The 57,671-nt window shown below is 56.4% G+C and carries 55 protein-coding genes and 1 tRNA gene (1 of these 56 running past the window's edge); 41 read left to right on the top strand and 15 right to left on the bottom strand.

Annotated elements, in window-relative coordinates; translation table 11 throughout:
- From THS5294_RS18315 to THS5294_RS03230, 4 genes are all read left to right on the top strand, one after another.
- Window positions 1-874 (top strand): hypothetical protein (locus THS5294_RS18315; RefSeq protein ID WP_158508574.1); only part of this gene is annotated, 874 nt, incomplete at its 5' end.
- A 66-nt stretch (window positions 875-940) separates the two neighbouring features.
- Window positions 941-1,159, top strand: a complete 219-nt coding sequence (locus THS5294_RS17885; RefSeq protein ID WP_306434196.1) for a helix-turn-helix transcriptional regulator — start codon at window positions 941-943, stop codon at window positions 1,157-1,159.
- 961 nt (window positions 1,160-2,120) lie between these two features.
- Complete coding sequence (locus THS5294_RS17890) at window positions 2,121-3,137, top strand: toprim domain-containing protein (protein WP_072936684.1); 1,017 nt, start codon at window positions 2,121-2,123, stop codon at window positions 3,135-3,137.
- Complete coding sequence (locus THS5294_RS03230; protein ID WP_058122596.1) at window positions 3,134-3,406, top strand: hypothetical protein; 273 nt, start codon at window positions 3,134-3,136, stop codon at window positions 3,404-3,406. Before THS5294_RS17890 ends, THS5294_RS03230 begins: the two co-directional genes overlap by 4 nt.
- 459 nt (window positions 3,407-3,865) lie before the next feature.
- Here the strand turns inward: THS5294_RS03230 and THS5294_RS03235 are convergent, their stop codons facing one another.
- Window positions 3,866-4,414, bottom strand: coding sequence for a hypothetical protein (locus THS5294_RS03235; protein ID WP_058122597.1), 549 nt, complete (start codon window positions 4,412-4,414; stop codon window positions 3,866-3,868).
- Window positions 4,415-4,944: 530 nt separating this feature from the next.
- Here THS5294_RS03235 and THS5294_RS03240 point away from each other — a divergent pair.
- Together THS5294_RS03240 and THS5294_RS03245 are read left to right on the top strand one after the other, a co-directional pair.
- The gene (locus THS5294_RS03240) at window positions 4,945-6,549 is read left to right on the top strand and encodes an acyl-CoA synthetase (RefSeq protein ID WP_058122598.1); all 1,605 of its coding nucleotides are present in this window, start codon (window positions 4,945-4,947) and stop codon (window positions 6,547-6,549) included.
- On the top strand, window positions 6,546-7,952 hold the full coding sequence (locus tag THS5294_RS03245) for an MFS transporter (RefSeq protein ID WP_058122599.1): 1,407 nt from the start codon (window positions 6,546-6,548) through the stop codon (window positions 7,950-7,952). The genes THS5294_RS03240 and THS5294_RS03245 overlap by 4 nt, the downstream gene beginning before the upstream one ends.
- A gap of 59 nt (window positions 7,953-8,011) precedes the next feature.
- Here the strand turns inward: THS5294_RS03245 and THS5294_RS03250 are convergent, their stop codons facing one another.
- Complete coding sequence (locus THS5294_RS03250; protein ID WP_058122600.1) at window positions 8,012-8,977, bottom strand: LysR family transcriptional regulator; 966 nt, start codon at window positions 8,975-8,977, stop codon at window positions 8,012-8,014.
- 96 nt (window positions 8,978-9,073) lie between these two features.
- On the opposite strand from THS5294_RS03250, the gene THS5294_RS17900 reads away from it, so the two are divergent.
- From THS5294_RS17900 to THS5294_RS03285, 7 genes are all read left to right on the top strand, one after another.
- Window positions 9,074-12,598, top strand: coding sequence for an SDR family NAD(P)-dependent oxidoreductase (locus tag THS5294_RS17900; RefSeq protein WP_158508575.1), 3,525 nt, complete (start codon window positions 9,074-9,076; stop codon window positions 12,596-12,598).
- Between the two features lies 1 nt (window position 12,599).
- Window positions 12,600-14,357, top strand: coding sequence for an acyl-CoA dehydrogenase family protein (locus tag THS5294_RS03260; protein ID WP_058122601.1), 1,758 nt, complete (start codon window positions 12,600-12,602; stop codon window positions 14,355-14,357).
- A gap of 21 nt (window positions 14,358-14,378) precedes the next feature.
- Window positions 14,379-15,299 carry an SDR family NAD(P)-dependent oxidoreductase gene (locus THS5294_RS03265; protein ID WP_058122602.1) on the top strand — a complete coding sequence of 307 codons (921 nt, stop codon included), beginning with the start codon at window positions 14,379-14,381 and terminating at the stop codon, window positions 15,297-15,299.
- Between the two features lie 2 nt (window positions 15,300-15,301).
- A complete protein-coding gene (locus tag THS5294_RS03270) occupies window positions 15,302-16,498 on the top strand; it encodes an acetyl-CoA C-acyltransferase (RefSeq protein ID WP_058122603.1) in 1,197 nt (398 codons plus the stop codon).
- A gap of 102 nt (window positions 16,499-16,600) precedes the next feature.
- Window positions 16,601-16,987, top strand: coding sequence for a DUF2147 domain-containing protein (locus THS5294_RS03275; protein ID WP_058122604.1), 387 nt, complete (start codon window positions 16,601-16,603; stop codon window positions 16,985-16,987).
- A 63-nt stretch (window positions 16,988-17,050) separates the two neighbouring features.
- Window positions 17,051-18,025 carry an NAD(P)H-dependent flavin oxidoreductase gene (locus THS5294_RS03280; RefSeq protein ID WP_058122605.1) on the top strand — a complete coding sequence of 325 codons (975 nt, stop codon included), beginning with the start codon at window positions 17,051-17,053 and terminating at the stop codon, window positions 18,023-18,025.
- Window positions 18,022-18,792: an enoyl-CoA hydratase/isomerase family protein gene (locus tag THS5294_RS03285; RefSeq protein ID WP_058122606.1), complete on the top strand. Its 771-nt coding sequence runs from the start codon at window positions 18,022-18,024 to the stop codon at window positions 18,790-18,792. The genes THS5294_RS03280 and THS5294_RS03285 overlap by 4 nt, the downstream gene beginning before the upstream one ends.
- Here THS5294_RS03285 and THS5294_RS03290 read toward each other — a convergent pair.
- From THS5294_RS03290 to THS5294_RS03305, 4 genes are all read right to left on the bottom strand, one after another.
- Entirely contained in the window at window positions 18,789-19,886 is a 1,098-nt protein-coding gene (locus THS5294_RS03290; protein ID WP_058122607.1) for an acyl-CoA dehydrogenase family protein, read from the bottom strand. The genes THS5294_RS03285 and THS5294_RS03290 overlap by 4 nt on opposite strands.
- 8 nt (window positions 19,887-19,894) lie before the next feature.
- Entirely contained in the window at window positions 19,895-21,061 is a 1,167-nt protein-coding gene (locus tag THS5294_RS03295) for an acyl-CoA dehydrogenase family protein (protein WP_058122608.1), read from the bottom strand.
- 95 nt (window positions 21,062-21,156) lie between these two features.
- Window positions 21,157-21,804 carry a TetR/AcrR family transcriptional regulator gene (locus THS5294_RS03300; RefSeq protein WP_082644936.1) on the bottom strand — a complete coding sequence of 216 codons (648 nt, stop codon included), beginning with the start codon at window positions 21,802-21,804 and terminating at the stop codon, window positions 21,157-21,159.
- On the bottom strand, window positions 21,797-22,264 hold the full coding sequence (locus tag THS5294_RS03305) for a MaoC family dehydratase (RefSeq protein WP_058122610.1): 468 nt from the start codon (window positions 22,262-22,264) through the stop codon (window positions 21,797-21,799). The genes THS5294_RS03300 and THS5294_RS03305 overlap by 8 nt, the downstream gene beginning before the upstream one ends.
- 91 nt (window positions 22,265-22,355) lie before the next feature.
- On the opposite strand from THS5294_RS03305, the gene THS5294_RS03310 reads away from it, so the two are divergent.
- The 5 genes from THS5294_RS03310 to THS5294_RS03330 all read left to right on the top strand — a co-directional run bounded on the left by THS5294_RS03310 (window position 22,356) and on the right by THS5294_RS03330 (window position 26,923).
- Entirely contained in the window at window positions 22,356-23,525 is a 1,170-nt protein-coding gene (locus tag THS5294_RS03310) for an iron-containing alcohol dehydrogenase (RefSeq protein WP_058122611.1), read from the top strand.
- Window positions 23,519-23,962, top strand: coding sequence for an acyl-CoA thioesterase (locus THS5294_RS03315; protein WP_058122612.1), 444 nt, complete (start codon window positions 23,519-23,521; stop codon window positions 23,960-23,962). The genes THS5294_RS03310 and THS5294_RS03315 overlap by 7 nt, the downstream gene beginning before the upstream one ends.
- A 136-nt stretch (window positions 23,963-24,098) precedes the next feature.
- Window positions 24,099-25,160: an OmpP1/FadL family transporter gene (locus THS5294_RS03320; RefSeq protein WP_058122613.1), complete on the top strand. Its 1,062-nt coding sequence runs from the start codon at window positions 24,099-24,101 to the stop codon at window positions 25,158-25,160.
- An 81-nt stretch (window positions 25,161-25,241) separates the two neighbouring features.
- Window positions 25,242-26,000, top strand: a complete 759-nt coding sequence (locus tag THS5294_RS03325; protein WP_058122776.1) for an electron transfer flavoprotein subunit beta/FixA family protein — start codon at window positions 25,242-25,244, stop codon at window positions 25,998-26,000.
- On the top strand, window positions 26,000-26,923 hold the full coding sequence (locus THS5294_RS03330) for an electron transfer flavoprotein subunit alpha/FixB family protein (RefSeq protein WP_058122614.1): 924 nt from the start codon (window positions 26,000-26,002) through the stop codon (window positions 26,921-26,923). The genes THS5294_RS03325 and THS5294_RS03330 overlap by 1 nt, the downstream gene beginning before the upstream one ends.
- Before the next feature lie 683 nt (window positions 26,924-27,606).
- Here THS5294_RS03330 and THS5294_RS03335 read toward each other — a convergent pair.
- Window positions 27,607-27,696, bottom strand: a tRNA-Ser gene (locus THS5294_RS03335).
- A gap of 161 nt (window positions 27,697-27,857) precedes the next feature.
- On the opposite strand from THS5294_RS03335, the gene THS5294_RS03340 reads away from it, so the two are divergent.
- The 10 genes from THS5294_RS03340 to THS5294_RS03385 all read left to right on the top strand — a co-directional run bounded on the left by THS5294_RS03340 (window position 27,858) and on the right by THS5294_RS03385 (window position 36,248).
- Window positions 27,858-28,727, top strand: a complete 870-nt coding sequence (locus THS5294_RS03340) for a DUF2059 domain-containing protein (RefSeq protein WP_058122615.1) — start codon at window positions 27,858-27,860, stop codon at window positions 28,725-28,727.
- Between the two features lie 194 nt (window positions 28,728-28,921).
- Entirely contained in the window at window positions 28,922-29,578 is a 657-nt protein-coding gene (locus THS5294_RS03345) for a 50S ribosomal protein L21 (RefSeq protein ID WP_038002965.1), read from the top strand.
- Between the two features lie 11 nt (window positions 29,579-29,589).
- A complete protein-coding gene (rpmA, locus tag THS5294_RS03350; protein WP_038002963.1) occupies window positions 29,590-29,859 on the top strand; it encodes a 50S ribosomal protein L27 in 270 nt (89 codons plus the stop codon).
- 74 nt (window positions 29,860-29,933) lie between these two features.
- On the top strand, window positions 29,934-30,434 hold the full coding sequence (locus tag THS5294_RS03355) for a GNAT family N-acetyltransferase (protein ID WP_058122616.1): 501 nt from the start codon (window positions 29,934-29,936) through the stop codon (window positions 30,432-30,434).
- The gene (locus THS5294_RS03360; protein ID WP_058122617.1) at window positions 30,431-31,036 is read left to right on the top strand and encodes a LysE family translocator; all 606 of its coding nucleotides are present in this window, start codon (window positions 30,431-30,433) and stop codon (window positions 31,034-31,036) included. The genes THS5294_RS03355 and THS5294_RS03360 overlap by 4 nt, the downstream gene beginning before the upstream one ends.
- On the top strand, window positions 31,033-31,575 hold the full coding sequence (locus tag THS5294_RS03365; RefSeq protein WP_058122618.1) for a GNAT family N-acetyltransferase: 543 nt from the start codon (window positions 31,033-31,035) through the stop codon (window positions 31,573-31,575). The genes THS5294_RS03360 and THS5294_RS03365 overlap by 4 nt, the downstream gene beginning before the upstream one ends.
- Window positions 31,576-31,626: 51 nt before the next feature.
- Window positions 31,627-32,664 (top strand): GTPase ObgE, encoded by a 1,038-nt coding sequence (gene obgE, locus THS5294_RS03370; protein ID WP_058122619.1) that lies wholly within the window; start codon window positions 31,627-31,629, stop codon window positions 32,662-32,664.
- Complete coding sequence (proB, locus tag THS5294_RS03375; RefSeq protein WP_058122620.1) at window positions 32,649-33,773, top strand: glutamate 5-kinase; 1,125 nt, start codon at window positions 32,649-32,651, stop codon at window positions 33,771-33,773. The genes obgE and proB overlap by 16 nt, the downstream gene beginning before the upstream one ends.
- Before the next feature lie 24 nt (window positions 33,774-33,797).
- On the top strand, window positions 33,798-35,063 hold the full coding sequence (locus THS5294_RS03380; protein ID WP_058122621.1) for a glutamate-5-semialdehyde dehydrogenase: 1,266 nt from the start codon (window positions 33,798-33,800) through the stop codon (window positions 35,061-35,063).
- Window positions 35,064-35,075: 12 nt separating this feature from the next.
- A complete protein-coding gene (locus tag THS5294_RS03385; protein ID WP_058122622.1) occupies window positions 35,076-36,248 on the top strand; it encodes a trans-sulfuration enzyme family protein in 1,173 nt (390 codons plus the stop codon).
- Here THS5294_RS03385 and THS5294_RS03390 read toward each other — a convergent pair.
- Complete coding sequence (locus tag THS5294_RS03390) at window positions 36,245-36,652, bottom strand: hypothetical protein (RefSeq protein ID WP_058122623.1); 408 nt, start codon at window positions 36,650-36,652, stop codon at window positions 36,245-36,247. The two genes, THS5294_RS03385 and THS5294_RS03390, sit on opposite strands and share 4 nt — an antisense overlap.
- A gap of 120 nt (window positions 36,653-36,772) precedes the next feature.
- Between THS5294_RS03390 and THS5294_RS03395 the strand changes: the two genes are divergently transcribed.
- The 7 genes from THS5294_RS03395 (at window position 36,773) to phoB (ending at window position 44,202) form a co-directional block, all read left to right on the top strand.
- Window positions 36,773-37,843: an ATP-binding protein gene (locus THS5294_RS03395; protein ID WP_058122624.1), complete on the top strand. Its 1,071-nt coding sequence runs from the start codon at window positions 36,773-36,775 to the stop codon at window positions 37,841-37,843.
- A gap of 181 nt (window positions 37,844-38,024) precedes the next feature.
- Window positions 38,025-39,050 (top strand): substrate-binding domain-containing protein, encoded by a 1,026-nt coding sequence (locus THS5294_RS03400; RefSeq protein WP_058122625.1) that lies wholly within the window; start codon window positions 38,025-38,027, stop codon window positions 39,048-39,050.
- Window positions 39,051-39,152: 102 nt separating this feature from the next.
- A complete protein-coding gene (gene pstC / locus THS5294_RS03405; RefSeq protein WP_058122626.1) occupies window positions 39,153-40,622 on the top strand; it encodes a phosphate ABC transporter permease subunit PstC in 1,470 nt (489 codons plus the stop codon).
- Window positions 40,619-41,947 carry a phosphate ABC transporter permease PstA gene (gene pstA, locus THS5294_RS03410; protein ID WP_058122627.1) on the top strand — a complete coding sequence of 443 codons (1,329 nt, stop codon included), beginning with the start codon at window positions 40,619-40,621 and terminating at the stop codon, window positions 41,945-41,947. The genes pstC and pstA overlap by 4 nt, the downstream gene beginning before the upstream one ends.
- 12 nt (window positions 41,948-41,959) lie before the next feature.
- A complete protein-coding gene (pstB, locus tag THS5294_RS03415) occupies window positions 41,960-42,757 on the top strand; it encodes a phosphate ABC transporter ATP-binding protein PstB (RefSeq protein ID WP_038002936.1) in 798 nt (265 codons plus the stop codon).
- 26 nt (window positions 42,758-42,783) lie between these two features.
- Window positions 42,784-43,497, top strand: coding sequence for a phosphate signaling complex protein PhoU (gene phoU / locus THS5294_RS03420; protein ID WP_058122628.1), 714 nt, complete (start codon window positions 42,784-42,786; stop codon window positions 43,495-43,497).
- Window positions 43,498-43,512: 15 nt separating this feature from the next.
- Window positions 43,513-44,202, top strand: a complete 690-nt coding sequence (gene phoB / locus THS5294_RS03425) for a phosphate regulon transcriptional regulator PhoB (protein ID WP_038002932.1) — start codon at window positions 43,513-43,515, stop codon at window positions 44,200-44,202.
- Window positions 44,203-44,208: 6 nt separating this feature from the next.
- Here phoB and THS5294_RS03430 read toward each other — a convergent pair whose 3' ends face one another.
- A complete protein-coding gene (locus THS5294_RS03430) occupies window positions 44,209-45,240 on the bottom strand; it encodes a LacI family DNA-binding transcriptional regulator (protein WP_058122629.1) in 1,032 nt (343 codons plus the stop codon).
- A 143-nt stretch (window positions 45,241-45,383) separates the two neighbouring features.
- Here THS5294_RS03430 and hisD point away from each other — a divergent pair, with 143 nt between their 5' ends.
- From hisD to THS5294_RS03460, 6 genes are read left to right on the top strand one after another with little or no spacing between them, the layout of a single operon-like run.
- Window positions 45,384-46,691, top strand: coding sequence for a histidinol dehydrogenase (gene hisD, locus THS5294_RS03435; RefSeq protein ID WP_058122630.1), 1,308 nt, complete (start codon window positions 45,384-45,386; stop codon window positions 46,689-46,691).
- Between the two features lie 2 nt (window positions 46,692-46,693).
- Window positions 46,694-47,449, top strand: coding sequence for an SDR family NAD(P)-dependent oxidoreductase (locus tag THS5294_RS03440; RefSeq protein WP_058122631.1), 756 nt, complete (start codon window positions 46,694-46,696; stop codon window positions 47,447-47,449).
- Window positions 47,446-48,450, top strand: coding sequence for a zinc-dependent alcohol dehydrogenase (locus tag THS5294_RS03445; protein WP_058122632.1), 1,005 nt, complete (start codon window positions 47,446-47,448; stop codon window positions 48,448-48,450). Before THS5294_RS03440 ends, THS5294_RS03445 begins: the two co-directional genes overlap by 4 nt.
- A 27-nt stretch (window positions 48,451-48,477) precedes the next feature.
- Window positions 48,478-48,975, top strand: a complete 498-nt coding sequence (locus THS5294_RS03450; RefSeq protein WP_058122633.1) for a decarboxylase — start codon at window positions 48,478-48,480, stop codon at window positions 48,973-48,975.
- Between the two features lies 1 nt (window position 48,976).
- A complete protein-coding gene (gene comE, locus THS5294_RS03455) occupies window positions 48,977-49,531 on the top strand; it encodes a sulfopyruvate decarboxylase subunit beta (RefSeq protein ID WP_038002915.1) in 555 nt (184 codons plus the stop codon).
- A 3-nt stretch (window positions 49,532-49,534) separates the two neighbouring features.
- Complete coding sequence (locus THS5294_RS03460; RefSeq protein WP_058122634.1) at window positions 49,535-50,659, top strand: alpha-hydroxy acid oxidase; 1,125 nt, start codon at window positions 49,535-49,537, stop codon at window positions 50,657-50,659.
- A 90-nt stretch (window positions 50,660-50,749) separates the two neighbouring features.
- On the opposite strand, the gene THS5294_RS03465 is transcribed toward THS5294_RS03460, so the two are convergent.
- The 6 genes in view from THS5294_RS03465 to THS5294_RS03490 are tightly spaced (at most 16 nt apart) and all read right to left on the bottom strand, a layout consistent with a single transcriptional unit that may run on beyond the window.
- The gene (locus THS5294_RS03465) at window positions 50,750-51,532 is read right to left on the bottom strand and encodes a crotonase/enoyl-CoA hydratase family protein (RefSeq protein ID WP_058122635.1); all 783 of its coding nucleotides are present in this window, start codon (window positions 51,530-51,532) and stop codon (window positions 50,750-50,752) included.
- Window positions 51,532-52,386: a hydroxymethylglutaryl-CoA lyase gene (locus tag THS5294_RS03470; protein ID WP_058122636.1), complete on the bottom strand. Its 855-nt coding sequence runs from the start codon at window positions 52,384-52,386 to the stop codon at window positions 51,532-51,534. The genes THS5294_RS03465 and THS5294_RS03470 overlap by 1 nt, the downstream gene beginning before the upstream one ends.
- Entirely contained in the window at window positions 52,379-54,355 is a 1,977-nt protein-coding gene (locus THS5294_RS03475) for an acetyl/propionyl/methylcrotonyl-CoA carboxylase subunit alpha (RefSeq protein ID WP_058122637.1), read from the bottom strand. The genes THS5294_RS03470 and THS5294_RS03475 overlap by 8 nt, the downstream gene beginning before the upstream one ends.
- Before the next feature lie 9 nt (window positions 54,356-54,364).
- Window positions 54,365-55,969 carry a carboxyl transferase domain-containing protein gene (locus tag THS5294_RS03480; protein ID WP_058122638.1) on the bottom strand — a complete coding sequence of 535 codons (1,605 nt, stop codon included), beginning with the start codon at window positions 55,967-55,969 and terminating at the stop codon, window positions 54,365-54,367.
- On the bottom strand, window positions 55,969-57,132 hold the full coding sequence (locus tag THS5294_RS03485; RefSeq protein WP_058122639.1) for an acyl-CoA dehydrogenase family protein: 1,164 nt from the start codon (window positions 57,130-57,132) through the stop codon (window positions 55,969-55,971). Before THS5294_RS03485 ends, THS5294_RS03480 begins: the two co-directional genes overlap by 1 nt.
- A gap of 16 nt (window positions 57,133-57,148) precedes the next feature.
- Window positions 57,149-57,671, bottom strand: the final stretch of a protein-coding gene (locus THS5294_RS03490) for an acyl-CoA dehydrogenase family protein (RefSeq protein ID WP_058122777.1). The gene runs 617 nt beyond the window's last position; 523 of the gene's 1,140 nt are visible here — the last part of the coding sequence; its start codon lies beyond the right edge, outside the window — the gene reads right to left on this strand; its stop codon occupies window positions 57,149-57,151.

Here is a 57,671-nt window from a genome sequence, read left to right on the forward strand (position 1 = left end):
AATCCGTCCGGGGTCAGGGGAAACACGTCCCCAAGCGGGTTTGTGCAACAAAGCCCTTTTGAACCAGAATAGTTGTAAAAATAAAATTAGAGAACCCGTCGCCAACATAATTGAAGAGTATCTTCCATCTTTCAAGTGTTCAGAAGTGGATGCCATTGACCGTTCAGGTCCGCCTTCGAGCCATATGTATGCCCTCAGATTAATACATGCGGACAGAAGCGCTTATAAAGAATTGGGATACTCTCCCGACATTCTTGATTTGACAGAGCTACGACGAGATGTACAAGAACTAATCACGAAAATTGATGATTTATCTGCAGAGACTGTGGAGGAGTTGACACTTTCATCTCTGTTCCCATTGAACGTGGAGGATGACAATTGTGCCCCAAAATTTTACTCGTCCGTAGGACTGTCTAAGTTTGTACTTAGAAGACTTCTGAACGACGTGACACGCGTAAAGCGCAGATCTAAATACTTTAGAGAACCAACCCAAAGACGAAATTTAGTGAACTGGCGTGCCGCATCGGTTGCTAAAGTGGCTCTAGATGTATGGGGGCGCGGGACGTGGGATGGACCTATTACAAGAACACCGGTTGAAGTATCTGATAGCGAAATCAAAGACTACCTTGAGAACGGACGGTGTTTCGCTCACAACGCTGCTACTTTAAGTCCCAGTGCGAACAGTACTCCCTTCGAACTTCATATGATACGAATACGACATTGCACGGAAAAGATGTATACGCCGGGGCCGCTTGGTCGCTTCCTACAGGCTCTTTTTCAAGAGCTTGAAATCGTAACTGAAGACGGTGAGCCAATAGAGGCCGCGACCGCACTGAAATCATTGAAGAAGATCAGAAAAGAATTTCAAAAGTAAGCCGTAAGCCCGAGAATTTAATTTTACGGGTAACGCAATCATTTTTGAAAACCTCCATGATCCTTGGTGAGCTTATTAAAACCAAGGAGAGATAAATTGTTGGAGAAACATCTGCGTCGTGGAGCTGTGGGGGAGATTACAGGTCTCAGCCGCAGCGCAATATACGATAAAATGAGCCGCAATGAGTTTCCGCGTCCGGTCCGGATTGGGCGTCAGGCCGTTGCTTGGCCTGAAAGCGCCATTTCTGAATGGCTCGCAAGTTTGCAGTCATCTGACCAAGCGTGACAAGACCTAGCCAAACGAGTGGACGGGGTTGAATCTGAATTTCACAAACCTTCGACAGCTTCGCACGCCGTTTTGTTCAAACGAATTAAAGGAATGCAAAATGAAAATATCGCCAATCCGCCATGTGAACTACCTCGCATCTTTATGCTTAGAAGAGCACGAGCGCTCATCTATTGATTGGGCCTTTTCAACAAGCCGCGAGGCTATTGCGCACTCGATTGCATAGGCGGTGTGAAATCTGCATTGCGCATTTCTATGCGTCCTGGGCTGAGGTGTTTACAGGAGTGCATTCATGAACGTAAGCGCACGCAGCTCCCGAGTTCGTATGGTCGCAGGCCATTCAAGAGAAAAACCGGCCCTGGTTATTGAGATTAACCGCACAGTCTCTCAGTTGCGAAAAACCATGCGGAGAAACCGTGAGATGTTTCCCCCAAGCCTTCGTAATCAACTCTCGAATTTGGTTGGGCATAGCGCTCGCATCCATGCGCGTAATTTAAGGTACGTCCATCCGGGAATGAAGAAAATGGCTGAGTGGGGCGAATGTAGTGAGCGCCAAGCCCGCGCTAACTTCTCAATGCTGAAGGCCGCTGGAGTAATAGTTCCGCATTCCTATGGGAACGGCGGACGGCGTGCGGCACGCTTCAAAATAAATCCTATAGCTTTGAAGGTCTGGTTGGTACGCCAAGGGGCTAAGCCGCATCCAACACTATTGGCTCGTCTAGACCGCTTTCTAACTCCAAAAAATCGCGAGTTTAGCTAATGAGAAACCCGGAGAAAAACCCGGAAGCCAGTTCCGCCGGTATACTGACTAAGTCGGGGGTGGCGGAGCCAGGATGCGCTGTGGGGCATCTTTCCCACCTAAACGGTCGTCTTCAGCCCCAACAGCAGACCGAGGTGCTCCCCTTCATTTTCTGCTCCTCTGGCGGAGTATTCCTGCCAAGAGAAAAGGGGGGAGAGCTCAATGCTTTCTGCTGAAAAAATAGGATCGGGTGAATTTCCCGTGACTGACATCCACGATGAAGCCGGGTATCTGTGGCGGGACGTACTTCAACATTTGGGTTTCGATTCGAAATTTCTTTGTAATCGGCACGGGCCCTGTCCGCTTTGCGGAGGCAAAGATCGCTTCCGGTTCGATGACAAGAGTGGGACAGGTACCTACTTTTGCAATGGTTGTGGCCCGGGCACCGGTATCGATCTGCTCATGAAGCGAGATCAATTGTCATTTGCTGATGCCGCGGCACGCGTTCGTCGTACTTTGGTTTCATGTCCGGATAGACGTACAAAGACGGCATCTGCCTCTACTAAGCAAATTCGGAATAACCACGATGAATGGGCTCGCGCTGAGCGCAAAAAACTATGGAGTCGTGGCATTGCGGTCGAACATCAAGATCCAGTGGACACGTATCTCCAGCACCGAGGGATCGACCTTGATGCGTTCCCTCCGACACTACGCTGGTTACCACCGGGGCAGGGCAAGGGGCGATGGGACGCTATGCTCGCAGCCGTTCAGGCGCCTGACGATCGCGTTGCTACGCTTCATTATACGTTGCTTAACGAAGGGCGAAAGGCGCCCGTAAACTCACCTCGACGGTTTGCCAAAGGGGCCGTAGCTCGGGGGTCTGCGGTGCGCCTCGCGCCACCGGCGCCCATTCTTGGGATTGCAGAGGGGATCGAGACCGCACTTGCTGCAAAGTTGCTCTTCGGGACGCCTACATGGGCGGCACTCAGCGCCGGCATGATGCAGTCTTGGCAGCCACCTACGGGCACCACCCGCGTCATCATATTCGCTGACAATGACGGAAATAGTGCCGGCAGCAAAAGCGCCGAATGCCTCATCCAGCGGCTGACGAATGAAGGCATTCAAACGACCCTTAGGATGCCCTCACAAGTTGATACTGATTGGGCTGACTTCGTGTCTTTGCCCAGCATTAAGAGCGCCTGCCAGCGCGAAATTAACTTTGGAAAGGTTAAACTATGACAGATCGTGAAAAAATTCTGCTTCTGTTCGAAGTGATCTGGGACTTCTCGCTCAATGAGGACAACCCTCTCAGTTTTATCGATCATATCGGATTTGATATTGCTCTGATTTCTACCGCGCACCAGCTGCCAGACGCGCTTTTAGGGTTCTACCGTGATCGCACAGGTGACTATGATGTCGCCCGTCTTGAAAGGGATATGGACACATGGGCCCCAATGGTCACCGCACTCGAGGCGGCGGCTGCTGCTAAGAAGGGAACTTTAGCCTAATGATTTGTGAACGCCTCGCGCAGATCGACATCCGGTCGTTTGGCAAGTCTCCGCCTTTTGGTCGCTTCCACCATGCAGGGTGCCCGGTCAATATCACCTCAACAACCTGTCACTTTGGCGGAGTCCGCTACTGGTTCGTGTGCCCGATGTGTGGTCGTCGCTGTGCGGTACTGTATCCCACAAAGTGTAGAAAATGCGTTGGTGCACGTTACTCCGTCGAGCGCGAAAGTGTCGCAAATCGGCGGATAACGCGTGCGATCCGGTTACGTCAAAGGCTTGGGCAGAAAGGCGGCGGTATATGTGTTCCATTGCCCCCGAAGCCCAAAAGGATGCGCTGGCATACCTATCTTCAGCGCTGTCGGAAGATCAAAGCATTAGAGGACAATATCTGGGCGTCCCAAGCCCTCTGAAGTCAGGCCACTAAGGTGTTAGTCATCCCTCCCGGTAAAGGATGAAACTCTAAGCAGGATGGGGAGTGCGGAACACATTATCAGAGCGACCAATGAATAAGATGCTGGCGTGAAAGCCTAAGAGCGTCGCTAGAAGTATGAGATTGGCGATGCCACGTTTTATAATTGAGGCCAGCTCGGCAGGCCGCGCAAAACGGTTATCCTGGTTGACGATGACGCCAAAGACCGCAAGATGACGGAGTAGTCTATAAGCAACAGAAGCTTCAACGTGCTCCTCGCAGCATCGGCTTATCTGGCGGACTAAACCCCATAAGAAGCCGTACCCTATATCATTCTGGTAGACATAGACAGGGACGGGCGCGACGGCTGACCCTTTGCGCAAGGGTTGCGCGCTAGGGAATGGCCCCACATCCCGATCATCATCATCTCCGGTCATGCGGACGAAGAACGAAAAAGCGGCCAGAGGCTTGCTTTGGATGAGGCATTCCAGCCCAAACCCTCTCACTTCGACAACCTCGCAATGCAGATCGCCGAATTTCTCAAGATCAGGCTGCTGTGAAAGGGCGCGCCGTCTGATGCGGAAAATGGTGCGTACCATGCCAGAACTAGCCATTGGTCGCAAAGTGTTAAGGGTAGAAACTGCTCGCGCACCAGATCTTCAAGCAACGAGTGTCGAGTGACGAGTAGGAGCCTATTTTGACAAATTCTGGAATGAGTACCGAGGCCAAAACACCCTTTCGAAGCAGTCATTGAAGCCTGCCTTTGCACCTCACTAATCATGATCCGGGCATGTTCACCGCAATCTCAATAGTCGGATCGGCATCATAACACCTCCGTATTCACATTTCTAAATTGCCTTCCAGCAGCTCCTATATGGCATTCGGCGGCCACGAGGATTGGGTCATTGTAGAGCCGCAGCGGTCTATTTGGGCAAAGACTTCGGCCAAGAGTGAAAACGATCCGTGAAATATGTTTCATAGGGCTGCCGCTTGAAATTGTCTCAGCGCGACTTGAGGTGCGGTGGCCCAAGCAGTGCTGCCTCAACTCTCTCACTGATAGGTTAGTGATACTTACAGGATTTATTCTGATTGTAATTGCAGGTTAAGCCTCTGATTGGGAGGAGAACCAATGCAAATCGATGTTACGCCTAGGCCAGCAGCCTCGGCCCAGTCAGGGTATGAGGTGATTGACTGGGTCGGCTACCATGCCGCAGTCAAACCCTCAGCCATAGCCATGCGAGAACTGCCATCGGGGCGCGTGCAAACCTATGGTGGGATGCACATTCGTGTGGGCAAGATCGCAGCAGGGCTGCGCGTCCGCGGTGTTGAGGCCGGCGATAGGGTCGCTTTCTTGATGCCCAATTCATCAGACATCATGGATTTGACCTTCGCGGTATGGCGGCTTGGAGGGGTGGTGTTGGCGCTGAACCATCGGTTATCCGCGCAAGAATTGGGTTTTATCCTAAACGATGCGGGTGCGCAGGTGGTCGTTCACGACGCGAGCCTATCTGAACTTGTAAGCGAAATCGATGCGCCGGCGGTGACTGATTGGATCGCGTCTAACGGTGACGGAAGCGACAGCCCCTTTGAAGCTGCCATCGCTTCGCAGAGCACACCTGTTTCGGATCGTATCCCACAGCACCTGCAAGACCAGTGCATGCTGATGTATTCATCAGGTACGACAGGGCGACCTAAGGGCGTCATTATCACCCATGGTATGATCCATTTTTCGGCATCCGGCAGTTTCGGGCCATGCCGTACATCTTCCAATAGCGTTTCACTTGCAGCGATGCCGCTGTTTCATATCGCGGCAATGAATGTCAGCTGCTTGCCGATGTTTTCGATCGGAGCCACTAGCATCATCATGCGAGCTTTTGAGCCTGAAGCCGTGCTGACCGCGATTTCAAACCCTGAGCTTGGTGTCACGCATACATTCGCTGTTCCGGCCGCTTTCAATGCGTTGCGCGAAAGTGCCAGCGCGGAAACCTCTGATTTTTCTCGTTTGGTCACGGTTATTTCCGGGGCCGAGACGGTGCCCGAACCACTTGTAAAATGGTGGGCGGATCGTGGCGTGCAGATCCTTGAGGGTTACGGGCTGACGGAGACTGCTTCGGCGGGCTGCCTGCTGCCCCACGCGGACGTCGGCCGCAAACACGGCTCGACCGGCATGCCGACCATGTATGGCCCCATGAAAATCATGAAAGATGAAATGACCGAAGCTGGGGCAGACGAACTGGGGGAAATCTGGGTGCGGGGGCCTGTTGTGACACCAGGATACTGGAACTTGCCAGAAGCCACGGCGGAAGCCTTTTATGATGGATGGTTCCGTACCGGCGATATCGGGCGCAAAGACACTGAGGGGTATCTGTATATCGAGGACCGCTTGAAGGACATGTACATTTCAGGTGGCGAAAACGTGTATCCTGCCGAAGTTGAAAATGTCCTTTATGAGCACGCTGCCATCGTGGAAGCAGCGATCATCGGTGTGCCTGACAAACGTTGGGGGGAGGTCGGCTGCGCGGTTGTAGTCCTGCGCCCTGACATCCCATTTGACGCCGCCGAAATTGAAACACTGTGCGAAGGAAAACTCGCACGTTTCAAGCGGCCAGCACATGTCGTCCTGCTGGACGCATTGCCACGAAACGGAACCGGCAAGGTTCTCAAGCACGAACTTAGAAAAATTGTGGAATCCGGCGAAGTCCGGTATTCAGAGACTCTGGGGAGAAAGCAATGACCAGCACATCAATCGGATGGGGCACGCGGCTCGCCTATGGGATCGGGTCCATCGCCTACGGCATCAAGAACAACGGCTTTGCTACGTTCCTGATGATTTACTTCAACCAAGTATTGGGGTTGCCTGCGATCCTGGTTGGTCTTTCATTGTTGATAGCCTTGCTTTTTGACGCGGTATCGGACCCGTTGGTCGGGTACATTTCCGACCGCCATAACTCGCGATTAGGGCGTCGACATCCGTTCATGTATGCAGCGATCTTGCCGACCTGTATCGCCTATTTCTATATGTGGACGCCCCCAGATCTGGGTCAAACTGGCTTGTTCATCTATCTGACAGTGATGGCGATCACAGTACGTCTGTCGGTCACATTCTTCGAGGTTCCCAATTCTGCTTTAATTGGGGAGTTAACGCACGATTATGACAAGCGCACAGCCCTTTCAGGTTTGCGCTTGATGATGGGCTGGCTGGCCGGTGTCATCATGGCCGTTGTGGTCTACCGCGTGTTTTTGGCGCCGTCGGTTGAATACGACGACGGGATCATGAACCTTGAGGGCTATAAGAGTTACGCGATTACGGCAGCAATTGTGATGGGGGTGGCAATGCTGATTTCATCGTTGGGAACGCATCGCGCTATCAAGCATTACTCAAAGCCGGACGCCGAAAGCGAAGGCCATGGGTTTTCGTTCATGCAAAACGTCAAGTATATTTTTCGTAACCGGTCTTTCCGCGCGGTCTTTATCGGGACGGTCTTTAGCAGTCTTGTCGCTGGGATTGCTACGACGTTGCAGCTCTATTTCGGCATCTACTACTTCGGTTTGTCTACCGGTCAGCTAGGGCTCGCGGCGCTAACGATGGTTCCCTCTGCGATCATCGCCTTTTTGGGGACGTCTCAATTAAGCAAGGGGCGCGAAAAGAAGTCGGTCGTTGTCACGCTGTCCTGGATATCGATGGTTTTGTCGGTGATCTTAATCGCGGCGAAATCAGCAGGAATTCTGCCCGAGAACGGATCGACAGACATGTTCTATGTCGTCGCTCTTGCGACCTTTGTGACAACGGCTGTAACGATTTCACTTTCGATCATGAGTGTTTCGATGGTCGTTGATCTGGTCGAGGGCGATGAGCGCAATACAGGGCACCGTGCCGAAGGGCTTTATTTTGCTACGTTCTCCTTTACCGCCAAGATTGTGACCGGCTTTGGCACGTTCGTGTCGGGTGCACTTTTGACATTTGGCGCATCACCTGGAACGGGCGAGTTAATGAGCGAAGAGGTAATGCAAGGCATCGCGCTGCCTTATGCAATTTTGATGGTAGTGCTACATATTGCGTCGATTTACTGCCTGCGCCGCTTCGGTCTGACCCGCGATGGCCATACCGATAATTTGCAAGCGGTTCAGAAAATCTAAGAAGTAATAGGCTTGTCTTAAAAGTGGCCATCTTTCGGGATGGCCACTACTTGTTGAATTCAGGGTAATCCCGCCCCGGCCCGGAATTCATTTACACCGTAGCGCAACACCGTCTGGATATGTGACAGCAACTGGTGGGCCGCAGGGGGCAGGGGGCGCTGGTTAAGCCACGCAGCCACGCCGGGGATTGTGCGCCGATTGTAAGGCCAGTCGATGATGTCCAGCTTGCAGACTTGCCCCGTGTCGATTTCTTTTCGCACGATAAATTCCGGCAAAGTAGCTACAGCATTGGTAAGCAATAACAACTGTCGCAGCAAACCAAGACCTTGAGAGGTCAGGAATGTGTCACGCAGGGTGCTAATATCAGGGAACGTTTCGGGATATGCTTCCATGATCCCCCACAAGAACCAGTCTGGCACATCGCCGCCAATCACCGAATAGGTTGTGAGAGTTTCGATCCCGATGGGCCCTTGTCCAACAAGGGGATGATCTGCGGAACACAAGACAACCGGTGGCACCAATTCAAGCGCGCGGTAGCGCAAGGCATCGGATTCGCGGTCGGGTCGCAGCCCGATGTAAATGTCGATCTGACGTTCTTCCAGGTAGCGTTCCCACTCGTTACGATTACAAATGATGACTTTGAAGCGCCAGTCAGGGTGCGACGTGATCAGTCGCGCCATAGCCGGTGCCAAGAGGCTTTCAGAGACGGTTGGGTCGGTTCCGATCAGCAATTGACCGGCCTCAAGATCGCGCAGCATTTGGACGTCGCGGGCCGCGGCTTCCATTTCGTTAATTGCGATTCGCGCAGCAGCGATAATCCGTTCGCCAAGGGCCGTCGGCACCGTTTCGTTTCGGGAACCGTCATGGCGGGTGCGGTCAAACAGTTCGGTGCCGTGTTCGGCCTCCAGCCGTTTAATGGTCTGACTGACAGCAGAATGTGAAATTCCAAGTTTTTGGCCAGCTTTGCGGAAGTTTCCCGTGTCAGCCAGCGCAACAAGCTGTCGAAGATGTCCAAGGCTGTCCATTTCTCATTCCCTCCCGTCGATCATTTGGTAATCATTGCTTACACGATTTATCATTTCTGTAATCGAAGGCAAGGTTTTCCAGTAACTGGAGGAACCATGCAGAACTTCAACGGAAAGACAGCGTTCATTACTGGTGGCGCGGGTGGTATCGGATTGGCGATTGCCAGCAGCCTTGGTGACTGGGGTGCCAAGATCATGCTCTCGGACCTGAGCGAAGACCGCCTGAAAGAGGCTGTCGCATCGCTTGTGGAGAAGGGCGTGGACGCCGATTACGTCGTCTGCGATGTGGCAAATGCGGACAGTGTCGATCTGGCGGCGCGCCGTACGCTGGAGAGGTTCGACAAGGTCCACATTCTTGTGAACAACGCGGGTGTATCCTGTGGCGGGCCGACAGGAGAAATCCCCCTTGATGACTGGCACTGGAGTGTTGGCATCAACCTAATGGGAGTTGTGCACGGGGTTGAGATTTTTACCCCGCTGATCAAAGCGCACGGCGAGGGCGGACACATCATCAACACGGCATCAATCGCCGGTCATATCGCATTTGCCAGCGGCGCGCCGTATGTGGCAACGAAGTTCGCGGTCGTCGGTTATTCCGAAACGCTGCGCGAGGACCTCGCGGGAAGTGGGATCGGCGTCAGCGTTTTATGCCCTGCGTGGGTACGCACCGACATCAACAAATCGCAAACGATGCGGCCATCCCGCTCAAAGATGGATAACGTCGAAGCCTCTGAAAGCATGAAGCTTGTCGAGACGTTGGTGGACAATGGAATGGATCCAAGCGTCATCGGTAACTTGGTCGTGGATACGATCCAACAGGATCGGTTTTATGCCTTCACCCATGCCGAAATGCTGCCCCACATCGAGGCGCGTACCGAACGTCTGCGCGCGGATTATGCGGCCAGCTTGGCCAGCATCGAACGCAGAGACGGGGCCTATGAGGCCTCCGGCGATCTTGAAGTGCTTATTATTGGAGCAGGGTTTTCTGGGGTCTGTGCGGGGATCAAGCTGCGCGAGGCAGGCATTACGAATTTCCGGATTTATGACAAAGCCGACGGCATCGGTGGTACATGGTATCTGAACACCTATCCCGGTGCCGCCTGCGATATCCAATCGCATTTTTATAGCTACTCGTTTGAACCAAACCCCAATTGGAGCCGCCTTTACGCGCCCCAGCCTGAAATCCAAGCCTACATTGAGCATTGTGCCGACAAATACGGCGTGCGCAAACACATCCGGCTCGAGCGCAAAATCGCATCGATCATTTATGACGATGTAGATGGCGTTTGGACCACGACATTTGAAGACGGTGAGGTTGTCAGATCACGGTTCGTGATTAACGGCTCAGGCGGGTTGCATGAACCAAACTATGCGCCCTTCAAGGGCGATGACAGATATCAGGGCGTCAAAATGCATACGGCGCGGTGGGATCATTCGTTTGATCCTACGAACAAGCGCATTGCGGTGATCGGTAGTGCGGCCAGTGCCATTCAGGCGGTGCCGCAACTGGCGAAAGTTGCAGCCAAGGTCAGCCTCTATCAACGCACGCCCAACTACATCGCGCCCCGACTGGATTTTTCTTATACAGACGAGCAGATCGAGGCCTACCGTGTCGACCCAACGCTGATCAAAACCGATCGTGATGATATGTATTGGGACCGTGAAAACCGGCTCTACCCTATTGTTAAAAACGAAGCGATCCGCCGAGCTGCCGCCGAGGATATAAAATCCGCAATGCGCAGTCAGGTGACCAAGACAGAATACCACGATGCGCTCATGCCGGACTATGAATTGGGCTGTAAACGCATCCTGATCTCTGATGATTTCCTGCCTTCCTTGAACCGTGACAACGTGGCGTTAATCACCAGCCCGATTGCCGAGATGACAGAAACCGGGATCATTACGGAGAACGGTGTTTCCGAGGAGTTTGACGCAATCATTTACGCGACCGGCTTTGATGTTCAGGGGCACCAGTTTTCAATGGATATTCGGGGCGAAGAGGGCCTTGCGCTGTCCAAGTGGTGGGAAAACGGCTCGGAGGCTTATCGCGCGACGATGGTACCGCATTTTCCAAATTATTTTCTGGTGACGGGGCCAAATGCGGGTGTCGGAACGACGTCGATCGTCCATCTGATCGAGCAGTCGGTCGGCTGGATCGTGCAGGCCGTGCAGAAGGCTGGCAACGACCTGAGCGTGACGGTGAGCAATGAAGTCACGCGCTCCTATAACGAAGCGTTGCAGAAAGAGCTGTCGCAGACAGTTTGGGCCTCGGGTTGTAAGAGTTGGTATCTAACGGATGATGGCCGGATCGAAACGCTGTTCCCCGGGAATGCGCAGGATTTTGAAGCGCAGATGCGTGATGTTGATCCCAGCGAAGTGACGTTCTTCAAGCTTGAGGGCGGGCGCAAGGAAACCGTAGACCTGATGCTGGCTGCACCGGAGGTAAGCACATCGGTCAAGCCGTATGAGGGCACGTTCGATCCAGCGTTCAAAGATGTCGCCGAGGCATTTGCCGCCAATTTTGCAGATCGTGGAGAGGTCGGCGCAAGCCTATGTCTAGCGGTTGACGGCAAAACGGTTGTCGACATTTGGGGCGGCATCTCCGCACCAGCGAGCAAGGCGGCGTGGCAGCGTGATACGATTGTCCCTGTCTACTCCTGTACCAAAGCCGCGACGGCCATGTGTGCGCATCTGTTAGTGGACCGCGGTCTGCTTGATTTGGACGCGGCGGTCGCGAATTACTGGCCCGAATTTGCTGCCAATGGCAAAGACTGTGTGACAGTGCGGATGTTGCTAAACCATTCCGCCGGAATTCCGGCTTTGCAGGCAAAGGTGCCGCCACAGGGGTTCATTGATTTTGAGGCGACCGCCGCGATGTTCGCGGCACAGGCGCCATTCTGGACGCCCGGCACAAAGAACGGCTATCACATGGTCAGCTTTGGCTGGCTTGTGGGCGAAGTCGTGCGACGGGTTTCCGGCAAATCGCTGGGCGCGTTCTTCCGCGATGAGATCGCGGGGCCGTTGGGGCTTGATTTCTGGATCGGGCTGCCTGCGAGTGAAGAAAAACGGCTGGCGCAGGCTATTCCATTCGTGCCCCCAGCAGGGACACCACCGTCAGAATTCCTAACGACGCTAATGTCCGACCCGGGTTCGATACAGTTCCTGTCTTTCATGAACACCGGCGGGTTTGACATGAACCAACGCGCCTATCGTGCAGCCGAGATTGGCGGGGCGGGGGGCGTGGCCAACGCCCGTGGTCTGGCGGGAATGTTTGCGCCGCTGACGACGGCCAAAGGCTATCTGTCCCGGTCACGCATTGATGCCATGCGCAAGCCCTCGATGGAAACGGAGCGTGATGAGACGCTGTTGATACCGACGCGCTTTGCCGAAGGGTTTATGCTGTCGATGCCCAACCCAAAACAGCCAGCGGGTGCATCCGTGCGACTAGGCGAGGGCGCATTTGGCCATGTCGGGATGGGCGGCAGCATCGGCTTTGCCGATCCGAATGCAGGTTTCGCTATGGGCTATGCGATGAACAAACTGGGCGGTGGCATTCTCTTGAACGAGCGGGGCCAATCGCTGGTCGATGCCGCCTACGCAACTGTTGGAGAGACCGTATAAGATGGCCGACCGCTTGCTTTGCGAAACTGATATGGCGTTCCAGTTATTTGATTGGTTGAATGTGGAGAGCCGTCTCTCAGACAGTGAGTTTGATGGAGAGACTGCGCGTGCCTATTTCGACTTATCCCAGAAACTGGCCGCCGATCACTTTCTACCCCATTACAAAACTTCCGACATGCATGAGCCGCGTTTAGAGAATGGGCAGGTCCATGTTTTACCTGAAATCGGGACCGCTCTAGCGGAGTTCCGCGATCTGGGCCTCTTCGGGGCCAGTTTCCCCGAAAACCTTGGCGGAATGGGGTTACCTTATCTTCTCTCCAGCGCGTCCTATGCTTGGTTTGCGGCGGCGAATTGTTCGTCTATTGGCTATACAATGCTGACGGGTGCGAACGCCCGTCTGCTCGCGGCGTTTGGCAATAAAGTGCAGATTGATACCTTCGCACGTCCGCAGATTGAGGGGCGCTGGTTTGGCACCATGTGCTTGTCCGAGCCGCAGGCCGGATCAGGATTGGCTGATGTTCGCACCCGCGCAGTGGCTGATGGGGCCGATGCTCACGGTCCGCGTTACAGGCTGACGGGCAACAAGATGTGGATCTCTGGCGGGGATCAAGACATTTCAGAAAACATCGTGCATTTGGTCCTGGCCAAAGTACCCAACGATGCGGGTGATCTGCCCGACGGGACAGAGGGTATATCGTTATTTATCGTGCCCAAGGTGCTGCCCGATGGGACCCTGAACGACATTGCGGTTGCCGGTCTCAATCACAAGATGGGCAATCGGGGCACGTCAAATTGCCTGTTAAACTTTGGCGAAGGTGACGGCGCTGTCGGCTGGATGGTTGGGGAACCAGGTCAAGGCCTGCGCCAAATGTTCATGATGATGAACGAGGCTCGCATCGCCGTGGGCTTCGGGGCTGCCGCGCTAGCCTGCCGGGGCTATTTGCTCGCCGTGGATTATGCGCGGGAAAGGCTGCAAGGCCGCGCAATCGGCCAGCGGGAGGGGGCGCCCGTTGCTATTATCGAACATACGGATGTGCGCCGGATGCTGCTGGCGATCCGCGCCTATAGCGAAGGGGCGATGGGGCTATGCCTTTATTGCGCCGCTCTTGTTGACCGGCCTGACGATGCCGAAGATGCCGCGTTGCTTGAATTATTGACGCCGGTTGCTAAGACATTTCCGTCCGAGTACGGGCCTAAGGCCAATGATCTGGCGATCCAGATTCACGGCGGCTACGGTTACACCCGCGATTTTGATGTTGAGCAGCTCTATCGAGACAATCGCCTGAATCCGATTCACGAAGGCACGACTGGTATTCAGGCCCTCGACCTACTTGGCCGCAAGATTTTGCGCGAAGGGAGCGGGTTAAAGGTGCTGGAACGCAGGATCGACGACACCTGTGCAAGGGCTGAGGCTTTCCCGGAGTTGTCTGGCAATGCCGCTGCCTTACGCGTGGCACTGTCGCAGGTTTTCAGCACGGTTGACGCAGTCCGCACACACCCCAAGGACCGACAGATGGATAACGCTGCGCCGTTTCAGACAGCGTTTTGCTTGGTTGTTGTCGCGTGGATATGGCTGGATCAAGCAGTAGCTGCCCATTCTTTAGAGCAAGGTCTGCCGCAGAATGATCGCCTGCGGGAGGGTAAGACCACCACCTGCCGCTACTTCTTCACCTTAGAACTCCCGATGGCTGCTCCGCTTCTGGCGCAGGTGGCATCGGGTTGTGATGTCACCCGAACTGCCGATCCGGCCCTTTTTTGACCTAATGAAATGACAAAGAACATGGCACAAACCAACGAACAAACGATACGATTTGACAACCGCGTTGCGATCGTCACTGGCGCAGGCGCGGGGCTTGGCCGCTCTCACGCACTGGATCTCGCGCGGCGCGGGGCAAAAGTCGTCGTGAATGATCTTGGCGCTGTAGCTGCACAGGCCGTCGTTGACGAGATTACCGCCGCTGGTGGTGAAGCCGTTGCCCACAACGCCAACGTCACCGATGAGGCGCAAGTCAAGGAGATGGTAGATCAGGCGATTGCGCGTTGGGGGCGGATCGACATCCTTGTCAACAATGCTGGTATCCTGCGCGACAAATCGTTTAGCAAAATGACGTTGGATGATTTTCGCTTGGTTTTGGATGTACATGTCATGGGGGCGGTTGTTTGCACCAAGGCTGTTTGGGACCACATGAAAGAGGCAAGCTATGGCCGCATCGTGATGACATCGTCATCATCGGGCATTTATGGCAACTTCGGCCAGTCCAACTACGGTTCCGCTAAGATGGGGTTGGTCGGGCTGATGAACGTCCTGCATATCGAGGGTGAAAAATATGACATCCGTGTCAATGCCCTGTCCCCGACTGCAGCGACACAGATGACCGAAGGTTTGATTTCTCCCGAGGCACTTGAGCTGATGACGACGCAAAGCGTGTCGGCTGGTCTGTGCTATTTGGTGAGTGAAGATGCTCCGTCGCGGTTGGTACTTTGCGCTGGGGCAGGGGCCTATGCTGCGGCCAAGGTCTATGAAACCGAAGGCCTGTATTTGGAACCGGATCAGCAGACAGCAGAAGGGGTCGCGGCAAACATCGATGCGATCACTGATGAGGCCGGTCAGCATCCCTATGTTCAGGGCTTTCAGCAGACATTCAAATTTGTGGGTAAGGCGGCGAACCATTTCGGCGTCGACCTTAAGGGAGGGTTGTAATCATGCGCGATGCCGTCATCGTTTCAACTGCGCGCACTCCGATCGGCAAGGCCTATCGCGGTGCGTTCAATGCAACTCCTACCCCGACACTGGCCGGCCATGCTATTGAACATGCCGTTGCCCGTGCCGGCATCGACCCCGCCCGCATCGAGGATGTGGTGCTGGGGGCCGCACTACAGCAAGGCACGAATTTCATGAATGTGGCCCGAAATGCGGCGATCCGCGCGGGCCTGCCTGTCAGCGTGGCGGGGCAAAGCATTGATCGCCAATGTGCCAGCGGCATGATGGGTATCGCCACCGCTGCCAAGCAAATCATTTGCGACGGTATGGACGTGACCGTTGGCGGTGGTGTCGAGAGCATCTCGATGAACCAGGTGCCCCAATCGTTCCAGACCACCGATGCATGGATCAAAGCCAATAAGCCCGCGCTTTACATGACCATGCTGGAAACCGCCGAAAACGTGGCCGAGCGGTTCAACGTCAGCCGCGAGGCCCAGGATGAATATGCTTTGGCATCCCAGCAGCGCACTGCGGCAGCCCAAGATGCCGGCAAATTCGACGACGAGATCGTCGCAATGAGGGCGGTCAAAAAGGTCGTGGACAAGGTCACAAAAGAGGTTTCGGACGAGGAGGTGACACTTTCAAAAGATGAAGGCAACCGGCCCGCCACTACACTAGAAAACCTTCAGAGCCTTAACCCCGTTTTTGCTGATGGGCAGGTCGTCAAGCAAGGACAATACATCACAGCAGGCAACGCCAGCCAACTTTCGGACGGTGCGTCAATAAGCGTGTTGATGGAGGCCCGTATCGCCGAAGCTGAGGGATTGGAACCACTGGGCCGATATGTGGGGATGTCGGTTGCGGGTTGCGAACCTGACGAGATGGGCATTGGCCCGATCTACGCTGTGCCCAAACTGCTAAAGGCAAACGGTCTGAAGATCGACGACATCGGACTGTGGGAGCTAAACGAGGCTTTCGCCAGTCAGGTCATTGCTAGTCGCGACCATCTAGGCATCCCCGACGAGCTGTTGAACGTCAACGGCGGGGCGATCTCGGTTGGTCACCCCTACGGAATGTCCGGCGCGCGCATGGTCGGCCATGCACTGATCGAGGGCAAACGGCGCGGTGCGCGGTATGTCGTTTGCACTATGTGCATCGGAGGAGGCATGGGCGCCGCTGGTTTATTTGAGGTTTTATGAAAATAGAAATCGCCTGATGTGTCATCACATGCGCGAGGCGAACCGATGCACGGCCACGTTTGAGGAAACGTAAAACTGCATTTCAACCAAGGGAGAGAGAAGATGAAAAAACTGATTGGCGCGGCGCTGACTGCGATTGCAATGACCACACCTGCGGCCGCAAACGAGCCTTACGGTATCTGGGAGACAAAGCGCGACCGTAAAGGCGCCTATTTGCATGTGCGCGTGCACCCTTGTGACAACAATGCTGAAATGTTGTGTGGGACGGTTCATCAAACCTTTAACACACCTCACACGGAAATTGTCGGCCGGCCCATCTTCTGGGACTTGCAGCCTACAAGTAACACCAAGTGGGGCGGCGGCACAGTTTGGGATGCTGAAACCGACCGGAATTTTGATGCCAAGGTCATCATGGGATCGACCCGCTTGCGTGTAGAGGGCTGCGTGGGTTTCTTGTGTGATGGTCAAAACTGGTCCCGCGTTCAGTAAATTCAACTTCTCAGAACGACAAAGGGCGTGAGCATCCGCTGCGTCCCACCAAGGAGGGATTATATGCAGACCCGAATGACCCGTCTGTTCGGGATCACGCATCCAATTATGCAAGGTGGCATGCACTACGTTGGGCTTGCACCCTTAGCGTCCGCCGTATCAAACGCGGGCGGGCTGGGCACTATCACGGCGCTGACTCTCGGTACACCTGAGCGTTTGGCAGCGGAAATTGCTACCTGTCGTTCACTGACCGAAAAGCCATTTGCGGTAAACCTGACATTTCTGCCCAGCATCAATGCGCCTGATTATCCAGCTTTGATAGACGCGATCATCGCGGGTGGTGTCGGGGTGGTTGAAACCGCTGGCCGTAGCCCAGAACGCTATATGAGGACCCTAAAGGACGCGGGGATTACAGTGATCCACAAATGCACCTCCGTACGCCATGCTCTAAAAGCGCAAGACATAGAATGTGACGCCGTCTCTATCGACGGCTTTGAGTGCGGCGGACATCCGGGCGAAGATGATATCCCCAATATGATCCTGCTGCCGCGCGCTGCGGATGAACTGGAGATCCCGATAGTAGCCTCAGGCGGTATGGCGGATGCGCGCTCTCTCGTGGCCGCACTCGCGTTGGGCGCGGAGGGGATTAACATGGGCACTCGATTTGTCGCAACACGTGAGGCCCCCGTGCATGACAACGTACGTCAGGCCATTGTTAAGGCCAGCGAACGTGACACGCGGTTGGTTATGCGACCTCTGCGCAATACTGAACGCGTACTGATAAATCCCGCGGTTGAAACCATCCTTGAGACGGAGGCGGCCCGAGGCGACGATTTGGTTTTTGGTGATATCGCCCCTCAAGTCGCAGGGGTTTATGGCCGCGTCATGAAGGATGGCGAAACGGATGCTGGCGCTTGGTCTTGCGGGATGGTGGCGGGGCTGATCAACGACGTGCCGACATGTGCCGATTTGATCGAACGGATCATGCAGGATGCCGAACACCTTATCTCTGACCGCCTTACCCGGTTCGTGACATGACCGAATACGTTAGTCTTCAACGAAACGGCCTGGTTGCAACGATTTTGTTGAAACGGCCCGACGCTTATAATGCTCTAAACGAGAAAATGCGGCTGCAACTGGCGCAGGCAGTCGCAGAGGTCGAGGCCGATGCGACCCTGCGCGTGGTTGTTATTGCAGGCGTGGGGCGCGGGTTTTGCGCAGGGGCAGATATCAAGTCGCGGTCTGCCAAAACGTCTGGTGAGGTCTTGGAGGAGGAATTTCGTCCCTGCCTCGCGCCCATATGGAGCAGCGACAAGATCTATATTGCGGCGGTGCATGGCTATGCCGCCGGGATCGGGGCCGCCATCGCACTGGCATGTGATCTAATCGTTATGGAGAACACAGCAAAGTTAGCGTTGGCATTTGCGGCCATAGGCCTGATCCCCGATGGTGGGCTGTGCTGGCACCTGACCCGTGCACTTGGATCGCGCCGCGCACTTGAAGCTATTGTCGAGGGCCAAAGCCTAGATGCAGAGCTCTGCGCTAAGACTGGTCTGGCCAACAGGATCACGGATCCTGGCGATGCCTTGGCAACAGCACAAACTTGGGCTGCAACCATCGCAGATGCGGCACCGTTGGCCGTTACCGCCGCAAAGCGGCTGGTGGCGCAATCTGGTCAGATGGATATACACGATATATTTTCCTATGAGGCAAAAGAGCAGACGCACCTTGCGCAATCAAAGGATCATGATCGTGGCGTCGCGGCCTTTCTGGGCCGCGAAACGCCGGTATTCAAAGGCAGCTAGACTAGATCAAATTGCATATAGCGCGCCAGATGGTGGTCCGCGTTACCCATTTCGTGATCGATCATCACCAGACGTTTCGCGAAATGACCCATCTCGTATTCCCACGTCATGCCGATACCACCGTGAAGCTGGATCGCCTCTTCGGCGACCAATGTGCCGATCCGCCCGATGGAGTATTTGGCGGCTGATAGGGCCTTGTCGCAATCTGTCTCAGATTTATTCACGGCAGCGGCAGCATTGATGACGGCGGAGCGCGCCTGTTCGATCTCAAGCAAAACCTGAGCCATGCGATGTTGCAGCGCTTGAAAGCGTCCAATAACGGTGCCGAACTGTGTGCGGGTGCGAAGATAGTCCAACGTGGTTTCCTTGATCGCCTCCATGATGCCGAGAGCTTCGGCACATATGGCGAGGCACGCCCAGTTTTCGGCGGTACGCACGATCGTATCGGCGTGATGCGCTGATCCAAGGAGGGCATCGCTCGATATGGCTAAATCTGCGAAATGAATATCACTAGCCGATCCACCATCGAAGGTGTCGTGATGGGTTATCGCAACGCCATTGGCTGTCGGGTCGATTAGAAAAAAGGACGCCTGTGCTGCGTCCGCGCCGCTTTGCGCACTGAGGACAATGGTATCGGCACCTGCGGCAAATTTCACCATGGGTGCGGTCCCGTTCAGGATCCAGCCAGCCTCAGATTGCTTTGCAGTTACCCTGTCACCGGTTGTATGCGCTTGAGCGACAACGTAGCGGCTGGCGCCAGTTATTACCTTCGCCAACCGCTCAAAATCCCCTGCCGCGGCAAGGACGTGGCCTGAACGTAGCACACAATCGAGCAATGGTTCGACGACCAGTCCGCGGCCCAATTCTTGAAAGACAGCTGCAACGTCAAAAGCAGAGCCGCCAAAGCCCCCCTGTTCTTCGGTAAAGAAGACCCCAAACATCCCCAATTCGGCGAGGTTGTTCCAATGGACATCGCTGAACCCTTGGGGGCTGGCTGCTGCATCGTTCCGGTCCGACAGATTGTATTCATTCTGGATATAGCGGGCAAGAGTATCGACCACCATTTGCCGTTCTTCAGTGTGTGTGAAGTCCATGATATTTCCTAAAGCCCCAGGATCATCTTGCTGATGATGTTCTTCTGAATTTCGTTTGATCCGCCATAGATCGAGAGTTTTCGGTTGTTGAAATAGACGCCTGCTGCGTTCGTTGCGCCGGCGGGGGCCTGTTCGCCTGACCGCAGTGCTTGTGCGTCGCGCCCCACCACGCGACGGATGAGGCTGTCGAGCTCTTGATGGATTTCTGAGCCGAGGATCTTGAGCATCGAACTCTCTGCGCCGGGAGCCCCTCCACCCGCAACTGAGGCAAGGACACGCATGTTAGTGGTGTCCATGTTCGCCAGATCAATCTCAACCCGGGCGATCCGAGCCGCCAGAAGCGCCTTTTCATGGACGGAAAGGCTACGAGATTTTTCGGCAAACAAGTCTTTCAGCCGTGTAAGTTTTTTCTTAGACGCACCAACCATTGCAATGCCGGTGCGTTCATATGTCAGAAGGTATTTTGCGTAAGTCCAGCCTTCGTTCTCGGCACCCACAAGGTTTGAGGCCGGCACGCGGACGTTGGTAAAGAACACTTCGTTGATCTCGTAGCCGCCATCGATTGTGCGGATTGGGCGCATCTCGATCCCCGGCGTGGCCAAGTCGATCAGCAAGAATGAAATACCCGCCTGCGGTTTGCCTTCGTTTGACGTGCGGACAAGGCAAAAAATCATATTCGCGTATTGGCCCAGTGTGGTCCACGTCTTTTGCCCGTTGACGATGTAATCATCACCATCGCGCACCGCTGTTGTACGAATGCTGGCTAGGTCCGAACCTGCTCCGGGTTCCGAATAGCCCTGACACCACCAATCTGTGCCGTCGATCATGCGAGGCAGATAGTAATCGCATTGTTCCTGCGAGCCGAACTTCATCAACACAGGCGCAAGCATCTTGAAATTAAACGCTAGCACCTTGGGTGCATCGGCACGGGCCATTTCCTCATCGAAAATATGGGTCTTGACCGGCCCCCATCCCGTTCCGCCAAATTCGACAGGCCAGTTGTAGGCGAGCCAGCCTTGGCGGCGCAGGATCGCATGCCAGTCCAGTAGTTGCTCCTTGTTTAGATAACCGCCCTCCGCAACGATCCGTGCGTATTCAGGAGGCAGGTTGTTTTCGACGAAGTCGCGCACCAGAGCGCGAAAGTCTTCATCCTCGGGCGAAAAGGTGGTGTCCATCGTAGATCCTCCAGCGGTTCAATTCCACAAAACATACCAATCAGTATGTTTTACGAAAACGCTGTAAGTAAAATGAACCAATGCTTGCCCAGACGCTATGCGCGCGCGGTCAGTGTTCCGAGAGCCATTTGTGCGATGAGCTCTGCAATCTCGAGGTGGGTTTCATCTGTGTCTTCAGGACGAGCCTGATACCAGAAGATTGGCGCATTCAAGAGCACAAGCACGCTGTTTACAGTAACCGAAATCGATTGCTGGGCAAAGCTGGTGTCCTTTTGCCCCGCCGTTATCACATCTCGAAACAGATCTTCATATCCGGCTTGCATGGATTTTATGTCATCCAGCAGTTCGCGTTCATGGGTTGGCAAGTCTGAACGCAGCCCCGCGCGCAGGTTTTCGACGACGACACGATGGTAAGGCAAATCGGCAAGGATACCCATGACATGTGCACGGGCCATCGCCAGAAACCGCTGTGTCGTTGGTGCCGGAGTGTTTGCAATCGGTTTTACACGGCTAAGCACGGACAAGATCGACTGTTTTCGCACGGCCAACAGCAACTCACCCTTGCTGTTGAAGTGATGATAAACCTTGCCTTTCGAAGCGCCCATCTCTTGTGCGACTTGATCCATAGACGTGGCATCTACACCGTTTTTTGCAAAGCAAATTGCGGCCGTTCGAACGATCTCTGGCTTAAGGTTTGCGCGGCTCAATGGTCTTTCGTCTCCGGTTGTCAGCTGCTTATGCAAAGATGGCGAGGGTCAGCCAATCGGCGACAAGAGCGGGCTTGGCTCCGCCTTCAATTTCTACTGTCATTGCGCTTGTTTGCAACAGTTGGCTATCTGATTTACGGATAATATCTTTTGCGACGAACCGCCCCCGCACGCGCGCGCCGGATGGCACTGGCGTCAGAAAACGGACCTTGTCAAAGCCGTAGTTCATTCCCATGACTTGACCATCCTGGTTGGGAAAACTGTCAAATGCAAATCGGCTGGCCAACGATAAAATAAGGAAGCCATGGGCAATTGTCCCGCCGAAGGGGGACTCTGCCGCGGCGCGGGCCGGGTCATTGTGGATGAATTGCCGGTCCAATGTGACGGTGCCAAACTCATCTATCATTTTCTGATCGACGGTTTGCCAGTCCGACACACCTATTTCAGTGCCGAGGCGATTTTGGAGTGCGGTGAAGGCTGTATCGATAAAGGGCATGGCGGTCTTGTCCGTATTGATTTCGTTGACACCATACTCACTAGTATGTTTTTTGTCGAGAAGCCTTACGAATTAAAGAAAGCCTGATGCTATGACTTTGGCACATGATAGTTTCGCCTTCGACACCGTGCCTTCCGTTAGGTTCGGCGCAGGTTGCCTTGGTCAAATCGGGTCGATCGCAGGTGAAACAGTCGGCAAAACCTGTCTTGTTGTCACCGATCGCGGTCTTGTGGCGACCGGTATCGTGGATCAAGCACTTGCAGCTTTACACTCGTGCGGGATCCATTGCGAAGTCTTTGACCAGGTTGAGGCTGATCCATCCGAGGCGACAGTCTTATCGGCAGTTGCACAGGCGAGGGCGCTTGGCTGCAACAGTATCATCGGGCTTGGGGGCGGGTCTTCTCTCGATGTGGCGAAGCTAGTTGCGTATCTTGCTGGAACAGGTGAGCAGATCAGCGACATTTACGGAGTGGGACTAGCATTGGGCAAGCGTTTGCCGCTGGTGTTGGTTCCTACGACATCAGGGACCGGATCCGAGGTCACACCGATCGCAATCGTAACGACACCAAGCCAAGAGAAAATGGGGGTGGTGTCATCGGCGTTATTGCCTGACGTAGCGCTTCTTGACCCGCTCCTAACCCTCGGGCTGCCAGCGAATATCACGGCGGCGACAGGAATTGATGCGATGGTGCACGCCATTGAGGCCTACGCCTCCGCTAGTCCAAACAACAATCCCATCTCACGCACCCTCGCACTTCAGGCATTGCGTCTGCTCGGTGGCGCGCTCTTGCGCGGAGTGCATCAGGGTGATGACCTTGGAGCGCGATCAGACCTTTTGATCGGTTCCATGCTGGCCGGACAGGCCTTCGCAAATTCTCCGGTCGCAGCTGTGCATGCGCTCGCCTATCCGATTGGCGGGCATTTCAAAATTCCACACGGGCTCTCCAACGCATTGGTCCTTCCGCATGTCTTGCGGTTCAACATCAACACCGCCCCGGATGCCTACGCGCAAATGGCGTCTGCTGCCTTTCCGAAGTTGGCGGATGTTCCCAAAGCTGAAAGGGCTGCGGCCTTCTGCAATTGTCTCGAAGGTTTGTCGCGCAGTTGCAACTTACCACAACGCTTGCGCGATGTCGGTATTGCGCGCGAAGCCCTGCCGATGATGGCACGCGACGCCATGAATCAGACCCGACTTCTCATAAACAACCCGCGTCCAGTCACTGAGGCAGACGCCCTATCCATCTACGAGGCCGCATGGTGAACCGCCCTGAACCCCCAACCCGTGCAGAATATCTGACGTTTAGAACGATCACCACGCGGTGGTTCGATAACGACATCTATGGACATATGAACAATACGGTTCACTACGAACTCTTTGACACCGCTGTGAATGGTCTCCTTGTCGAAAAACGTATTCTCAGCTTGCGAGATAGTTCTGCGGTTTTTCTTGTTGTCAGTTCTGGCTGCAACTATTTTTCGGAGCTTGCCTTTCCGGACGTCATCAATGCGGGTCTCAGCGTCACAAAGCTGGGAACGTCATCAGTGCACTACGATATCGGCTTGTTTGCTGGAGAAAGCGGTCGTGCCGCGGCGCGTGGGCACTTCATACACGTAAACGTAGATCGAGAATCACGACGGCCAATTCCTATCTCAGATCAGGCTCGCATGGTCCTGAGCGAGCTGGTTGTATCCGAATGAAACGTTGCGTTTCTGAGCACTTCACAAGTGCAGTAAGTAAAACTTACCTCATTTATTGAGTGAGTAATCTGAGATTAACGTCCCCAAGGCGACGCGCGGAGGCTGTGGGCGCTGAAATTCTTTGGGAGGAGCAATAATGAAACTGAAAATCACCACCAGTGCCGCGATCCTTGGCGCCGTAGCGACAACTGCCTCGGCAGGTTCGCTTGAAAGAAACAATATGCCGATCGAACTCTTGTTTGACTCGGGAAACGTGGTGCAGTTCTCGTATACTGCCCCAAACCTAAACCTATCGGCAGCACCATTCGGCAGCACAGGCAGCGTTTTGAATGATTTCACTACAGTCGGGTTAGCCTTCAAAACCGACATCAACGATGATCTCGCGCTCGGTGTGTTTTTCAATCAACCATTCGGTGCTGACAACGGCTACGAAGGCCCCGGCGCCGCAGGCCTTGCCATCGACTTTCAGAGCAATGAACTGGCGGCTGTTCTCAGTTACCAGATGAATCAAAATCTTTCGCTCCACGGCGGTGTCCGTGTGGTGGAGAGTGAACTCAATCTAAGCATACCAATCCCATCACCTTCCTTCCTCTATACATTGGACGCCAAGTCAGACAGAGGGTTTGGCTACTTGTTAGGTGCGTCTTATGTTGTGCCCGAACGGGGTGCTCGCGTTACACTGACCTATCAATCGTCCGTGAAACACAATTTCGAAAGCACCGAATTCGTTGGAGCAACAATTGACGGGAACACAGAGGCCGAACTGCCGCAGTCGCTCAAATTGGACGGTGAGATTGCGCTAAACTCAAGCACTTTGCTGTTTGGCAGTGTGAAGTGGTCCGACTATTCGAATTTCGACGTCGCTGCGCCGGGATACGCGGGGATTGCCGGGCAGGTTAGTGTCATCGACTACAACGAAGACAACATTAACGTCAGCGTCGGTCTGGGACGGTCGATCAACGACGAATGGTCGGGCTTTGGCATCCTGGAAGCCCAACTCACAGATGGAGAAGCGAACGAGCTGCGCCCCTATGATGGTAGCCGGGCACTGACACTCGGCGCACGTTACACGAGCGGTCAGTATGAAATTACGGCCGGTGCGCAATATCGACAGTTCGGCGATGCGACTGTTAGCGGTGCTACGTTCTCTGGAAATGATGCGGTTTCGCCGTTCCTGCAGATCGCCTATTCGTTCTAATCCCGAACTGAGGGCGACCGCTGATGCTCAGCAGTCGCCCTTTTTCTGTTCTTAAAGATGATGAAGCTGGAGAAGCCGCTGATGAAGGTCCTCGTGCCCGTCAAACGCGTGATTGATTATAACGTGAAGGTCCGTGTGAAAGCGGATGGGAGCGGTGTTGATCTCACCAACGTTAAAATGTCTATGAACCCTTTTGACGAGATTGCCGTCGAGGAAGCAATCCGCCTGAAAGAGGCCGGCAAAGCCGAAGAGGTGATCGCGGTTTCCATTGGCGTAAAACAGGCGCAGGAAACGCTGCGCACGGCGCTTGCGATGGGTGCAGATCGTGCGATCCTCGTGGTGGCCACCGATGATGTGCATGAAGATATCGAGCCACTGGCCGTTGCAAAGATCCTCAAGGGTGTGATCGACGAAGAGCAGCCCGGCCTTGTGCTGACGGGCAAGCAAGCAATCGACAACGACATGAACGCCACGGGCCAGATGCTCGCCGCACTGACCGGTTGGGGGCAGGGCACGTTCGCTTCCGAACTGGACGTGGATGATGACACCGCCACCGTGACCCGCGAAGTGGACGGTGGATTGCAGACGATCAAGATCAAGATCCCCGCCATCGTGACTGTCGATCTGCGTTTGAATGAGCCGCGTTATGCGTCGTTGCCCAATATAATGAAGGCGAAGAAGAAGCCTTTGGATGAAAAGACACCGGCGGACTACGGCGTTGATACGACACCACGTCTAGAGATCGTTGGCACCACCGAACCGGGAGCCCGCTCGGCGGGTATCATCGTGGGCTCGGTGGATGAACTGGTTGATAAACTCAAAGAAGTGGGAGCTGTATAGTGACTGTTCTTTTGCTTGCCGAAGTCACCGATGGTGCACTGAATACGGACGCGACAGCAAAGGCGATGTCTGCGGCCAAGATGCTGGGCGATGTGGTGATACTGTGCGCGGGCGCAACCGCGAAGGACGCCGCCGACGAGGCCGCGACACTAGGTGCCTCAAAAGTCTTGTTGGCAGAAGATGATGTGCTGGGCCACCGTTTGGCCGAAAGTACGGCGGACCTAATCGTATCGTTGGCTGGTGACTATGACCACATTGTCGCCCCGGCGACTACGGGTGCTAAAAACGTAATGCCCCGAGTTGCCGCGCTGCTTGACGTGATGGTGATCTCCGACGCCTCTGCCGTGTTTGACGCCGACACCTTCGAGCGCCCGATCTATGCGGGCAACGCCATCCAGACGGTAAAATCCTCGGATGCCAAGAAGGTCATTACCTTCCGCACCTCGACATTTGAACCGGTGAAGGCCTCCGAGTCGTCCGCCATTGAAAGCGTGGCTGTGCCTGCCAGCTCCAGTCTGTCGGAATGGGTTGAGGACAAAGTTGCCGTGTCTGATCGTCCTGAACTGACGTCGGCTGGTGTTGTTGTGTCTGGTGGTCGCGGTGTCGGCTCTGAGGATGACTTCAAGCTGATCGAAGGCTTAGCCGATAAGTTGGGCGCCGCAGTTGGCGCATCCCGTGCGGCGGTTGATTCCGGTTACGCGCCGAACGACTGGCAGGTTGGCCAGACGGGTAAGGTTGTGGCCCCTGATCTTTACGTTGCTGTCGGCATCTCCGGCGCGATACAGCACCTTGCCGGTATGAAAGATTCTAAGGTGATCGTAGCGATCAACAAAGATGAAGAGGCTCCGATTTTTCAGGTGGCTGACTTCGGACTGGTCGCTGACTTATTCGATGCCGTGCCAGAACTGACTGAAAAGCTTTGAGGCAGATCGAACTATAAGCCTTACACAAGCAAGATCCTATTTATTTGCCATTGTCGTTGCGATCATAAAATCAGTTTGGCGCAAGCGGGATTGGTTGGCGGAGCATTCTCACCACATCATGGCCGAATGAAGCGTGAACCGTTTTGGATGGCGTTCTAATATAATAAAATGCATCTTCAATGTTTCTGGCGCTACGGGCTCAAAAGGCTGAAAACAGTTAGACAACAGACATTCAGCAGTGTTGGTCGAAAGGCTGAAAAGTCTTTCTGACGAGACGTTCATGCAAATCACAAAGAATGACTGGTAAGGGCCAAAACTACTTGATGTAGCGCTCTGATCGATGTTCTGGAACCCGCTTTTGAGTTGACCTTGGAAGATATGCCTTAGGGATGTTTGGTGACGGGAAGGCAGCAATCTAATATAGCAATCAATGCAATAACCGAAGTGGTATGCACTGCATGTCTATGTCTTGCCCGCGAGACGGCCTGATGGGTCGCAAACGCGTCATTCGGGTCAAGACGACACCGCCAGCTTTTTCTCATATGAGCACCGCAACGGAAAAATTACGCCGCTCAAATAAATGCTAGGCCTTCACAATCCAATTGGTGGATAAAATGGGGGGGGGGTGCGCTCTCACCCCAATCTTCTAAGTGCTGGTTTTTAAGGCATTTATCCACGGTGAGTGGCGGAGACACAGGGATTCGAACCCTGGGTAGGCTTGCACCCACACCGGTTTTCGAAACCGGCCCGTTCGACCACTCCGGCATATCTCCGCAGACCAGCGGTCACTCTGGTGGCGTGCGGTCTAGGGGCAAACTGGCGGGGGTGCAAGCAGGTTTTGCCACCAATATGCGTAAAGGTTAAGGCGCGTCCCTTGGCAGGCCTCGTAATCCCCCCATCTATAGGGTGTGACCGACGCCAAAAGGAGATCTCGATGCTGCGTGCTGCCCTCATTCTAGCCGCGGGCTTTGTGCTTGCACCCCTCAGCATTCCGAGCGTTTCGGGGATTGTTTCCGCTCAAACCCAAGCGCCCGCAGGGTTGCCCGCGATCAAACACACACAGTTGATGGAAGCACTTAGGCTGCGCGACATCATCGAGGTCGTTGCTGCCGAAGGCATCGCCGCAGGCCCTGAGATTGAGGAAGACATGTTTCCCGGACGCGGGGGCTTTGGCTGGAAGGTTGAGCTAGAGCGCATTTATGACATCCCCCGCGTGATGGGCATCATGTCCGACGACATCAGGGCCAACGTGTCAGAGGCCGACGCGGATGTACTGATCTCATTTCTTGGTAGCCCGCTGGGAAAGCGCATCGTTGAGGGCGAGGTGGCCGCACGGGCCGCGATGCTGGACGAAGACGTTGATCAGGCCGCTACCGATCTTGCGCAAAAAATGCGCCGAGAGGGGGGCAGGCGGGTCGAACAGATTGCCGAGTTCATCGCAGCCTATGATCTTGTGACTTCCAACGTCGTGGGCGGGCTCAATTCCAACTACGCCTTCTATCAGGGGCTCGCGGCGGGCGGGGCTTTGCCGGACTCGATGACGGAGGATCAAATCGTGAATGAGGTGTGGTCCCAGCAGGACACCATCACAACCGAGACCGAGGATTGGCTGTATGCCTATTTGCTGGCGTCCTATGCAGGGTTGAGCGATGATGAGATGCAAACCTACATCGCCTTTGCCCGTACCGATGCGGCACAGGCGTTCAACGGGGTTTTGTTCGACAGTTTCGGCACAGTCTTCACGTCGATCAGTCGCGCACTCGGCCGGGCAGTCGCAGACCGGATGTTGGCGCAGGACATATAGGGTTGTCGCCGCGGCCCGTTTGAGTTGGCGGTTGACACAGCACCCCCCATAAAGGATACCCCAGCCACGCCGTGCGGGATTCCCTCGCGCGGTGTTTGTTGTTTTGTCCCGATCACGGGACACGCTGTCCGAGGCAAATGAAACGCCGGTGCATGCCGGGGCCACAGGATGCGACAGAAAAAAGGAAGCAGCCAATGTTCGCTGTTTTGAAAACTGGCGGCAAACAGTACCGCGTCCAATCGGGCGACGTACTGCGTGTCGAAAAACTGGCCGCAGAGGCCGGTGAGAAAATCCAATTCAATGATGTGCTGATGCTCGGTGGTGACACTGTCACTGTTGGCGCACCTTTGGTGGACGGTGCCGCGGTTCAGGCCGACGTTATCGACCAAATCAAAGGCGAAAAGCTGATCCACTTCGTGAAGCGTCGTCGCAAGCACTCCTCCAAACGCACCAAGGGCCACCGTCAAAAACTGACGCTGATCCGCGTGACGGACATCCTTGCTGCTGGCGCAGATGCCTCTGGCGTCAAAGCCGCTGTTGGTGCCGGTTCGGTTGCTGGTGTGGCTGTTGCTGCAACTGCACCTGCTGCTGCCAAAAAAGCCGCTCCTAAAAAGGCTGCAAAAGCTGAGGCCGCTCCTGCTGCCGCTGCTGGCGCAGACGATCTCAAGAAGCTGTCCGGTGTCGGCCCAGCCCTTGAGAAGAAGCTGCTTGCAGCCGGCGTGACAACCTTCGCACAGATCGCAGCTTGGTCGCCCGAAGACGTTGCTGCAATCGACGAGCAATTGTCGTTCAAAGGCCGTATCGAGCGTGAAGGCTGGATCGAACAAGCCAAAGAACTGGCTAAAGGTTAAGGAGAGAAAGCATGGCACATAAAAAAGCAGGCGGTTCCTCCCGCAACGGTCGCGACTCCGCTGGACGTCGCCTTGGTGTTAAACTCTACGGTGGCCAAGCGGCTATCCCCGGGAACATCATCGTGCGTCAACGGGGCACCAAGTGGTGGCCAGGCCAAGGCGTCGGCATGGGCAAAGATCACACGATCTTTGCAACTGTCGAAGGCGCCGTGACCTTCCACACAGGTCTCAAAGGCCGCACGTTTATTTCGGTTCTGCCAGTGGCGGAGGCCGCTGAGTAAGCCGACCCGAAATAATGCCAGACATTTAGGGGATCGGTGAAAACCGGTCCCCTTTTTCCTTTCAGGAGGTCAGAATGACCCCCGATCCGATTTTCACATCTCGACTGTGCCTGCGTCCGTTTACGGGCGCTGATCGCGCTGCGGTGACCGAAGGTCTTAATGACTTGGCGGTGTCACAATGGTTGGCACGGGTCCCATACCCGTTCAGCCAAGCTGACCTGTCGGTGATGCAATCCGAAGTTCCCTCAAGCTGGCCGGACCTGATGGTGATCGCCAAAGACACCACGGTCATCGGCGCCGTAACGACCCATCCGCATTTCGGGTTCTGGATCGCGCGGCCCCATTGGGGCAATGGTTACGGGCGTGAGGCGGCGCGTGCAGCTTTGAAATTCGCCCTTGCACGAAACAGCACCGTGCACAGCGGCTACTTCGCGGGCAATTCGGCCAGTGCACGTATCCTGCATGGCCTGGGCTTCACGATCACGTCGCGCGGACGCACGCACTGCCGCGCCTTGGGTCGAGAATTGCCAGACGTCACACTGATATGCACCGCGCAGGGCAGGGTGGCCGCATGAGTGTCGCGTCTGCTTCCTTTCTGGTCTTTGCCGCCAGCCAAGTCGGCACGCCGGGGCCAGCCAATATGGCGCTGATGGCAACCGGTGCGCGGTATGGGCTGCGCGCGGCTTGGCCGTTTGTGGCGGGCGTAGCCCTTGGCAAACAATTGATCATTTGGCCCATGGGCCTTGGCTTGATGGAGCTGGCAACCAGCTATCCGGCTGTTTTCAGCGCGCTCAAATACATCTCCGCCGCGTATATCCTGTGGCTCGCGTGGAAGGTCGCGAACCTGCGCCTTAACACAACAGATGCGCAGGACCGCGCGCCCGGATTTTTAGCGGGACTTATTGTGCACCCGCTCAACCCCAAAGCTTGGGCCATGATCACGGCTGGCTTTACCAATTTCGTGGCTCCCGGCACTCCGCCACTCGAAGCCACAGCCATTATCGCTTTGTGCCTTTTGACCTGTCAGATCGTTTTGCACCCGGTCTGGACCTCGGCGGGGGCGTTTATTGCTGCGCGCGTCGCGGGCACCGGCGCAGAGCGAACCTTGATGCGTATTTTAGCAGCTTTGACCGTTGCAAGCGTACTTTTCGTGTTGTTCGGAGGAGGAACCCCATGACACACACTTTATTTCAACAAACAACCATTCCAACCGAGCGGTTTACCCTGCGCCCTCTTAGGACGTCCGACCAAGGCCTGATTGAGGTCTATGGCGGCGATGCGCGTGTCGCCAAGATGACAGCCGAAATCCCCCATCCGCTGCCCCCCGGTGCGACGGCGGCGTATATCGCGCGGGTCACGCAGCCTGACAGCGACGAGGTGGTTTGGGCCATGGACGCATCCGGCACCGGGTTGTCCGAACTTGTCGGCCTGATTTCGCTGAAACAAATGGACCGCAAACAGGCTGAGATCAGCTATTGGGTCGCCCCTGTTGCGTGGAACACCGGCCTCGCATCTGAGGCGGTCTCTACCTTGGTAGAAGCCAATCCCCTCGACAACGACACGCTTTTCGCAAGCGTTTTCCAAGACAACCCAGCCTCCGGGCGGGTGCTCACGCATGCGGGTTTTGCCTACATCGGTCCGGCTGAGGCGTTTTCCGTCGCGCGCAACACAACTGTTGCCACATGGACCTATCATCGGAACATGCGCAGTGCTTGAGCTTTATCCCGCCCTGAGGTATCGGCAACGCACCCTCATAGGACGCAATTCATGAAGTTTCTCGATCTCGCCAAAGTCTACATTCGCTCCGGTGCAGGAGGCGGCGGTTGCGTCTCGTTTCGGCGTGAAAAATACGTGCAATACGGCGGTCCCGATGGGGGCGATGGCGGCCGGGGCGGTGACGTTGTGGTTGAGGCGGTCGAAGGCCTGAACACGCTGATCGATTTCCGCTACCAGCAGCACTTTTTCGCTAAAAACGGCCAGCCCGGCATGGGGCGGCAACGCTCCGGCAAGGATGGTGATCCGATCGTGTTGCGCGTGCCGGTGGGAACCGAAATCCTTGATGAGGACGAAGAAACCATAATCGCTGATCTGACGGAAGTCGGGCAAAAGGTGATCCTCGCGCAGGGCGGCAACGGCGGCTTTGGCAACCTGCACTTTAAATCCGCAACGAACCAAGCGCCGCGTCGGTCAAACCCCGGCCAAGAAGCTGTTGAACGCACCATCTGGCTGCGGCTCAAGTTGATTGCTGATGTGGGTCTTTTGGGGCTGCCGAATGCGGGCAAATCCACCTTTTTGGCAGCGACATCCAATGCCCGTCCCAAGGTGGCGGATTATCCGTTCACCACGCTTGTGCCCAACCTTGGGGTTGTGGGCGTGGATGAGGTTGAATTCGTCGTCGCAGATATTCCCGGCCTGATCGAAGGCGCCCACGAGGGACGCGGCATCGGGGACCGGTTCCTTGGCCACGTAGAACGCTGCGCCGTTCTGCTGCACCTTGTAGATGGCACCAGCGCGGATGTTGCGGGCGACTACAAGACGATCATCACCGAGCTGGAAATGTATGGTGGCGGTCTGGCTGAAAAGGCACGGGTGACAGTGCTTAACAAAATCGACGCCCTCACCGAAGAGGAACGCGCCGAGAAATGTGCCGCATTGGCCGAAGCCGTCGGCGCGCCCATCATGGAAATGTCCGGTGTGGCAAAACAGGGCACGGTTGACGTGCTGCGCGTGTTGCGCGACCAGATCGACGCTGACCGCCTGCGCCAAAAGCCCGCGCAGGAGGAAAAGCCGTGGTCACCGAGCTAACACCCCAACTGATCCACGCCCGCCGGTTTGTTGTCAAAATCGGTTCGGCGCTGTTGGTTGATACCCAGACAGGCACCGTCAAAACCGATTGGCTCACTGGCTTGGCCCTGGACGTGGCCGAGGCCCGCGCGCGCGGCCAAGAGGTCGTGATCGTTTCATCAGGCTCCATCGCGTTGGGCCGTCGGGTCTTGGGGTTGCCGGAGGGAGAGCTATCGCTTGAGCAATCGCAGGCCGCTGCCGCCGTCGGGCAGATCCAATTGGCCCGGGCATATGAGCAAGTCCTAGCACCCCACGGGATCACCACGGCGCAGGTTCTGCTGACCCTCGAAGACAGCGCCAATCGCCGCCGCTATCTTAACTCTCGGGCGACGTTTGCCACGCTGTTGGGCCTCGGCGTTGTGCCGATTGTGAATGAAAATGACACGATCGCCACGGATGAAATCCGCTTTGGTGACAATGACCGGCTCGCGGCACAAGTGGCGGTGATGTCCGGTGCGGACCAATTGGTTCTGCTGTCGGACGTAGATGGTCTTTATACCGCGAACCCGATGATTGACGACACAGCCGAGCATCTGCCACTGGTTCAGGCTATCACGCCCGAGATCGCCGCAATGGCCGGTGAGGGGGTGTCTGGCCTGTCCAAGGGCGGAATGGTGACCAAGCTGATGGCCGCGCGCACTGCCACGGACGCGGGCTGTGCCATGGCGATCACGCTGGGGGCTTCGGACCGGCCGCTTCGGGGGCTGACCTCAGACGCACGCGCCACGTGGTTCACCGCCGCCCAAGACCCGCAAACCGCGCGCAAACGCTGGATCGGCGCGATGAAACCACGCGGTACGCTGGCCGTAGATGCCGGCGCAGCCCAAGCCCTTGCGCGCGGGAAATCACTGCTGCCCGCGGGCGTGAAATGGGTCGGCGGTAAGTTTGGCCGAGGTGAGCCCGTAACAATTGAAGGTCCCGATGGAATGTCTATTGGCAAGGGCCTAACCCGCTACACAAGCGAAGAAGCGCGTCTGATTTGCGGCGCGCAAAGCGGTGACATCGCGGAATTGCTGGGCTACCCTGCACGCTCCGCACTCATCCACCGCGACGATATGGTGACAGGTTAAGGAGGCCCGGAGGAGGGCGACGGCATGAAAGATTTTGACACGATCCCGAACCTGATGGCCGACATCGGCGCGCGCGCGCGGGCCGCCACGGCTGCTTTGGCCTCGGCAACGGCCGAACGCAAACATGCGGCTCTTATCGGCGCGGCTGAGCATTTGTGGGCCGACCGGGCCGAAGTCATTGCCGCCAATGTCCGCGACATGGACTTTGGGCGTGACAAAGGCCTTAGCGACGCGATGATGGACCGCCTGATGCTGGATGAGGACCGCATTCGCGGCATCTGCGATGGCTTGCGGGCCGTGGCCGAACAGGTTGATCCTGTGGGCCGGGTCCTTGCGGAATGGGACCAGCCTTCGGGCCTGAATATCAAGCGCGTTGCCACCCCACTGGGCGTCATTGGCGTGATCTATGAAAGCCGTCCAAACGTGACTGCAGACGCCGGTGCCCTGTGTCTTAAGGCTGGCAACGCCGTGATCCTGCGCGGCGGCTCCGAGAGTTTTCATTCCTCTGGCGCGATACACGCCGCAATGGCCAAGGGCCTGCGCGATGCGGGCCTGCCCGAGGATGCCATACAACGCGTTCCCACCCGGGACCGCGCCGCCGTCCAGGAAATGCTGACAATGGTCGACACAATCGACGTGATTGTCCCACGGGGTGGCAAGGGCCTTGTGGGCCTTGTCCAGCGAGAGGCCCGCGTGCCCGTATTTGCCCACCTTGAGGGCATCTGCCACACCTATGTCGGCGCATCAGCGGACCCCGCGATGGCGGTTGAAATCGTGCTCAACGCCAAGACGCGGCGCACCGGAATTTGCGGCTCGCTTGAGACAGTGCTGATCGATCAGGCCTTCGACGACAAATACGGCGCGATCGTGGTTGAGGCTCTGCGGGACGCGGGCGTTGATGTGCGCGCGGACGGGCCGCTGGCAGAAGTGCCCGGCACGACCCGCGCCACAGACGCGGACTTTGGGACAGAGTTCCTCGACATGATCTGTGCCGCCAAACTGGTGGACGGCGTCGATGCCGCAATCGCTCATATTCGTGCCTATAACTCCAACCACACGGACGCGATCATCACCGCCGACGATGCTGAAGCCGCGCACTTCTTTGCGGAACTCGACAGCGCGATCCTGATGCGTAACGCTTCTACCCAATTCGCAGATGGCGGCGAGTTCGGCATGGGTGCCGAAATTGGCATCGCGACGGGGAAGATGCACGCGCGCGGCCCCGTGGGCGCCGAACAGCTGACCTCCTTTCAATACCATGTGACTGGCGCCGGCACGACCCGCCCTTAAGGACCTAATATCATGACAAAACGCCCTAATCTCGTGCGTCGCACGGGCTTTCCCGAAAGTGTGAGCCGCGCTGTTGTCACGCCACTTCAGCCTTCAGTGGTCTATGCATCCCCCGATATTGACACGCTGCACGCCCAGTATGAGGGCCGCGCCACAGGCTATACTTATGGCCGCGAAGGCCACCCCAACGCAGACGTTCTGGCACAGAAAATCGACGCCATGGAAGGCGGCGAGGGCGGGATCATCCTCGGTTCTGGCATGGCGGCAGTGTCCGCGACCCTGATGGGGTTGCTTAGTGCGGGCGATCACATTGTCGGCGGAAATCAGCTGTACGGCCGTTCGCTGCGTATGCTGAACCAAGACCTGCCGCGCTTTGGCATCACCACCACTTTGGCCGATCCCACGGACGCACAGGCCTTTGCCGACGCCATCCGCCCCGAGACCAAATTGATCCTGATTGAGGCCGTCTCAAACCCCACTTTGCGTGTGGCGGATATGGAGGGGATCACCAAACTCGCGAAAGAGCGCGGGCTGATCCTTGTGGTCGATAACACCTTTACCACCCCTGTTGGCTACCCGGCCTATGCCGAAGGGGCTGATGTTGTGATCCACTCCGTGACCAAGCTGATGGCGGGGCATTCGGATGTGACTTTGGGCTATGTTTTGGCGCGCGACGCGGGCAACAGCAAGGCGATCTACGACACTGCGGTGACCTTTGGTTTCACCCCATCGCCCTATGAATGTTGGCTGGCGGAACGCGGGCTCTACACGTTCGACCTGCGCTTTGACCGCGCGCAAGAAACCGCGATCAAGTTGGCCGATTTTCTGGCCACACACCCCGCGGTGGCGCAGGTTTTGTACCCCGGTCGCGCGGATCACCCCGATCACGCCCGCGCGCAAACCGTTCTGAACGGGATGTGGGGCAACATGGTCAGCTTCAAACTGCGCGGCGGCGAGGATGAGGCGAACCGGCTGGTCCGCGCAGCCCCGCAACTGGCCTTTGCCCCGACGCTCGGGGATGTCGGCACAACGCTGAGCCATCCGGCCAGCAGTTCGCACCGCGGTCTCACGCCAGAGGGGCGCGCGGCACTCGGCATCACGGATGGGTTTTTCCGCGTGTCTGTTGGGATTGAGCCATGGGATGTCCTGCAAGCGGACTTTGAGCAGGGCCTCAGCGCGGTCTAAACTTCGCGCAAGTCCTGTGCGTTTTGGTTCAACTGAAACAGCTCAATGTTCAGCCCCGGTGCAGAGCGCGCGATTTCGCGCTGCACCAGCTTGGCGTTAGGCAATACTTCACTGGCGATGATCAACATGCCCTCAAAGGCCTGCGTCGCCAGATACTCTGCCAGCTCCACGGCATCGAACGTTTTCGTCAGTAGGGGTGCCAGCACGGTATCCGCACCACGATCCGCAATCAGTTCAGGCGACAGATCACGAAAGCTTAGGTGTTCAATCTGATCATAGCTCGAATCCAAAATCCGCCGCGGAAGTGCCCCACGATAACCATCAGGCAATTCAACAGCGATCAATCGGCGTGCGGTACGCCCCAACGGGCGGGACCCGGTCTGGTCGCGCGTGGTGCTTGTCATGCTTGTCCTCATATGTTGAAGCTGGTCTGAAAAGCTTCGCGAGTTCAATTAGCATATTGCTAACATAATATTCGCATTTTGAAAAGGCCCGTTGGTCTGTGCGAGAAACGGCGGCGAGAAATGGATGATGCACGGCATGAGCCGGATCTTATTGATGAAATAACCGGGGCGCTGCCGGGGGCTGTGGTTTTGTTGGACAAAGCCGGGCGTGTGGCGCGCGCAAATCCGCCTGCACGGGCTTTGCTAGGTGATTGGGTTATTGGCCGGTCGTATGTGAGCGTTCTGCGCCAGCCCGAGGTCCTCAGCCCGATTGAGGCTGCGTTTTTTGACAGCAAAAGTGGTGAGGCTGATTTTACCCACACCGAAGGAGCGGTCGACACACTCTACCGCGTGCGCATCCGCCCCTTGGCTGGGTTGGCGGGGGCAGGGCAAGTGCTCCTGCACTTTGAGGATATATCAGAGCAATCCCAGGCCCTTAGCTTTCGTCGCGGATTTGTAGCCAATGTTAGCCATGAGTTAAAAACCCCCTTAACGGCGCTGTTGGGTTTCATTGAGACGTTGAATGGCCCCGCCCGCAACGACCCCGAGGCGCAGCGTCATTTCCTAAGCCTGATGTCCCGTGAGGCGCGACGCATGAACCGCCTCGTGTCAGACTTGCTCTCGCTCAGCCGGGTGGAGGCGGGGGAACGCACGCGGCCTAAACGGCGTGAAGACCTTGTATCGCTTGTGCGCATCGCGTTGGAGCCGCTGAGCGAAATTGCATCGGATGCAGGCGCGGTCATCCGGACCGACCTACCCGATGAGGCGGTTGTGCGCGCCGACGCGGACCAAGTGATCCAGATCGTGACGAACTTAACGGAAAACGCAGTGAAATATGGCGGCGGCGAGGTCGAGCTGTCGCTGCGCCAGATCGGCTATGATGGTCAATTGCGCGGCCCCGCATGGCAATTGTGTGTGCGTGACAATGGGCCGGGGATCGATCCGCTGCATGTGCCGCGATTGGCGGAACGATTCTACCGGGTCGACACACACCGGTCGCGCGGGCAAGGCGGAACGGGGTTGGGGTTGGCAATTGTGAAGCACATTGCGCAACGTCACCGAGGGCGCCTCAAGATCGAGAGTGAGATGGGAAAGGGCTCTGAATTTACGGTATTATTCCCGGTTGAACGGGATCAAAGCACAACATCCTAACCCAAAGTGCGACCCAAAAACCGCGCGTCCTTTAACTTTTGTAAAATTGATTTTGCGACTGTCATAAAACTGTTACCTGACCGTCACAAAAGCGCAGCACGGTGACATTAGGCAGTCCCCACAAGGCGGCATTAACGCTTTCTTGACTATGTAAACACGAGACCCAATCCAGGGGGATAACATGTCTCTGACGAAACTCACAGTTTCCGCGCTGGCCATCGCCGCCGTTTCCGCAACCACAGCCTCGGCCCGTGATCAGGTCCAAGTTGCCGGCAGCTCGACCGTGCTTCCTTATGCATCCATCGTCGCCGAAGCCTTTGGCGAAAACTTCGACTTCCCAACACCTGTTGTTGAATCCGGCGGATCGTCCGCTGGTCTGCGCCGCTTCTGCGAAGGTGTGGGCGAAAACACCATCGACATCGCAAACGCGTCCCGCGCGATCCGCGAAAAAGAAGTCGCTGCATGTGCCGAAAACGGCGTGACCGACATCGTCGAAGTCCGCATCGGTTATGACGGCATCGTCTTTGCCTCGCGCATCGAAGGTCCAGCCTACAACGCGTTCTCGCCGTCCGACCTGTTCAACGCGCTCGGCGCCAAGGTTCTGGTCGACGGCCAACTGGTCGACAACCCACACACCAAATGGTCCGACTTTAACGCTGATCTGCCCGACGCAGACATCATCGGCTTTATCCCCGGCACCAACCACGGCACCCGTGAAGTGTTTGAGGAAAAAGTGATCGCGGCAGGGTGTGAAGCCACAGGCGCGTTCCAAGCCATGATGGACGCAGGCATGTCCGAAGACGACGCTGAGGATGCATGCCTTGCGACACGTTCCGACGGCCTGTCGGTCGACATCGCGGGCGACTACACCGAGACTTTGGCGCAATTGTCCGCCAACCCCAACGGTATCGGCGTGTTCGGCCTCGCGTTTTACGAAAACAACCAAGACACGTTGAAAGTGGCCACGATGGACGGTGTCATGCCCTCCACTGCATCGATCTCCACCGGTGAATACCCCGTTTCGCGCCCATTGTACTTCTACATCAAAGAAGCCCACATCGGCGTGATCCCCGGCCTCAAAGAGTTCGCTTCGTTCTTCGTTGCCGATGAGCTTGCTGGCCCAGACGGCCCACTCGCCGAATACGGCCTCGTGTCCGACCCGGCTTTGGCTGAAACACAGGCCACAGTTGCTGGCGCAGGCAGCTAAGGTCGTCTAGACACCTCACGACCGAAGGGCGCAGCTTCTGCGCCCTTCATTACGCCGGGACTTGGGGTTTCGGTGACTTGTACTGCCGATAAGGACCGCACCATGCCTGTGATTTGGATTTTGACCCTGATCCTTGTGTTTTCGATCATCGGGTTTTTCCTCGGGCGGGCCCGGGCCATGACATCGGCAGGGGGCGATATGCGCAGTCTGCATTCGCTGCCCAGCTATTATGGCTACAACTCAGCGCTTTTTTTGGCCGTACCATCGCTGATCTTGTTGGGTCTTTGGTTGATCCTTCAGCCGATCTACATCGAAAGCCGCATCAGCAGCCTGTTGCCCGAAACCGCGATTTCTGAGGACACGACCCGTTCCTTGGTTATGTCCGACGTACGCCGCGTGGCCGAAGGACTTGATGTTGCGGTGGATCAAGGCGCGATGACCGCAGATGAAGCCCGCAATATCCGCACCGAATTCGTCGACGTGCGGGAACGGTTGGGCAGCGTCGGTGTGGCCCTTGGGTCCGAGGTTGATGCACCGATCCTGAACGCCGCCCAACAGTACCGTGAGCTGTCCAGCACGATGAACATCGTGATGACGGTTCTTGTCCTTGCGCTTGGGGCGGCGGGGCTGACCTTTTCCTATGTCCGCACGGACAAAGACTTCCGCGCGCGCAACGTCGTTGAAAGCGTGATCAAGGGTCTGTTGATCCTGGCCTCGACCATCGCGATCCTGACCACCGTCGGCATCGTCTTTTCCATGTTGTTTGAGACGCGCAATTTCTTCACTCAATACAACTGGGTCGAGTTCTTCTTTGGCACAGTCTGGGACCCCAGCTTTTCGGGGCGCGGTGGATTGTCCGAGTTCGGCCTGATCCCGCTGTTGTGGGGCACGCTCTATATCTCATTCATCGCGCTGTCGGTGGCTGTGCCCATCGGGCTATTCGCGGCGATTTACATGTCCGAATACGCCAGCCCCCGGATGCGGTCCTTCGCCAAGCCGGTGATTGAGGTTCTCGCGGGTATTCCGACCATCGTTTACGGCCTGTTCGCGCTGATCACTGTAGGGCCGTTCCTGCGTGACTTCATTGCGGAACCTATGGGGCTGGGCTCGTCCTCCTCATCGGTGATGACCGCCGGTTTGGTCATGGGCATTATGTTGATCCCCTTCGTGTCATCGCTATCGGATGACATCATCAACGCCGTCCCCCAAGCCATGCGCGACGGGTCCTTTGGACTTGGCGCCACCCATTCGGAGACGATCCGTCAGGTCGTCATTCCGGCCGCGTTGCCCGGCATCGTTGGTGCGATCCTTCTGGCCACATCCCGCGCGATAGGGGAAACGATGATCGTGGTATTGGGGGCAGGGGCTGCGGCAAAGCTGGACCTCAATCCCTTTGAGGCCATGACCACCGTAACCGTTAAAATCGTCAGCCAACTCACGGGTGACACTGACTTTTCCAGCCCAGAAACGCTTGTGGCCTTTGCTCTTGGCCTCACGCTTTTTGTTATGACCTTGGGTCTGAATGTGCTGGCCCTCTACATTGTTCGTAAATACCGGGAGCAGTACGAATGAGCGACGCAACCGCCAACAGCACCCCCGCCACGCCGTCCGCCTCGTCGCTGTTCAAGCAAGACGACCGGGTCAAGCGCCGCAACGCGGCCGAGAAACGCTTCAAAGCTTACGGCCTGACGGCCATTGGCGTCGGTGTGACGATGCTGATCATTCTGGTGTCCTCGGTGCTGAGCCAAGGTCTCAGCTCGTTCCGCCAGACCTTTGTGACATTGCCGATCACCGTCACTCAGGCTGAGTTTGAGGCTGCTGAAGCTTCGATGCTCAAGACCGGTAAATACAAAAAGCTGATCCAGCGCGGGCTGGAACAGCGGCTTGCCACGGCGGAATTGGGCGACGTTGTGTCGATCAAGGATGCGATGGGTCTTTTATCGGGGCAGGCACCCGCTGATCTGCGGATGGCGGCCTTGGCCAATCAAACGTGGCCGCTGCGCCAAGAGTTTCGGTTTCTCGCCAACGGACGTGTGGATGGCTACTTCAAAGGTCGCGTGACCATGGAGATCGCCGAGCGTGATAGCCGCATCTCGCCCGAGCAATTGGAACTGTCGCAGCAACTCGCGGATGCAGGGATCATGGAAACCCGCTTCAACCGCGGTTTCCTGACCCGCACGGATGGCTCTCCCACACGGCCAGAGGCGGCGGGTCTTGGCGTCGCGTTCTTGGGCTCACTCTATATGATGATGGTGGTTTTGGCCTTGGCGCTGCCCATCGGTGTCGCCACCTCGATCTATCTTGAGGAATTAGCCCCCAAGAACCGCTGGACCGATCTGATTGAGGTCAACATCTCAAACCTCGCTGCGGTGCCGTCCATTGTGTTCGGGATCTTGGGTCTGGCGATCTTTATCAACTTTGCGGGCCTGCCGCAGTCAGCCCCATTGGTCGGCGGTTTGGTCCTGACGTTGATGACATTGCCCACGATCATCATCGCAACGCGCGCATCGCTCAAATCGGTGCCCCCGTCGATCCGCGACGCGGCCCTTGGTCTTGGCGCCTCCAAAATGCAGACCGTGTTCCACCATGTCCTGCCCTTGGCGGCCCCCGGTATCTTGACCGGCACGATCATCGGACTGGCCCAAGCGTTGGGTGAAACCGCGCCTTTGCTCCTGATCGGCATGGTCGCATTGGTGCAAAACTACCCCTCAGCCCCACCTGCGGGACTAGAGGACCCGGCCACAGCCCTGCCAGTGCAGGTGTACATTTGGACCACACGGTCCGATCCGGCCTTCGTGGAAAGAGCCTCGGGCGCGATCATCGTCCTGCTGGCTTTCCTCCTGATCATGAACATCGCGGCCATTTTGTTGCGCCGCCGGTTTGAACGCCGCTGGTAAGAGGGTATGGATATGAATGACATGCGATTGACGGAGAGAGCTGTGGACACCAACCAGCTAAAGATTACAGCGCGCGACGTGCAGGTCTTTTATGGCGACAACCACGCCATCAAGGACGTCACGGTCGATATCCAAGACAAGACGGTCACTGCGTTTATCGGCCCGTCGGGGTGTGGTAAATCAACGTTCCTGCGGTGTTTGAACCGGATGAACGACACGATTGATATTTGCCGGGTTGAAGGCAAGATCCTCTTGGACGATGAGGATATCTACGACAAACGCGTGGATCCCGTGCAACTGCGCGCCAAGGTCGGGATGGTTTTTCAAAAGCCCAACCCGTTCCCTAAGTCGATCTATGACAACGTCGCTTACGGCCCCAAAATCCACGGGCTGGCCCGTTCCAAGACCGAACTGGATGAGATCGTCGAAACATCACTGCGCCGCGCCGCCCTTTGGGATGAGGTCAAAGACCGTCTCACCGCACCGGGCACCGGGTTGTCCGGCGGCCAGCAGCAACGTCTGTGTATTGCGCGTGCCGTCGCGACCTCGCCCGAGGTATTGTTGATGGATGAGCCATGCTCAGCCCTCGACCCGATTGCAACGGCTCAGGTCGAGGAATTGATCGACGATCTACGCTCCCGGTTTTCGGTCGTGATCGTGACCCACTCCATGCAACAGGCCGCGCGCGTCAGCCAAAAAACCGCGTTTTTCCACTTGGGCAATCTGGTTGAATTTGACGACACGACCAAGATTTTCACCAACCCCGAAGACCCGCGCACCGAAAGCTATATCACCGGCCGCATCGGTTAACTGCCAAGGCAAAGAAAGCACTTTAGATGGTTGAACAAGAACATATTGCGTCCGTTTTTGACCGTGATCTCGAAGCCATTCAGGCGATGATCATGAAGATGGGCGGGCTGGTTGAGCAAAGCATCGACCAATCGATCACGGCATTGGTGAACCGCGACAGCGAGCTGGCTTTGGCCGTGCGCTCCGCTGACAAAACCATTGATGCGTTAGAAGAACAGGTCTCGACAGAGGCTGCCCGTGTTATCGCGCTGCGCGCGCCCCAAGCGTCTGACTTGCGCACAGTTTTGTCCGTTTTCCGGATTGCCGCCAACCTTGAGCGTATTGGCGATTACTCCAAGAACATCGCGCGCCGGACCGGCGTTGTGTTGGAGCATGACCGCATCGATGGTTCATCCGAGGCGCTGCGCCGCATGGCCCGCTCGGTCGAGATGATGCTCAAGGACGTGCTGGATGCCTACATCCAACGCGACCCCGATCTGGCCCTTGATGTCCGTGCCCGCGACCACGATGTGGACCAAATGTACGACGCGCTGTTCCGCAATTATCTGACCCACATGATGGAAGATCCGCGCAACATTACTGTCTGTATGCACGTGCATTTCATGGCCAAAAACGTGGAACGCATGGGCGACCATGTGACATCCATCGCCGAACAGGTGGTCTACCTTGTCACGGGCGAAGTTCCCGACGAAGAGCGTAGCAAAATGTCGAGCGTGTCACCCGACGCGCCCACCGCATAGGTTTGAGGACCCGCCATGTCACGCGATCCAATGGTTTTGGTGGTTGAGGACGAACCCTCTCAGCGCGAAGTGTTGAGCTACAATTTGAAGGCCGAGGGCTACCAACTTCTCACGGCAGAGGCCGGGGATGAAGCGCTGACGCTGGCGCGCGAAGAAGAACCGGACCTGATCTTGCTCGACTGGATGTTGCCAGAGGTCTCAGGGATTGAGGTGTGCCGCCAGCTAAAAGCAAAGCCATCTACCGCGCGCATTCCTGTCATCATGCTCTCGGCGCGATCTGAGGAAGTTGACCGTGTGCGCGGGCTCGAAACCGGCGCGGATGACTATATGGTCAAGCCGTACTCGGTGGTGGAACTGATGGCCCGCATTCGGACCCAGCTGCGCCGCACACGTCCCGCGGCCCTTGGCGAAGAGCTCTCATTTGAGGACATTCGCATGGACGTGGGCGAGCACCGCGTTTACCGCGCTGAAATGCCTGTGGACCTTGGGCCGACCGAATTCCGGCTTCTATCGGCCTTCATGGAACGGCCCGGGCGGGTTTGGTCGCGCGATCAGCTGTTGGACCGGGTTTGGGGGCGCGACATCTATGTCGACAGCCGAACTGTCGATGTCCACGTGGGGCGCCTGCGTAAGGCGCTGCGTAATGCCACCCAATCCGAAGACCCCATTCGTACCGTGCGCGGCGCGGGCTACGCGCTGGGGTAGGGCGGTTTAACGCAGCCCAATGTCCTGTTTGGGCGGCGCTAAGGTGCCGCGCATGATAAACTCGGTTTGCAGCTCTGGGTTAGGGGGCGGTGTTTCGCCTGAAATCTTGGCCAAGAGCTGCTCTGCCGCCTGACGACCCATCTCGCTTTGCGGAACGCGAACGGTAGTTAGGCCCGGGTGAACGGCCCGCGCCAAGCCAATATCATCAAAGCCAACGATCGAAATATCACCGGGGATATCAAGGCCCATCTCGCGCGCTTGGATCATCGCACCCGCTGCCAGAACATCGTTGCCACAGATGATCGCAGTGGGGTGCGGCCGGGTTGAATAGGCGGTCACGAACGCCTCAGCGCCCATCTGCAAAAGGTATTTAGCCTCGGTCACCGAGAGAAGCGCCGCGCCACGCCCATGATCCGAGATCGCCCGACGCACACCATCCAAACGCGCCTGCGCCCGGTCGTTTGAAGCACATTCCCCGCTGATCATCGCGATGCGTCGATGCCCCTGCATCAGCACACGTTGCGTTGCATCATAGGCGGCAGCCGCGTTGTCAAAACCCACACAAGTTTGGTCGCTATCAGCATGGGCGCACCAACCCAATACATGGGGCACGCCGTGCTTTTCAATGAAATCCAGCGTTGTCCAAGGACGATCCGCTCCCACTAACAACAACCCCGCAGCACCATGCGCCAGAAGTTGGCGCACTTGATACAGCTCTTTCTCGGGATCGAAATCTGTGGTCGCGATCAACAGCGTGATGCCGTTTTCATCAAGAACTTCTTGAAAGGCCTGCACACCACTGGCGAAGATCGCGTTCGATAGGGTGGGGATGACGGCACCAACCGTGCCCGTCCGGTTGGACGCCAGCACGCGCGCGCCGAAATTTGGTGTATATCCAAGCTCCAAAATGGCTGCATTGATCTTGGCCCGGGTATCGGCCGCCACCTTGTCGGGATCATTCAAAGCCCTTGAAATGGTGGCAGAAGAGACGCCAGCGCGCTCAGCGACATCCTTGAGAGTTGCTTTGGCGGTGCTCATGACGGCCTCCCGTTTCGATCCTTGGTTCATCATAACCCAAATGTAAGCGCTTGCACAGAGCCAATGTAAGCGCTTACATTGATCTCAAGGCGAAGATTACGATTCGCACTCCGATCTCTAGGTCTTTTGAAAACGAGGCGCTCATGACGCGGGAATATCTGAAAAAAGCGACGAAAACGGCTCAAACCGACGCAAGTGATGTGCGTGCAACGGTGATGGGTATCCTTGATGACATTCAGGCCGGTGGCGATGAAGCGGCCCTGCGCTATGCCGCCAAGTTCGATCAATGGGACGGTCCCGTTTTGCTGACGTCCGAGGATATTGCGGCAGCTGCCGCTAAGGTCCCACAGCAATTGAAGGATGACATCGCATTTGCACACAACAACGTGCGCAACTTCGCTGAGACGCAAAAAACCACGATGACAGACGTCACGCTTGAGGTTGTTCCCGGCCTTATCGCAGGTCAAAAGGTCATCCCGGTGCAAGCAGCGGGCTGCTACGTTCCGGGCGGGCGTTACAGCCACGTGGCCAGCGCAATCATGACCGTGACAACGGCTAAAGTGGCCGGTTGCAAACACATCACCGTCTGCTCCCCCCCCAAACCCGGTGAGGGTGTGAACCCCGCAATCATCTACGCCGCGCACCTGTGTGGCGCGGACAAAATCCTGTCGATGGGCGGGGTTCAGGGTGTCGCAGCAATGACTTATGGTCTGTTCGGATTGCCCGAGGCCGATATCCTCGTGGGCCCCGGCAACCAATTCGTCGCCGAAGCAAAACGCATTTTGTTTGGCCGCGTGGGCATCGACATGGTTGCAGGCCCGACGGACAGCTTGATCCTTGCGGACAAAACCGCGGACGCCTTCCTTGTGGCGACGGACCTCGTCAGCCAAGCGGAGCACGGCTACAACTCACCCGTCTGGTTGGTCACGGATGACCGCGATTTGGCCGAAACCGTCATGACGATGGTGCCCAAGCTGATCGAGGACCTGCCCGAATTGAACCGCGACAACGCAGAAGCCGCGTGGCGCGACTATGCCGAGGTCATCCTCTGCGCCGATCGCGCCGAGATGGCAGCGACCTCAGACGAATACGCGCCTGAGCACCTAACGGTCATGGCCGAAGATCTTGATTGGTGGCTCGACACGCTCAGCTGCTATGGCTCGCTGTTTTTGGGCGAAGAGACCACGGTTTCCTTCGGCGACAAAGCATCCGGCACCAACCACGTTTTGCCGACCTCGCGTGCGGCGAAGTACACAGGCGGGTTGTCGGTACACAAGTTCATGAAAATCGTGACATGGCAGCGCGCCACTCGAGAGGGCTGCAAGCCTGTGGCCGAAGCGACGGCGCGTATTTCACGGCTTGAAGGGATGGAAGGCCACGCACGCGCTGCGGATGCGCGTTTGGCCAAGTTCTTTCCCGGGGAAAACTTCAACCTGACGGCGGCTGAATAATCATGGCTCCTGGCCTTTGGAACATCGCCGGAAAGGTGGCTTGTGTGACGGGGGCCAGCAGTGGCTTAGGGCGGTCTGCCGCAACGGCTCTGGCTTTTGCTGGATGCAAGGTTGTCGGCGTTGCCCGGCGGGCTGACGCGCTGGAGGAATGGCGGGCCGATGTGGGTGGCAAGACTGCCTGCGTAACATCTGATCTTGGCGACAGGTCTTGTTTAGGTGATACATTATCTGCGGTTCGTAAGCCGTTCGGTGATATTGATATTCTGATCAATGCGGCAGGTATCAATACGCGGATGCCCGCGGATACGATCTCTCACGAGGATTGGGATCGCACCTTGGAACTTAACCTAAATACGCCTTTCTTTTTGGCGCAGGGGTTGATGCCGGGGATGAAGAAAAACGGCTGGGGTCGGATCGTGAATTTCGCTTCGTTGCAGTCCGAACGTGCGATGCCCAATGGCATAAGCTATGGCGCGTCCAAGGGCGGCATTGCCCAAGTCACACGCGCAATGGCGGAGGCTTGGTCGCCCTATGGGATTACTGCAAACGCTTTGGCGCCAGGTTTTTTTCGCACCGAACTGACCGGACCCGTGTTCGAGGACGAGGTGCTTTCGCAAAAGCTTGCGGATCAGACGTGCATCGGCCGCAATGGTGAGCCCGCGGATCTAGACGGTCCGTTGCTCTTCTTTTGTTCCGACGCGAGTGCGTATGTAACGGGGCAGGTGCTATACGTGGATGGGGGGTTCACAGCGAAATGAAGGCTTTGGTTTACACAGGCGTGGAAGCGCTTTCATACATGGATGTGCCTGATCCGGTGCCCGCTGAGGGCGAGGTTTTGGTCAAAATTCAAGCCTCCGGAATTTGCGGCTCTGATATGCACGCGTTTCTGGGTCACGACGCACGGCGTCCTGCGCCATTGATCCTTGGGCATGAGGCTGCAGGCATCATCACCGGCGGCGTCCGTGACGGCGAACGCGTGACGATTAACCCATTGATGGCATGTGGTGTTTGCCTTGATTGCGAGCGAGGACACACCAACCTTTGCGCGCATCGACAGATCATTTCCATGACACCCCGCGAAGGCGCTTTTGCGGATTATGTCGCGATCCCTGCACATAATTTGGTCACCGTACCTGATCACGTGCCTTTTGAGCATGCCGCCCTCGCGGAGCCAATTGCCTGTGGATGGCAGGGGGCGCGGCAGGCGCTTCACGGCTTTAGCCAACCAACGGCAGAGCTGTCCGCCCTTGTTCTGGGCGGTGGGGCGATTGGTGTCGGCGCGGCACTGTCCCTAAAGGCGCAAGGCGTTGAAAAGGTGTCTATTCTAGAACCCAACCCAATCCGCCGAGCACGGCTCGAAAGCCTTGATGGCATCACGATCCTGAGCCCTGAAGAAACCCCGGATGAAGGTACCGCCGATATCGTCGTGGATGCGGTCGGCTATGCCGCCACCCGTGTTACGGCCAGTCGGTGCGCCGCGCGCGGTGGGGCAATTGTGCACATCGGGCTCGGAGAAGATGAAGGCGGCCTTGATATTCGTCGCATGACGCTTCTTGGGATCCGTTTTTTGGGCATCTACACCTATACGACCCAGGATTTCAAAGACACTGCTCAGGCAATCTTTGATGGTCGCATGGGGCGGTTAGATTGGATCGACATGCGTCCGCTTTCACAAGGTGCAAGCGCTTTCACTGATATCCGCGCCGGCGCAACATCCGCTGCGAAAATTATCCTCAACCCTACATCCGGCTCGGTTTGAGCCATCACCCTCAAGGAGTATAAGCCCTTGTCAATAAGCAAGAAAATCGTTGACGATTTCGTCGCAAACGATGTGTCCTTTATTACGACGGTTCCGTGCAAACAGCTCGGCGGCGTTATCGAAGAGTGCGAAGCGCGCCCCGAGATTTACCACATTCCGTCGAACAAAGAAGACGAAGGCATGGGCCTGTGCGCTGGCGCATTCATGGGCGGCAAACGCCCGGCGATCATTATGCAGAACACTGCAATCGGTGTGACAATCAACACGCTCGTGACCCTCACGCAGTTTTACCGGATGCCTCTGCCGATGCTGATTTCGTACCGGGGTGAGCTAAAAGAGCCAGTGGCCTGCCAAGCGGAGATGGCCGTTCACACCAAGGCCTTGTTGGCACAGCTGAACATCCCGACATACCATTTTCACAAGGAAGCCGACGTTGAAGAATTCGACGCGATCCTGAAATACACCTTCATGTGCAACAAACCCGTCGCGATCCTGACTGATGCGACGTTCTGGGGAGGTTACTGATATGATCCGCTCTGAAATTCTGCGCGAAATCGCACCAATTCTGCGCCCGCATCTTGTTGTGTGTAACATCGGTCTGCCCAGCCAAGAGCTGCATTCTATCGATGATCAGCCCACCAACTTCTACATGCTGGGTACCATGGGTCTGGCCAGTTCGATCGGTTTGGGCGTCGCTTTGGCGCAGGACAAAACCGTTATTTCGATTGATGGCGACGGTTCAATCCTGACCAACATGGGCACATTGCCTACCATTGCCAACAATGTGGCAGACAATTTCATCCTTTTGATCGTTGATAACGGCTCTTACGGTTCAACCGGTGATCAGCCGACATACGCCGGCAAACTTACGTCCTTGACCGCAGTGGCCAAGGCCTGTGGCTGTGAAAACGTGGTGGAATGCCAAGACGTCGACACCGGAAAAGTGCTGCAAGAGGCGATCGACAGCAAAAAGATGACGATCATTGTGTGCAAATGCGACAGCGGCAACATCAAACTACCTGTCATCACTCGCGACCCGGTCAATATCCGGGATCGGTTTATGGAGGCGGTGAAAGCCTAAGCCATGATCCGCGGCCCCTGGAAAACCGACATTCATTCATACGAAGATGCCCGGGCTGCGGCCCAGCGGTATCTGCCTTGGATGGTGTTCGACTATATCGATGGGGCCGCGGGCACAGGGGCAGGGGAGGCGCGCAATCGTGCGGCTCTCCGCTCCATTCAATTGACCCCTCGCGTTCTGCGCAACGTCAGCGCTCGGGATATTTCGACCACAGTTTTTGACCAGCTCTGTCAGGTGCCCTTCGGCATCGCGCCCATGGGGATGTGCAATCTATCGCGACCAGGCGCGGACCTGATGTTGGCCAAGATTGCAGCGCAACACAATGTCCCCATTGGCGCATCAACTGTTGCGTCTACATCATTGGAAGATATGCATAAAGCCTCTGATGGCAATGCGTGGTTTCAACTCTACTTCAGCGGTGATGGTTCCGGCACGGAGCGGCTTGTTCAGCGCGCCAAAGACGCCGGTTACAAGACATTGATTGTCACTTTGGACGTGCCAGAGGTCGGTCGCAGACCGCGTGAATTGCGCCGTGGCTTCAAAATGCCGTTCAAGATTGGCCTGCCGCAGTTCATTGATTTTGCGCTCCATCCCGAATGGTCCATCGGTTCATTGATCGCGGGCAAACCGGACATGGCCAACTTCACCGAACCAGGTTGGGAATTTGATCGCACCGAAAGCCGCGCGCGCGCCGATTGGGGCTTTTTGAAGCGTATCCGCCAGATGTGGGACGGCAATCTGGTGGCCAAAGGGGTTTGTCACGTGGGCGATGCGCTCAAATTGCGCGACGCTGGTGTTGATGCGATCCAAGTCTCAAGCCACGGTGGCCGTCAGCTGGACAGCGGCGTGCCACCAATCGAAGCGCTGCTAGATATCCGCAACGCAATCGGTCCAGACTTTCCGTTATTCTATGACACCGGCGTGCGAAGCGGCGAGGACATTGTGAAGGCCTATGTCCAAGGTGCATCGTTCGTGTTCTTGGGGCGTGGAATGCAATTCGCGTGCGCAGCCGGTGGGGCCGCAACGCTGGCGCAATACTGGGATTTGCTAGCGCAAGATGTCTCAATCACGATGGCGCAGCTCGGATGCACGACGATTGAAGAACTCAAACATCTGCGGATGCAATAAATTAAATCAATGACTTGCGGAGCACTCTTTATCTATGCAAGTCAGGTAGAATACATAATATTGATTATGGGACTTATGACCTGAGGAAGCTCAATCCCACAATGGCGCCCGCTTTTCAAGGAATGCTGCGATCCCTTCGGCGGCTTCATCGCCTTCCCAAGTATCCGCCAGTGCCTCAATCGACGCATCGATGATCTCTGTCGTGATTGGTGCCCCAAGCTTACGTGCCATCGCTTTCGCGGCGCCGACAGCACGCGGCGCAACCTTCAGATAAGGCGCGGCTTCTTGCATCGCACGTGCGCTCAATTCGGCCTCAGGTACAACGTCCGCAACCAAACCAAGCGCCCGCGCTTCAGCCGCATCAAACCGCCGAGCCGACATAAACACACGCCGCGCAGCACCCTCGCCCAAACGCGCAACCACATACGGCCCAATCGTCGCCGGTATCAGCCCAAGCCGCGTTTCTGTCAGGCCAAACGTTGCAGTATCCGCGGCGATCACTACGTCACACACACAGGCCAAGCCCACGCCGCCGCCCATCGCAGCCCCGTGGATTTCCGCGATCAATGGCACTGGCATTTCGTTCAAAGCATTGAACATCATGGCAAGTTTACGGGCTTCGACGATCCGTGTCGCACGATCAGCCTTGATCTGATCATGCATCCATCCCAAGTCACCACCAGCACAGAAAACAGATCCTTCACCCCGAAGGATAATGGCCCGTGCGGTCGGATTTTTGGCCATTTCTATTGCAAAATCAGTCAGTTCCGCAATCATTGTGGCTGACAAAGCGTTCCGTTTTTCTGGCCGGTTGAGTGTCAAGACCATTACGCCAGAACCATCTGACGCGATATGCAGGGTTTCATACGCCATTACTCTGGTCCCTTTAAGGTCTTGGCAAATTGCGATGCCTGAGCCAGAGCATCTTGGCTAATCCCACTCTCAAACCCACGTTTCTCAAGGTGTACCACAAGGTCCTCTGTGGCTAGATTGCCTTGCGCGCCCGGCGCATATGGACAGCCACCCAAGCCACCAATGGCACTATCAAAGATGCGCAAACCGTATTCCAAGGCCACGTCGACATTATCAAGCGCCAGCCCATTCGTTGCGTGAAAATGCCCCGCCAATTGGGCTGCCGGCATAACAAGCAAGACCGCGTCCAGCATTGCCGCGATCCGGTCAGGCGTGCCCTGCCCGATTGTATCGCCGAGCGAAATCTCAGTGCATCCCATAGCGGCAAATGCCTCAACCACGCGGACCACATCCGAGGGCGAAACCGGGCCATCATAGGGACAGTCCGTCACGCACGAGACGTATCCGCGAACGGGCAACCCAGCAGATTGGGCCTCCGTTGCAACTTCAGAAAATAGATGAATACTATCCTCTACAGACTTGTTTATATTAGCCTTGCTAAAACCTTCTGAGGCAGAAGCGAAGATTGCGACACCATCAACTTTCGCCTCAACCGCCCTCTTTAGCCCCCGCAAATTCGGCGTGAGGGCTGTGTAACGTACGCCAGCCGTACGTGTCATTCCCGACAACACTTCAGCCCCATCAGCCATCTGTGGCACCCATTTTGGGCTGACGAAACTGGCCACCTCGATCTCGGGGAAACCGCACTTGCTCAACAGGTCAACCAGCGCGATCTTTTTCTCCGTCGGGATCAGGGCTGCGATATTTTGCAATCCATCACGCGGCCCAACTTCAACAATTCGAACATCAGTCATCTTGGGTCTCTTCGAACTCAATCAAGACGGCGTTGTCACTAACCTGCGTGCCCGGAACCACTGTGACGGACGATATGACACCGTCTTTGGGGGCCACGAGTGTGTGCTCCATCTTCATGGCTTCCATCACGATCAGCGGCGTACCTGCCTCAACATGATCACCGACTGCACATGAAACTGCTTTGATCACCCCTGGCATAGGCGCCGTGATACGGCCATCACCTGCGGCTGCCTCTGCTTGTCCGCCCTGCGGACGCCGTTTGAAGACAAAGGCTTTGCTCTGAGAAAAGACGGTGACAGTCTCTTTGTCACGATGCACGCGATAAGAGCGCCCCGGCCCATCGTCCTGTGACACAAGAATTCGGGCATCATCGCGCATTTCCACGATGTAAAGGCTTTCATCGACGATGTAACCGCTCTCACCGGCATCCGTCACGCCGACTTCAACGCTTTGATCACCGTGCGCAAGGTGACAAACATAGCGCGCCTGCCCCCATGCACGCCATCCGCGCAGTGGCTGTGCCTGAAGCAAATCCAACATAGTGAGAGCCGCGAGCGCCCATGAAGCCGCGTCCGGTTCACTATCTTGTGTCAACGTATCCAGATGGTTTTCAATCAACCCGGTATGGACCGCTCCGGTCTCAAAAGCAGACAAAGAGGCCAATTGATGAAGAAACGTGACATTCGTTGTCGGCCCCACGATGCGCGTATCTTCAAGAGCCTGCGTTAGCCGCGAAAGCGCTGCCTCACGCGTATCACCGTGGGTGATGAGCTTGGCAATCATCGGATCGTACCAGGCGCTGATCGCATCCCCCTGCGCCACGCCACTATCTACCCGAATATCACCGTGCGCAAAGGACGCCCCAGGCGGAAACGCGACCTGAGCACAGCGCCCCGTTGCAGGCAGAAAGCCCTTGGGGACATCCTCGGCATAAATGCGCGCCTCCATCGCATGTCCACTAAGGGGGATATCAGCCTGCTCTAGCGGCAACGGGAGGCCCGCAGCAACGTTAAGCTGCCATTCAACAAGATCAATTTCGGTGATCGCTTCGGTGACCGGATGTTCAACCTGAAGGCGCGTGTTCATTTCCATAAACCAGCATCCGTCGGCCCTTAGCGGGCCAGAGCCATCCACGATGAATTCAACCGTCCCTGCCCCGACATATTTGACCGCCCGCGCAGCACGTAGGGCGATATCACCCAAGTGTGCGCGCAGTTCTGGCGTCATTCCGGGCGCCGGAGCCTCCTCGATAACTTTTTGATGACGGCGTTGAAGCGAGCAGTCACGTTCATAAAGATGAACAAAATTCCCGTGGCTGTCGGCAAACACCTGCACTTCAATATGCCGAGGATGGGTGATGAATTTTTCGATCAAAACAGATGGATCGCCGAAGCTGGCTTCACCCTCTCGTTGGGCGCCTTCAAGCGCCTGCAAGAAATCCTCAGGGCGCGTGACATGGCGCATTCCCTTGCCCCCACCACCCGCGCGAGCCTTGATCATGACAGGATAGCCGATTTCAGCGGCCTGTTGCGCGAGAACTTCAGGAGATTGATCCGCCCCGTGGTACCCCGGCACGACCGGCACGCCGGCTTCAGCCATCAACGCCTTTGCCGCATCCTTAAGCCCCATTGCGCGGATGGCCGACGCAGGTGGGCCGACGAAGACGGCACCAGCCCCCTCGACAGCCTCCACAAATGCGGCGTTTTCCGAGAGAAACCCATAGCCCGGATGAACCGCATCCGCCCCAGTAAGCCGGATTGCAGCAATTAGATTATCGATATTCAGGTAGCTTTCCTGCGCGACCGCGGGGCCAATATACGCGGTCTCATCCGCCATTCGCACATGCTGCGCATCGCGATCGGCATCGGAATAAACAGCAACCGTACGGATCCCCATGCGACGCGCAGTGGAGATAACTCGGCACGCAATTTCGCCCCTATTGGCGATTAAGAGTTTTTTAATTCCCATAAACCTGTCCTACATCCGAAATACGCCAAATCGGGTGTCCCCGATTGGCGCGTTAGCACAGGCCGATAGCGAAAGGCCGAGGATATCGCGTGTTTTGCGCGGATCGATAATACCATCGTCCCACAACCGCGCCGAGGCATAGAGTGGATGGGACTGGGCTTCAAACATGTCGAGCGTGGGTTGCTTGAATGCGGCTTCGTCCTCCTCGCTCCACTCGCCACCCTTACGCTCAATTCCATCGCGCTTTACGGTCGCCAGAACACCGGCCGCCTGCGCGCCGCCCATGACCGAAATCCGACTGTTCGGCCACGTCCAAACAAACCGCGGATCATACGCGCGCCCGCACATCCCGTAGTTGCCAGCACCAAACGAACCACCGATCAGCACCGTCACCTTGGGCACCGCAGATGTTGCCACAGCGGTCACAAGCTTGGCGCCGTCCTTCGCGATGCCGCCGCTTTCGTAGGCGCGACCGACCATAAATCCTGTGATATTTTGCAAAAAGATCAATGGTATTTTGCGCTGAGAGCACAATTCGACAAAATGCGCGCCCTTCAATGCGGCCTCTGAGAACAGGACGCCATTGTTGCCGATGATGCCGACAGTTTGGCCCCAAATCTCTGCGAAGCCGCACACGAGGGTCGTGCCAAAACGCGCTTTGAATTCGTCAAACCGCGATCCGTCTACCAGCCGTGCAATCACCTCACGCACGTCATATGGGGTGCGTAAATCGGCGGGAACCACGCCGAGCAATTCGGACGGATCAAACAGCGGAGCGTCGTGATCCGCTAGCAGCGCGCGTTCCTTTTGTGGACCGAGCGAGGATACTGCTTGGCGGACCAGTTCCAACGCGTGTGCATCGTTCTCCGCCAAATAATCCGCAACACCCGAAAGGCGCGTATGAACGTCACCACCCCCTAAATCTTCGGCATTAACAACTTCGCCAGTGGCAGCCTTGACCAAGGGGGGACCGGCCAAAAAGATCGTGCCCTGTTCCTTAACAATGATCGTGACATCAGACATCGCTGGCACATACGCACCACCAGCGGTACACGACCCCATTACGGCTGCGATCTGCGGGATGCCTTTGGCGGACATATTGGCTTGGTTAAAGAAAATCCGGCCAAAATGGTCACGATCGGGAAAGACCTCATCCTGATTGGGCAGGTTCGCACCGCCACTGTCGACAAGGTAGATACAGGGCAGGTGGTTGGCCTCAGCAATCTCTTGAGCGCGGAGGTGTTTCTTAACAGAGACGGGAAAATACGTACCGCCCTTAACTGTTGCGTCGTTGCAAAGGATCATCACCTCGCGCCCGCAGACGCGACCAATCCCAGCCACCATGCCGCCAGCAGGACAGGCGTCATCATACATTCCGTGCGCTGCGAAAAGACCGACCTCAAGGAACGGTGAGCCCGGATCGAGCAGTTGATCCACTCGGTCGCGCGTGAGCAGTTTGCCCCGCTCAACGTGCCGCGCGCGCGATGCATCACTGCCACCACGCAACGCGGCCTCGGCCACCTCTTGCACCTCGCCAAGGGCTTCTAGGTGCGCATGTTCGTTGGCCTTGTAAGTGTCTGATCCAACGACAATCGATGAGGTCAAAACGCCCATTAGGACATGGCTCCCATCATCTCACGACCGATAAGCATGCGACGGATCTCAGAGGTCCCTGCCCCGATCTCCATCAGTTTGGCATCACGGAAAATCCGGGCAACGGCACTGTCGTTGACGAACCCCGCACCGCCCATGGCCTGCACCCCTTGGTGCGCCACGTTCATTGCCTCCTCCGAGGCATATAGTACGCACGCGCTGGCGTCTTGGCGCGTCACCTCACCCCGATCACAAGCGGCAGCAACGGCATAAACGTAAGCCCGGGCAGAATTCATCTTGGTGTACATATCCGCAATTTTGCCCTGCATGAGCTGGAAGTTTCCAACCGGCTGGCCGAACTGCTTGCGCTGAGCCACGTAGGGCATCACCTCATCAAGGCACGCCGCCATAATCCCGGTGCCAATGCCCGACAGCACAACCCGTTCATAATCAAGGCCGGACATCAGGACCTGAACGCCCCGCCCTTCTTCGCCAAGGACGTTGTCATAGGGCACCTCGACGTTGTCAAAAACCAGCTCAACCGTGTTGGACCCTCGCATCCCCAATTTGTCAAAATGCGCCGATTGCGTGAAGCCGGGCATGTCTTTTTCGATCAGAAATGCGGTTATACCTTTGCTACCAGCCTCCGGGTCGGTTTTTGCGTAAACGACCAATGTGCCAGCTTCACCGCCGTTGGTGATCCAGTACTTTGTGCCGTTTAACAGGTAATGATCATTACGTTTTTCCGCGCGCAGCTTCATCGATACAACATCTGAGCCCGAGCCGGCTTCGGACATTGCCAAAGCACCAACCTTCGCCCCAGACATCAAATCCGGCAAGTAGCGCGCCTTTTGCTCAGCCGAGCCGTTGATCGCAATTTGGTTAACGCACAGATTTGAATGCGCTCCATAAGACAGCGAAACGGACGCGCTTGCGCGGGCGATTTCCTCAACCGCGACCACGTGAGCGAGGTACCCCATGCCTGACCCGCCGTCCGCCTCTGGCACGGTAATGCCCAAAAGGCCCAGCTCACCAAGCTCTTTCCACATATCTTCGGGAAAACAATTGGTTGCGTCAATTTCTGCCGCGCGTGGCTTCAACCGCTCTTGTGCCCAACGATGGACCATATCACGCAGCGCGTCGATCTCTTCTCCGAGGCCGAAATTCATTGTTGCTGTGAACATCTGTTCTTCCTCTGCCTTAACCTTGCACCATCGCGCGTGCGATGATCATCCGCATAATCTCATTCGTGCCTTCAAGGATTTCGTGCACGCGCAAATCGCGGACGCGTTTTTCGATCCCGTAGTCAGATAAATATCCATACCCACCATGTAGTTGCAGGCAATCGTTCACAACTCGAGAGCCCGCTTCGGTCACGAACTTTTTGGCAATGGCGCAATGGTGGGTCGCGTCAGGCGCCTTATTATCTAGCTTCCACGCCGCTTGACGCAGCAAAACGCGGGCGGCTTGCAACTCAACCTCCATATCAGCCAAACGGAATTGCAGCGCTTGGAATTGATCAATCGAACGACCAAATGCTTTACGCTCCGCCATATAAGCCAGCGTATCATCAAGTGCCGCTTGTGCCGCGCCGAGCGAGCAGGCCGCGATGTTCAACCGTCCTCCATCAAGCCCCGCCATTGCATAGGAAAAGCCGCGCCCTTCCTCACCCAACAGGTTCTCGGCCGGGACTTTACAATCGTCTAGCTGAACCTGACGGGTG

The sequence above is a fragment of the Thalassobacter stenotrophicus genome (genome assembly GCF_001458315.1).
GTDB classification, from domain to species: Bacteria; Pseudomonadota; Alphaproteobacteria; order Rhodobacterales; family Rhodobacteraceae; genus Thalassobacter; species Thalassobacter stenotrophicus.

Coding starts and splice junctions, on each gene's coding strand:
- THS5294_RS17890 (WP_072936684.1), top strand. CDS start 2,121: ATGCTTTCTGCTGAAAAAATAGGATCGGGTGAATTTCCCGTGACTGAC.
- THS5294_RS03230 (WP_058122596.1), top strand. CDS start 3,134: ATGACAGATCGTGAAAAAATTCTGCTTCTGTTCGAAGTGATCTGGGAC.
- THS5294_RS03235 (WP_058122597.1), bottom strand. CDS start 4,414: ATGGTACGCACCATTTTCCGCATCAGACGGCGCGCCCTTTCACAGCAG.
- THS5294_RS03240 (WP_058122598.1), top strand. CDS start 4,945: ATGCAAATCGATGTTACGCCTAGGCCAGCAGCCTCGGCCCAGTCAGGG.
- THS5294_RS03245 (WP_058122599.1), top strand. CDS start 6,546: ATGACCAGCACATCAATCGGATGGGGCACGCGGCTCGCCTATGGGATC.
- THS5294_RS03250 (WP_058122600.1), bottom strand. CDS start 8,977: ATGGACAGCCTTGGACATCTTCGACAGCTTGTTGCGCTGGCTGACACG.
- THS5294_RS17900 (WP_158508575.1), top strand. CDS start 9,074: ATGCAGAACTTCAACGGAAAGACAGCGTTCATTACTGGTGGCGCGGGT.
- THS5294_RS03260 (WP_058122601.1), top strand. CDS start 12,600: ATGGCCGACCGCTTGCTTTGCGAAACTGATATGGCGTTCCAGTTATTT.
- THS5294_RS03265 (WP_058122602.1), top strand. CDS start 14,379: ATGGCACAAACCAACGAACAAACGATACGATTTGACAACCGCGTTGCG.
- THS5294_RS03270 (WP_058122603.1), top strand. CDS start 15,302: ATGCGCGATGCCGTCATCGTTTCAACTGCGCGCACTCCGATCGGCAAG.
- THS5294_RS03275 (WP_058122604.1), top strand. CDS start 16,601: ATGAAAAAACTGATTGGCGCGGCGCTGACTGCGATTGCAATGACCACA.
- THS5294_RS03280 (WP_058122605.1), top strand. CDS start 17,051: ATGCAGACCCGAATGACCCGTCTGTTCGGGATCACGCATCCAATTATG.
- THS5294_RS03285 (WP_058122606.1), top strand. CDS start 18,022: ATGACCGAATACGTTAGTCTTCAACGAAACGGCCTGGTTGCAACGATT.
- THS5294_RS03290 (WP_058122607.1), bottom strand. CDS start 19,886: ATGGACTTCACACACACTGAAGAACGGCAAATGGTGGTCGATACTCTT.
- THS5294_RS03295 (WP_058122608.1), bottom strand. CDS start 21,061: ATGGACACCACCTTTTCGCCCGAGGATGAAGACTTTCGCGCTCTGGTG.
- THS5294_RS03305 (WP_058122610.1), bottom strand. CDS start 22,264: ATGCCCTTTATCGATACAGCCTTCACCGCACTCCAAAATCGCCTCGGC.
- THS5294_RS03310 (WP_058122611.1), top strand. CDS start 22,356: ATGACTTTGGCACATGATAGTTTCGCCTTCGACACCGTGCCTTCCGTT.
- THS5294_RS03315 (WP_058122612.1), top strand. CDS start 23,519: ATGGTGAACCGCCCTGAACCCCCAACCCGTGCAGAATATCTGACGTTT.
- THS5294_RS03320 (WP_058122613.1), top strand. CDS start 24,099: ATGAAACTGAAAATCACCACCAGTGCCGCGATCCTTGGCGCCGTAGCG.
- THS5294_RS03325 (WP_058122776.1), top strand. CDS start 25,242: ATGAAGGTCCTCGTGCCCGTCAAACGCGTGATTGATTATAACGTGAAG.
- THS5294_RS03340 (WP_058122615.1), top strand. CDS start 27,858: ATGCTGCGTGCTGCCCTCATTCTAGCCGCGGGCTTTGTGCTTGCACCC.
- THS5294_RS03345 (WP_038002965.1), top strand. CDS start 28,922: ATGTTCGCTGTTTTGAAAACTGGCGGCAAACAGTACCGCGTCCAATCG.
- rpmA (WP_038002963.1), top strand. CDS start 29,590: ATGGCACATAAAAAAGCAGGCGGTTCCTCCCGCAACGGTCGCGACTCC.
- THS5294_RS03355 (WP_058122616.1), top strand. CDS start 29,934: ATGACCCCCGATCCGATTTTCACATCTCGACTGTGCCTGCGTCCGTTT.
- THS5294_RS03360 (WP_058122617.1), top strand. CDS start 30,431: ATGAGTGTCGCGTCTGCTTCCTTTCTGGTCTTTGCCGCCAGCCAAGTC.
- THS5294_RS03365 (WP_058122618.1), top strand. CDS start 31,033: ATGACACACACTTTATTTCAACAAACAACCATTCCAACCGAGCGGTTT.
- obgE (WP_058122619.1), top strand. CDS start 31,627: ATGAAGTTTCTCGATCTCGCCAAAGTCTACATTCGCTCCGGTGCAGGA.
- THS5294_RS03380 (WP_058122621.1), top strand. CDS start 33,798: ATGAAAGATTTTGACACGATCCCGAACCTGATGGCCGACATCGGCGCG.
- THS5294_RS03385 (WP_058122622.1), top strand. CDS start 35,076: ATGACAAAACGCCCTAATCTCGTGCGTCGCACGGGCTTTCCCGAAAGT.
- THS5294_RS03390 (WP_058122623.1), bottom strand. CDS start 36,652: ATGACAAGCACCACGCGCGACCAGACCGGGTCCCGCCCGTTGGGGCGT.
- THS5294_RS03395 (WP_058122624.1), top strand. CDS start 36,773: ATGGATGATGCACGGCATGAGCCGGATCTTATTGATGAAATAACCGGG.
- THS5294_RS03400 (WP_058122625.1), top strand. CDS start 38,025: ATGTCTCTGACGAAACTCACAGTTTCCGCGCTGGCCATCGCCGCCGTT.
- pstC (WP_058122626.1), top strand. CDS start 39,153: ATGCCTGTGATTTGGATTTTGACCCTGATCCTTGTGTTTTCGATCATC.
- pstA (WP_058122627.1), top strand. CDS start 40,619: ATGAGCGACGCAACCGCCAACAGCACCCCCGCCACGCCGTCCGCCTCG.
- pstB (WP_038002936.1), top strand. CDS start 41,960: ATGAATGACATGCGATTGACGGAGAGAGCTGTGGACACCAACCAGCTA.
- phoU (WP_058122628.1), top strand. CDS start 42,784: ATGGTTGAACAAGAACATATTGCGTCCGTTTTTGACCGTGATCTCGAA.
- phoB (WP_038002932.1), top strand. CDS start 43,513: ATGTCACGCGATCCAATGGTTTTGGTGGTTGAGGACGAACCCTCTCAG.
- THS5294_RS03430 (WP_058122629.1), bottom strand. CDS start 45,240: ATGAGCACCGCCAAAGCAACTCTCAAGGATGTCGCTGAGCGCGCTGGC.
- hisD (WP_058122630.1), top strand. CDS start 45,384: ATGACGCGGGAATATCTGAAAAAAGCGACGAAAACGGCTCAAACCGAC.
- THS5294_RS03440 (WP_058122631.1), top strand. CDS start 46,694: ATGGCTCCTGGCCTTTGGAACATCGCCGGAAAGGTGGCTTGTGTGACG.
- THS5294_RS03445 (WP_058122632.1), top strand. CDS start 47,446: ATGAAGGCTTTGGTTTACACAGGCGTGGAAGCGCTTTCATACATGGAT.
- comE (WP_038002915.1), top strand. CDS start 48,977: ATGATCCGCTCTGAAATTCTGCGCGAAATCGCACCAATTCTGCGCCCG.
- THS5294_RS03460 (WP_058122634.1), top strand. CDS start 49,535: ATGATCCGCGGCCCCTGGAAAACCGACATTCATTCATACGAAGATGCC.
- THS5294_RS03465 (WP_058122635.1), bottom strand. CDS start 51,532: ATGGCGTATGAAACCCTGCATATCGCGTCAGATGGTTCTGGCGTAATG.
- THS5294_RS03470 (WP_058122636.1), bottom strand. CDS start 52,386: ATGACTGATGTTCGAATTGTTGAAGTTGGGCCGCGTGATGGATTGCAA.
- THS5294_RS03475 (WP_058122637.1), bottom strand. CDS start 54,355: ATGGGAATTAAAAAACTCTTAATCGCCAATAGGGGCGAAATTGCGTGC.
- THS5294_RS03480 (WP_058122638.1), bottom strand. CDS start 55,969: ATGGGCGTTTTGACCTCATCGATTGTCGTTGGATCAGACACTTACAAG.
- THS5294_RS03485 (WP_058122639.1), bottom strand. CDS start 57,132: ATGTTCACAGCAACAATGAATTTCGGCCTCGGAGAAGAGATCGACGCG.